At 49.5% G+C, this 57,671-nt stretch carries 45 protein-coding genes (2 of these 45 only partly in view); 32 read left to right on the top strand and 13 right to left on the bottom strand.

All coding sequences use genetic code 11. The annotated features are described in order from the left end of the window. Positions 1 to 1,913, bottom strand: partial view of a TonB-dependent receptor gene (locus ACXAGX_RS02460; RefSeq protein WP_474836367.1) — the 5' portion only. It extends 517 nt beyond the left edge of the window; only the first 1,913 of its 2,430 coding nucleotides appear in the window; its start codon is at positions 1,911 to 1,913; its stop codon lies beyond the left edge, outside the window. A gap of 276 nt (positions 1,914 to 2,189) precedes the next feature. Here ACXAGX_RS02460 and ACXAGX_RS02455 point away from each other — a divergent pair, with 276 nt between their 5' ends. The 3 genes from ACXAGX_RS02455 (at position 2,190) to ACXAGX_RS02445 (ending at position 3,848) form a co-directional block, all read left to right on the top strand. Continuing rightward, the gene (locus ACXAGX_RS02455) at positions 2,190 to 2,489 is read left to right on the top strand and encodes a hypothetical protein (RefSeq protein ID WP_474836365.1); all 300 of its coding nucleotides are present in this window, start codon (positions 2,190 to 2,192) and stop codon (positions 2,487 to 2,489) included. Between the two features lie 60 nt (positions 2,490 to 2,549). After that, on the top strand, positions 2,550 to 3,110 hold the full coding sequence (locus tag ACXAGX_RS02450; RefSeq protein ID WP_474836363.1) for a CBS domain-containing protein: 561 nt from the start codon (positions 2,550 to 2,552) through the stop codon (positions 3,108 to 3,110). A gap of 309 nt (positions 3,111 to 3,419) precedes the next feature. Then, positions 3,420 to 3,848, top strand: a complete 429-nt coding sequence (locus ACXAGX_RS02445; RefSeq protein WP_474836361.1) for an antitoxin Xre/MbcA/ParS toxin-binding domain-containing protein — start codon at positions 3,420 to 3,422, stop codon at positions 3,846 to 3,848. Positions 3,849 to 3,856: 8 nt separating this feature from the next. On the opposite strand, the gene ACXAGX_RS02440 is transcribed toward ACXAGX_RS02445, so the two are convergent. Beyond that, on the bottom strand, positions 3,857 to 4,642 hold the full coding sequence (locus ACXAGX_RS02440) for a siderophore-interacting protein (protein WP_474836360.1): 786 nt from the start codon (positions 4,640 to 4,642) through the stop codon (positions 3,857 to 3,859). 825 nt (positions 4,643 to 5,467) lie between these two features. After that, positions 5,468 to 5,725 (bottom strand): superinfection immunity protein, encoded by a 258-nt coding sequence (locus ACXAGX_RS02435; RefSeq protein ID WP_474836358.1) that lies wholly within the window; start codon positions 5,723 to 5,725, stop codon positions 5,468 to 5,470. A gap of 221 nt (positions 5,726 to 5,946) precedes the next feature. Here ACXAGX_RS02435 and ACXAGX_RS02430 point away from each other — a divergent pair, with 221 nt between their 5' ends. Both ACXAGX_RS02430 and ACXAGX_RS02425 read left to right on the top strand, forming a co-directional pair. Beyond that, on the top strand, positions 5,947 to 6,900 hold the full coding sequence (locus ACXAGX_RS02430) for a GlxA family transcriptional regulator (RefSeq protein ID WP_474836356.1): 954 nt from the start codon (positions 5,947 to 5,949) through the stop codon (positions 6,898 to 6,900). Between the two features lie 288 nt (positions 6,901 to 7,188). Then, positions 7,189 to 9,885: an ATP-binding protein gene (locus ACXAGX_RS02425; RefSeq protein WP_474836354.1), complete on the top strand. Its 2,697-nt coding sequence runs from the start codon at positions 7,189 to 7,191 to the stop codon at positions 9,883 to 9,885. A gap of 44 nt (positions 9,886 to 9,929) precedes the next feature. Here ACXAGX_RS02425 and ACXAGX_RS02420 read toward each other — a convergent pair whose 3' ends face one another. Beyond that, positions 9,930 to 10,670, bottom strand: coding sequence for a MauE/DoxX family redox-associated membrane protein (locus ACXAGX_RS02420; protein WP_474818891.1), 741 nt, complete (start codon positions 10,668 to 10,670; stop codon positions 9,930 to 9,932). Positions 10,671 to 11,071: 401 nt separating this feature from the next. On the opposite strand from ACXAGX_RS02420, the gene ACXAGX_RS02415 reads away from it, so the two are divergent. The 5 genes from ACXAGX_RS02415 to ACXAGX_RS02395 all read left to right on the top strand — a co-directional run bounded on the left by ACXAGX_RS02415 (position 11,072) and on the right by ACXAGX_RS02395 (position 18,181). Then, entirely contained in the window at positions 11,072 to 12,388 is a 1,317-nt protein-coding gene (locus ACXAGX_RS02415; RefSeq protein WP_474836352.1) for a methyl-accepting chemotaxis protein, read from the top strand. A 137-nt stretch (positions 12,389 to 12,525) separates the two neighbouring features. Next, on the top strand, positions 12,526 to 15,060 hold the full coding sequence (locus ACXAGX_RS02410; RefSeq protein ID WP_474836350.1) for an efflux RND transporter permease subunit: 2,535 nt from the start codon (positions 12,526 to 12,528) through the stop codon (positions 15,058 to 15,060). Between the two features lie 19 nt (positions 15,061 to 15,079). Then, positions 15,080 to 15,889, top strand: coding sequence for an outer membrane lipoprotein-sorting protein (locus ACXAGX_RS02405; RefSeq protein ID WP_474836348.1), 810 nt, complete (start codon positions 15,080 to 15,082; stop codon positions 15,887 to 15,889). 1 nt (position 15,890) lies between these two features. Continuing rightward, the gene (locus tag ACXAGX_RS02400) at positions 15,891 to 17,225 is read left to right on the top strand and encodes a hypothetical protein (RefSeq protein ID WP_474836346.1); all 1,335 of its coding nucleotides are present in this window, start codon (positions 15,891 to 15,893) and stop codon (positions 17,223 to 17,225) included. A 191-nt stretch (positions 17,226 to 17,416) separates the two neighbouring features. After that, complete coding sequence (locus ACXAGX_RS02395; RefSeq protein ID WP_474836811.1) at positions 17,417 to 18,181, top strand: sulfite exporter TauE/SafE family protein; 765 nt, start codon at positions 17,417 to 17,419, stop codon at positions 18,179 to 18,181. Between the two features lie 37 nt (positions 18,182 to 18,218). Here the strand turns inward: ACXAGX_RS02395 and ACXAGX_RS02390 are convergent, their stop codons facing one another. Next, on the bottom strand, positions 18,219 to 19,526 hold the full coding sequence (locus ACXAGX_RS02390) for a sigma-54 interaction domain-containing protein (protein WP_474836344.1): 1,308 nt from the start codon (positions 19,524 to 19,526) through the stop codon (positions 18,219 to 18,221). 358 nt (positions 19,527 to 19,884) lie between these two features. Between ACXAGX_RS02390 and ACXAGX_RS02385 the strand changes: the two genes are divergently transcribed. The 9 genes from ACXAGX_RS02385 to ACXAGX_RS02345 all read left to right on the top strand — a co-directional run bounded on the left by ACXAGX_RS02385 (position 19,885) and on the right by ACXAGX_RS02345 (position 30,226). After that, positions 19,885 to 21,453 (top strand): cytochrome ubiquinol oxidase subunit I, encoded by a 1,569-nt coding sequence (locus tag ACXAGX_RS02385; protein WP_474818897.1) that lies wholly within the window; start codon positions 19,885 to 19,887, stop codon positions 21,451 to 21,453. After that, entirely contained in the window at positions 21,450 to 22,586 is a 1,137-nt protein-coding gene (gene cydB, locus ACXAGX_RS02380; RefSeq protein WP_474836342.1) for a cytochrome d ubiquinol oxidase subunit II, read from the top strand. Before ACXAGX_RS02385 ends, cydB begins: the two co-directional genes overlap by 4 nt. 11 nt (positions 22,587 to 22,597) lie before the next feature. Continuing rightward, complete coding sequence (gene cydX, locus ACXAGX_RS02375; protein ID WP_070123361.1) at positions 22,598 to 22,711, top strand: cytochrome bd-I oxidase subunit CydX; 114 nt, start codon at positions 22,598 to 22,600, stop codon at positions 22,709 to 22,711. An 8-nt stretch (positions 22,712 to 22,719) separates the two neighbouring features. Continuing rightward, positions 22,720 to 24,318 carry an ATP-binding cassette domain-containing protein gene (locus ACXAGX_RS02370; RefSeq protein WP_474836340.1) on the top strand — a complete coding sequence of 533 codons (1,599 nt, stop codon included), beginning with the start codon at positions 22,720 to 22,722 and terminating at the stop codon, positions 24,316 to 24,318. Beyond that, positions 24,315 to 25,820, top strand: coding sequence for an ATP-binding cassette domain-containing protein (locus ACXAGX_RS02365; protein ID WP_474836338.1), 1,506 nt, complete (start codon positions 24,315 to 24,317; stop codon positions 25,818 to 25,820). Before ACXAGX_RS02370 ends, ACXAGX_RS02365 begins: the two co-directional genes overlap by 4 nt. A 106-nt stretch (positions 25,821 to 25,926) precedes the next feature. Next, positions 25,927 to 26,916 (top strand): cation diffusion facilitator family transporter, encoded by a 990-nt coding sequence (locus ACXAGX_RS02360; protein WP_474836336.1) that lies wholly within the window; start codon positions 25,927 to 25,929, stop codon positions 26,914 to 26,916. Between the two features lie 309 nt (positions 26,917 to 27,225). Then, a complete protein-coding gene (locus ACXAGX_RS02355) occupies positions 27,226 to 27,471 on the top strand; it encodes a type II toxin-antitoxin system CcdA family antitoxin (protein WP_474818902.1) in 246 nt (81 codons plus the stop codon). Then, positions 27,471 to 27,788: a CcdB family protein gene (locus tag ACXAGX_RS02350; protein ID WP_474836334.1), complete on the top strand. Its 318-nt coding sequence runs from the start codon at positions 27,471 to 27,473 to the stop codon at positions 27,786 to 27,788. The genes ACXAGX_RS02355 and ACXAGX_RS02350 overlap by 1 nt, the downstream gene beginning before the upstream one ends. Before the next feature lie 194 nt (positions 27,789 to 27,982). Beyond that, positions 27,983 to 30,226, top strand: a complete 2,244-nt coding sequence (locus tag ACXAGX_RS02345; protein ID WP_474836332.1) for a TonB-dependent receptor — start codon at positions 27,983 to 27,985, stop codon at positions 30,224 to 30,226. A gap of 139 nt (positions 30,227 to 30,365) precedes the next feature. On the opposite strand, the gene ACXAGX_RS02340 is transcribed toward ACXAGX_RS02345, so the two are convergent. Continuing rightward, on the bottom strand, positions 30,366 to 31,766 hold the full coding sequence (locus ACXAGX_RS02340) for an amidase family protein (RefSeq protein WP_474836330.1): 1,401 nt from the start codon (positions 31,764 to 31,766) through the stop codon (positions 30,366 to 30,368). A gap of 218 nt (positions 31,767 to 31,984) precedes the next feature. On the opposite strand from ACXAGX_RS02340, the gene ACXAGX_RS02335 reads away from it, so the two are divergent. Then, positions 31,985 to 33,502: an amino acid permease gene (locus tag ACXAGX_RS02335; protein ID WP_474836329.1), complete on the top strand. Its 1,518-nt coding sequence runs from the start codon at positions 31,985 to 31,987 to the stop codon at positions 33,500 to 33,502. On the opposite strand, the gene ACXAGX_RS02330 is transcribed toward ACXAGX_RS02335, so the two are convergent. Together ACXAGX_RS02330 and ACXAGX_RS02325 are read right to left on the bottom strand one after the other, a co-directional pair. Then, a complete protein-coding gene (locus ACXAGX_RS02330) occupies positions 33,484 to 34,263 on the bottom strand; it encodes an AraC family transcriptional regulator (RefSeq protein ID WP_474836327.1) in 780 nt (259 codons plus the stop codon). The two genes, ACXAGX_RS02335 and ACXAGX_RS02330, sit on opposite strands and share 19 nt — an antisense overlap. A gap of 66 nt (positions 34,264 to 34,329) precedes the next feature. Then, positions 34,330 to 37,548, bottom strand: coding sequence for an amidohydrolase family protein (locus ACXAGX_RS02325; RefSeq protein ID WP_474836325.1), 3,219 nt, complete (start codon positions 37,546 to 37,548; stop codon positions 34,330 to 34,332). A gap of 162 nt (positions 37,549 to 37,710) precedes the next feature. On the opposite strand from ACXAGX_RS02325, the gene ACXAGX_RS02320 reads away from it, so the two are divergent. Then, on the top strand, positions 37,711 to 38,325 hold the full coding sequence (locus ACXAGX_RS02320) for an FMN-binding negative transcriptional regulator (RefSeq protein WP_474836323.1): 615 nt from the start codon (positions 37,711 to 37,713) through the stop codon (positions 38,323 to 38,325). Between the two features lie 34 nt (positions 38,326 to 38,359). On the opposite strand, the gene ACXAGX_RS02315 is transcribed toward ACXAGX_RS02320, so the two are convergent. Genes ACXAGX_RS02315 through ACXAGX_RS02305 form a run of 3 tightly spaced genes read right to left on the bottom strand, consistent with a single transcriptional unit; the run spans position 38,360 to position 42,238 of the window. Then, a complete protein-coding gene (locus ACXAGX_RS02315; RefSeq protein ID WP_474836321.1) occupies positions 38,360 to 40,576 on the bottom strand; it encodes a xanthine dehydrogenase family protein molybdopterin-binding subunit in 2,217 nt (738 codons plus the stop codon). Positions 40,577 to 40,588: 12 nt separating this feature from the next. Continuing rightward, the gene (locus tag ACXAGX_RS02310; RefSeq protein ID WP_474836319.1) at positions 40,589 to 41,569 is read right to left on the bottom strand and encodes an FAD binding domain-containing protein; all 981 of its coding nucleotides are present in this window, start codon (positions 41,567 to 41,569) and stop codon (positions 40,589 to 40,591) included. A gap of 9 nt (positions 41,570 to 41,578) precedes the next feature. Beyond that, on the bottom strand, positions 41,579 to 42,238 hold the full coding sequence (locus ACXAGX_RS02305) for a 2Fe-2S iron-sulfur cluster-binding protein (RefSeq protein WP_474836317.1): 660 nt from the start codon (positions 42,236 to 42,238) through the stop codon (positions 41,579 to 41,581). A 576-nt stretch (positions 42,239 to 42,814) separates the two neighbouring features. Between ACXAGX_RS02305 and ACXAGX_RS02300 the strand changes: the two genes are divergently transcribed. The 10 genes from ACXAGX_RS02300 to ACXAGX_RS02255 all read left to right on the top strand — a co-directional run bounded on the left by ACXAGX_RS02300 (position 42,815) and on the right by ACXAGX_RS02255 (position 52,908). Next, positions 42,815 to 44,161 (top strand): carbohydrate porin, encoded by a 1,347-nt coding sequence (locus tag ACXAGX_RS02300; RefSeq protein WP_474836315.1) that lies wholly within the window; start codon positions 42,815 to 42,817, stop codon positions 44,159 to 44,161. A gap of 60 nt (positions 44,162 to 44,221) precedes the next feature. Beyond that, positions 44,222 to 45,532, top strand: coding sequence for an ABC transporter substrate-binding protein (locus ACXAGX_RS02295; RefSeq protein ID WP_474836313.1), 1,311 nt, complete (start codon positions 44,222 to 44,224; stop codon positions 45,530 to 45,532). A 66-nt stretch (positions 45,533 to 45,598) separates the two neighbouring features. Then, a complete protein-coding gene (locus tag ACXAGX_RS02290) occupies positions 45,599 to 46,471 on the top strand; it encodes a carbohydrate ABC transporter permease (protein WP_474836311.1) in 873 nt (290 codons plus the stop codon). Between the two features lie 3 nt (positions 46,472 to 46,474). Continuing rightward, complete coding sequence (locus tag ACXAGX_RS02285) at positions 46,475 to 47,305, top strand: carbohydrate ABC transporter permease (protein ID WP_474836309.1); 831 nt, start codon at positions 46,475 to 46,477, stop codon at positions 47,303 to 47,305. A 10-nt stretch (positions 47,306 to 47,315) separates the two neighbouring features. Next, the gene (locus ACXAGX_RS02280) at positions 47,316 to 48,362 is read left to right on the top strand and encodes an ABC transporter ATP-binding protein (RefSeq protein WP_474836306.1); all 1,047 of its coding nucleotides are present in this window, start codon (positions 47,316 to 47,318) and stop codon (positions 48,360 to 48,362) included. Between the two features lie 32 nt (positions 48,363 to 48,394). Further along, positions 48,395 to 49,873: a mannitol dehydrogenase family protein gene (locus tag ACXAGX_RS02275; protein ID WP_474836304.1), complete on the top strand. Its 1,479-nt coding sequence runs from the start codon at positions 48,395 to 48,397 to the stop codon at positions 49,871 to 49,873. Positions 49,874 to 49,979: 106 nt separating this feature from the next. Beyond that, on the top strand, positions 49,980 to 50,699 hold the full coding sequence (locus ACXAGX_RS02270) for an HAD family hydrolase (protein WP_474836302.1): 720 nt from the start codon (positions 49,980 to 49,982) through the stop codon (positions 50,697 to 50,699). Further along, positions 50,696 to 51,655: a sugar-binding transcriptional regulator gene (locus ACXAGX_RS02265; RefSeq protein WP_474836300.1), complete on the top strand. Its 960-nt coding sequence runs from the start codon at positions 50,696 to 50,698 to the stop codon at positions 51,653 to 51,655. The genes ACXAGX_RS02270 and ACXAGX_RS02265 overlap by 4 nt, the downstream gene beginning before the upstream one ends. A 138-nt stretch (positions 51,656 to 51,793) precedes the next feature. Next, on the top strand, positions 51,794 to 52,198 hold the full coding sequence (locus ACXAGX_RS02260) for an acyl-CoA thioesterase (protein ID WP_474836299.1): 405 nt from the start codon (positions 51,794 to 51,796) through the stop codon (positions 52,196 to 52,198). Between the two features lie 2 nt (positions 52,199 to 52,200). Next, a complete protein-coding gene (locus tag ACXAGX_RS02255; protein WP_474836297.1) occupies positions 52,201 to 52,908 on the top strand; it encodes a 2OG-Fe(II) oxygenase in 708 nt (235 codons plus the stop codon). 107 nt (positions 52,909 to 53,015) lie between these two features. On the opposite strand, the gene ACXAGX_RS02250 is transcribed toward ACXAGX_RS02255, so the two are convergent. Continuing rightward, complete coding sequence (locus tag ACXAGX_RS02250; RefSeq protein ID WP_474836295.1) at positions 53,016 to 53,504, bottom strand: DUF3299 domain-containing protein; 489 nt, start codon at positions 53,502 to 53,504, stop codon at positions 53,016 to 53,018. Positions 53,505 to 53,598: 94 nt separating this feature from the next. Beyond that, positions 53,599 to 56,421, bottom strand: coding sequence for an excinuclease ABC subunit UvrA (gene uvrA / locus ACXAGX_RS02245; RefSeq protein WP_070123345.1), 2,823 nt, complete (start codon positions 56,419 to 56,421; stop codon positions 53,599 to 53,601). 172 nt (positions 56,422 to 56,593) lie between these two features. On the opposite strand from uvrA, the gene ACXAGX_RS02240 reads away from it, so the two are divergent. Beyond that, positions 56,594 to 57,671, top strand: partial view of an MFS transporter gene (locus ACXAGX_RS02240; RefSeq protein WP_474818920.1) — the 5' portion only. 266 nt of this gene lie beyond the right edge of the window; the window shows 1,078 of its 1,344 coding nt (coding positions 1-1,078); the start codon lies at positions 56,594 to 56,596; its stop codon lies off the right edge, out of view.

Genomic DNA, 57,671 nt, shown 5'->3' with positions numbered 1-57,671 from the left:
CGGCGGGTCTTATCTACGTTCACAAAGTAACCCACAGACGGACGGTCTCCGGCTTGTTGGAAGATGATGTCATCTTTGGAGTTACTGTGGAACACCGCACCGGCCAGTTCAAGGTTATCTTTTATCCAGGAAGCGCGTAGCTCCAAGGTGTCGGTAACAACCTGTTCTAGAGGAGGATCGGCCACGAAACCGTTAGGCAGCTTGCACGGATCATCTTCATCGGCACAAGACAGTTCTGCCGGGCTGGGTGTCCGCGACGATTGGCTATAACTTGCTGAAACCGTTAATGCGTCACGTTGGTACTGTGCCCCAACGGCAGGGTTGAAACGGTTGAATGTGTGATCGCCGTTCAGCGACCCTTCACCGGTTTCAATTTGATCCATCATTTTTATTTCAGAGCGATTAAAGCGGCCAGAAGCCCAAACCTGCCAATTCTCAGACAGTTGCACTGAGTCGCTTAATAACAAGTGGTAGTGCGTTACGTCAGTTCGAAGGAAAACCTCTGAACCCGCATCGAATACGCCCACACCGGTCACGCCGCGGGTGTCTTCTGCAGTGTCGTTGTCCAGAATTGCAAACTCAGTCGCGCTGTTGAAGTCGATATTCGCTCTGTCGATACCGCCACCAAATACCCAGTTGTGGGTATGCATGCGCTGCGCTTTACCATGTAACTCAAAGCTCGCACCATAACTGCGGTTTTTAGTCAGTGAGGTATTGGCAGTGCCGTCCAGCTCGTCTGGGTCTATATCAGAAATGTCTTCTAACGCCGTGTTAGGCAAGTAGCCCACAAACTGCACTGGAATATCATCTGCATCGCCGTCTTCATCATCATCGTCGTCGTCATCGTCGTCGTCATCGACAATGACGTCATCATCACCATCGAAATCATCATCGTCGTCATCGTCATCTTCTTCACCCTCTTCACAGAGGGTTTCACCAAAGCCGACATCACATTCTTCGTAATCGCTGTCGTCACCGTTGTAGGTTTCTATTTCGTTCTCGCGATAATAAAGGTTAACTGCCAGCTGGAGGTTGTCATTCAGTTCCCACTCTTGCGCCAGACTCACAAAAGTGAGGTTGGTCAGTGTTTGATCTGGACGGGTATAGATGGCATCGCGGCCTTCGTAAGGAATTAAATCAACGGGAATGGCGCCATTACCAATCAAATCATTGTCGGCCAGTGCCAGCGTCAGCTGCGTGGATGAGTCGTCAGTTTTCCGCGAAAGCGTACCAAAAAGCTGTTTGACTTCGGTAGGCGAAAAGTCGCGCCAGCCGTCTTCTTCATAAAGACTGGCATTTACATAGTAACCCCACTCTCCGTTATTGCCGCCACTTTCCAACGTAGCGCCTTTCTCACCAAAACTCCCACCTTGTAAGGTGAGCTTGTTGTCGGTGAATGAGAAACCAGTTTTGCTTCGCAGAGACAGCGCACCGCCAAGGGTGTTTTGGCCGAAAAGCGGGTTAGCGCCGCTGATCAGGCTGACGTTATCAAACGCTGACATCGGGACTAAGTCCCAGTTTACGGTATCACCAAACGGTTCGTTAAAGCGCGTGCCGTTCAGGTAAACCGATAAGCCTTGCGGTAAACCAAGGAGTGGAGATGCCGTAAAACCGCGATACTGTACATCGGGTTGAAACGGATTGTTTTGCACATCATTAATCGATACTGAAAGTAACTCGCTGTCGAGCAAGCGAGCCAATGAACTCGCATTGGACAGGCTCAGGTCGTCCGCACCTAGTGATGCATTAACCTGCGAGTTATCAGAACCGTAGCCGGAAAGCGGGGTTTGACCCACCACTTCGATAAGTTCCTGATCTTCCCAGTCCACTTTGTTGGCATGAGCCGCGGTTACTGGAAGCATTGCACACACTGAAAGTGCTAAAAGGCTTTTATTGAATGTTCTCTGAGTCATAGTGCTATTCCACAATTATTATAATGTAAATCGTATGGCAAGTGCCGTTTACAGAAAATTAACTTATGGTCTGAGGATAGGTGGTACTTTGGTATCAACTTATGGGAACTTTTCCCGGTTTGGGTGGGAATACTTCCCAACCTCTAGCTGCGGCAGAATATTTCCCTGTCGACGAGCCATTTGAATACTGCGTTAAAGTGTAGTTTTAAATTCTGAAAAACGTCGTATGTTATTAAAGAGGCATGCAAAAAATTGAAATGCCTCAAAGGAGAACACATGCGTTTCTGGGTTATTGCTCTATGTTTGCTTACTTTGTTGCCTGCTTTGTCAGACGGCAGAGGTGCGGCTGCGGGCGCGAAAACAGAAGCCTTGGTTGCAGCTGTCAGCGGCGATTTGTTCGTTGTTGCCGAAGAGCCAGATGCAGAAGCCGAGTCTGAAAACGGCGATGGCATATTGTCTCCTGTCGACATACCGCTTCCGCGTTTCATTTCTTTTTCTAATACTGAAATAGTTAGTCTCGGCATTGCTGATTATTTCAGTAGCAACGAGATCAGAGGTCCGCCCCGCTTTTCCTGATATCAACTGTGGGTTGCAAATTGGTTGCAGCCAAAATTTTCGATAATTAAGGAATTAGCTATGCATACCTTACCTTTATACAAAACTGAATCTGTAGACAAACTCGCCTGGCCTGAAGTGCAAAACAGACTTACTTTACAGTCGCCAGCAAAGGCCATTTTCACCGACTTTAAACAACATGTGCCGCTGGTCATTGATTACGACGCCAAGGCGGCTGACCTCGAGCAGCTTATGAAGCAGTCGCACGTGAAAATGAAAATTGTGCTGGATAAGGCCGGCCAGTTCAGCGGTATTGTTACACTGGCAGATTTGACCAGTCAGCGCATTATGCAGAAAGTTGCTCAGGGAATTCCCCGCAGCGAATTGACAGCCGCAGATTTCATGCAACCTAAATCTATGTTGCAGTCGTTCGACTATGAGCAGCTCTCATACGCTACCGTAGAAGATATTATCTGTACGCTGAAAGATAATGGGCAACAGCATTGTTTGGTGATCGACCGTGAGGAGCACGTTATACGGGGTATTATCAGTGTGAGTGATATCGCCAGAGAATTGCACTTGCCTTTAGATATTCAGGCTCAGCCCTCCTTTTCTGCACTATCTAGCGTGATTGCTGCCTGAACGAAGAAACTGGTGTGGTGTTCCTGCCATGCCGGTTTCTGCTCAAATAAAATGGGTCGTGAAATAACTCGCGACCCTATATCTACCTGAGACTCTCTATTCTCTGAACAAACCATATTTTTGCTAAAGTTGATGTTTATGCAGCAAAAAGCCATTTTCCACTGTTGCCAGAATTGATATTCTGGAAGTTTTAAGTAATTTTTTCCTTATTTTCAGCGGTTAAATGGATAAATTTAACTAAACTGTAATAACTGGAATGGTTCTCGCAACAACAGGAGCATACAGGTCCCAATTACAGGAGCAATCGCTATGCATGCAACGGGAACATCACCAGCCGTTTTAATGAAAGCCTATGTAATGGCCTATGAAGCGATAGGTTTAACACCGCCAGAGGCCGCGAATTTACTGGGTGTGTCGGAAAATGCACTAACCCAAAGTTTATATGTGGGGTTTGCAGAAAACTCCAACGAAGCAGAAATTCAACTGGCACTGGTGCGAATGTACCATTTGCTGTTTGCGTTGTCAGATGGTGACAGTCGACGCATTGCTGAATGGCTGAACCGCTTTAATTTTCATCTAAATGCAGTGCCCCTTACCGTTTGTCATAATCTGGCAGGCATTATTTACGTTACGGATTATCTTGAAGATTTGCACACCGGGGAGGGCATGCCGTTTGTGGACATCAAAGGCCACATCCATGCGGCCAATGATGACGAAGAAAGAACGATGCGAAGGTAGGGTTGGGGTTAATTCCCTGCCTCAAATGCTTCTGCATCTTTACGTTTATCAACTTTATGCTGATCTTCAGAGCGACCTTCCCGCCAGTAGCTGCTGATATACAACTGCTCATGGGCAACATGGCGTTCTTTCACCAGTAGTTGACGCAATCCGCGCATATCTGAAAATTCACACGCTACCCAAATGCCAGGCTTCCCAGGGTGCCACGACAGTGCTGCCACTTCATCAATCAGGCTATCATTGCCGGTTACCCAGATAATCGATACACCTGCGGGCGCTTCCAGTGCTTGAATGTCGTCTGCCGTCGTTACTTTAATTACGGCATAACCCACTGTTTCTGGCGCGAGTTTCTCCAGATAGGTAGAGATAGCGGGGAGCGATGTCATGTCACCAGCGAATAATACCCAGTCATAACTCTCGGCTAAACCTTTTGAACTGCCCGGTCCGCCCACGACAATGGTATCGCCTTCCAACGCAGAGGCAGCCCAATAGGAAGCAGGGCCGCTGTGTTTGCCATCACCATGAATTGCCATGTCTACATCCATTTCGCCGGCATTTTGGTTGATTGCCCGAATGGTGTAGGTACGAAGCTGCGCATCTTTCATTGATGCGGGGGGCGATGTTAATGGATTACCATCGAAATCAAACATCAGTTTGACGTACGCCGAGGTTTCTATTTCAGGATATTGCTTTAGTGCCTCACCAGAAAAGGTGATGCGACGCATGTTAGGGGTGAGTTCACGATTTTCTTTTACCACTAGACAGGCGGGTTGTCTTGGCTGTCTTTTTTCCATAATACTCTTCTCATTTATATATTCACTAATGATTGTAAATACGAATCATTATTGAGAACAGCTCATTGTTACGGATAAACAGACACTGGGGAATCGTATAAATCGAACATAAAAAAAGCCGGTGACCTGACGGCACCGGCAAAACACTTTTAGGAATACACATGGAAGCAGAAACAATGACATTCAACAACTGTCGTTCTGTAAGATAAACATTAGTTCATGATGATTTATTGATCGACATGGAAGACCATATCAACGTAGTAAACTGTATACCTATTGAACAGAATGTTCGTCTATGGCAGTAAAATTGATTGTTTAAACCCTAGAAAAAAAGCTCCCGCCATATGGCGGGAGAAATCAGAGGTTTTGGAAAGGCCGGGATAGGCCTAGAGGGGAGATTAACTGCCAAGAAGACAGTTCACTTTCAACGTCACAACGTCATCAGTGTTTTTTGCAAAACCTGAACATTCCTCTGTGAAGTATTCAGATTTGCCAAATTAGGTAACAATCCTTCGTACTGCTGACATCCTGTCTGCTTTTCCTAAAGTGATTTCCTTGTCTGATTCTATTAATGCCAGTTGTGTGCCAGAGTGGTGGGTTTGTTATTTTTTAATTTAAATTATTGAATTTTATAGTTTTTTGTGTGGTTGTAAGTAAGGTTGGATAATTTTGGTAAATAACCATGGAAATATTTTCCCATCCAGTGTGTATTTTTTCATACACACTGTTAACACTGCATTTTTATCTCGATGAAATCGCGGTTCGATACACTTCATGGAGCAGGCGCATTGGAATAACGCAACCCGCTCTCCAATTCGAGAGCGCTTAGGCTAGCTGTTTCTTGATTTTGGCGGGTAAGTATTTTTCTACAGCCTTTCCGGTAACCGACCATACAAGCACGGCCGTCCAGGCAATCACTGAAAAACCCGCGGGAATGCAAGCCAACGCAATGAGCTTGGCCTGTTTACGATTAAAAATCATCGCTAAAATCGCGGGCAGGAACCACAAAACGGCTACAGCAGCACAAATAACAATAAGCTCTATAGCGGATACATCCTGAAGTCGGGTAAAAAATTCATTCACGGTCACTCTCCTTATTAACTTGTTCATTGTGCTTAGTCCAAGGCGAATCACTTTTATTACAGGTTGCTGCAATAATTTGTTGGGCCTGGGTAATATCTGACGGATGTCAGCTGAGAAAAGGCCTGAGAGAATAATGGCAGTTTTGGTTGTTTTGTAGTCATATGTGACATAACGAAGTGCAGTAGATTAATCATCTCCTGAATAAATGTTAAGCAAATATTATGACTAAAACGATTTGTATTCTTGCCTATGAGGGCGTCGAACTACTGGATTTATCAGGCCCACAGTCTGCATTTTTTGAAGCGAATCAGTGTCAGCCCGATAGCTATGAACTGAAAGTCGTGGGTTTTAGCACCAAAGCTGTTACTTGTGAAGCCGGCCTGCAGATTATACCCGAGCTGTCTATTGAAGAGATTGGCAAGTGCCATTCCCTGATTATTCCTGGCGGTGCGGGAAGTCGCAGTGACAGTATTACAGAATCGGATTTAGAAAAGCTTAGAAAGCTGATGGTTCACTCAGAGCGGGTAGTTTCTATCTGTACCGGAGCATATTTGCTTGCGCGAACAGGGTTGCCTTCGGGAACGAAAGTCACCACACATTGGGCATTCGCAGAAAAATTGAAAACCGCGTTTCCCACACTAACGGTAGAAAGCGCAAAGCTCTATATCAGAGATGGGAAGTATTGGTCGTCTGCCGGTGTGACTTCTGGCATCGATTTAACATTAAGCCTCATTGAAGCCGATTGCGGCAAGGCTGTTGCTCATTATGTGGCGAAACATCTTGTGGTTTATATGAAACGTTCAGGTAATCAGAAGCAGTACTCAGACTTACTTGATATTCAGTCGCCACGGCAAGATCGCCTGGGCAATGTGATTAATTGGATTCGGGACAATATCGGCCGCGATATCACGGTTTCTCTTCTTGCTGAACAACTCTGCCTGAGCGAACGACAGTGTCATCGCTTCTTTATTGACGAAACGGGGCTTAATCCAGCTGCCTATGTAGAGAAATTTCGCATGCAGGTGGCCAGCGATCTGTTGGTCAGTTCAGAGCGGGAAATGAAAGCCATTGCCGTGTTTGTGGGCTTTTCCTCATACGATGGTTTTCGCCGGGCCTTTATTCGTAATTTTTCCGTTTCGCCTTCTGCATATAGGAATGCATTTCGGTTTATCTAATTGAGTATGCGAGTGTTAGAAATAAATTTATATTTTTAAATGAAAGTATTTAAATTTTTGTCCAATTAAATTATCTACACCAAAACATTACAGGTTTTTAATCTAACAATTTCAAAATCTGACTTAAAAGTCTATGTGTTTGAATTTAAACGTTATTTTTTAAGGAAAAGAGCTCGCGCTCAGTTATTTTAAATAACTATACTTTCGTCTATATTTTTTGCTTTTTTCCAGACCACACCTATAAAAAAATGCATAATGGAGCGCTAAATTTCAGGGAAAGTGCTTTTCATGAATATCAAAAATTGTGAAGACGAAGCGATTCATTTAATCGAGTCTGTACAGAGCTTTGGCTATCTTCTGGCTATCGAGCCTGGCACCGGGCTGGTTCGCGTGATGAGTGCAAACATCGCGGATATTTTTTCGTCACCCATCGTGCCAAATGAAACACTGATGTCTGAGCTGGTAGAGATGCCCGATAACAGCACAGAAATTCTCACAGAACTTTATGCTAAGGCGGAAGCGGTAGGTCGCCGTCATTCATACGAGTGGAAGTTTCGCAATCAAATTTACCACGATGGTGAATGGCACCAACTAGTCAGCAGTGTTATTTACGCCAGTGGTGGTTATCTCATTATTGAACTTGAGCCATCACCGGTGCTCACCGGCAGTGTATCGTCTAAATGGACACCAACAGACACCGATATTCGCCCTTTACTGCCTAGTCTTTTTGAACTTAACTCCGTGGAAGCAGTGGCAGACAAGATAGCGTCTGCCATGCGTGGCTTTATCGAATTCGATCGGGTGTGCGTGTACAAGTTTGATAAAGACTACTGCGGAGAAGTCATCGGTGAAGATTGCGCCGACGACATGGTTCCGTTTAAAGGTTTACGGTTTCCTGCGTCAGACATTCCTTCTCAAGCCCGTGCGCTTTACGTAAAGAACCTGGTTCGCTGCGTTTACGATACCGATGAAACACCAGTGCCTTTACTACCTGCGCTTTCTGATAGCGAAAGAACGCCCCTTGATATGTCACTTTCTATGGTAAGAGGGGTTTCGCCCGTTCATTTACAATACATGCGGAACATGGGCATTCGCGCTTCTTTCTCAGTATCGCTGATTTATGAAAATCGTCTGTGGGGGCTTATTGCTTGTCATAATCGCGAGCCGAAATATGTAGAGCAGCGTAGTCGATTGATTTGCGAAAGCTTGTGTCAGGTTTTCACTTATCAATTGCATGGTAAAAGCGTAGAGGTCAAAAGGGAATCGCTTCAGAAGCGACAGCAAAACTTGAATCAGGCGATCAATGCCTTGACCAACAAAGGTAATCCGCTGGAAGGACTAAAAGACGAGCAGGACTTGTTGCTTTCGACTATGCGGGTATGCGGTATTGCGGTGGTCACGCCTAATTCCCACTATCTGGTAGGGAAAACGCCCAGCTTTGAAACCATTTCTCACCTGTTTCATGAGTATTCCAGCGATAAGTCTGGGCCATCGAAGGTAACCGCACTGACGCGGATCTCCAGCGACATAATTGCAAACTTTAAGTTAAACGGTGTGCGCGGCCTGTTTATTTCTCCGGTTTCGAGTCGCCACGGTTACTACACGATGTGGTTCCGGGAACCAGTAGACAAAACCGTACGCTGGGCGGGTAAAGTGCAAACCGATGGCGATAAGCCTAAATCACTCACGCCGAGAGATTCATTCGAGACATACCTTCAGACGGTGGTGGATCAGTCTGTTGAATGGTCTACCGATGATAAATTACTCATTGAAGCCTTTGAGCAATTGTTTATCCCCTATGCGCTGGGAATGAAAAATTCGCTGGATAGCCAGGTGGCAAAATTAGAAGAACTGGATAAAGCAAAAGATCAGTTTCTTGCCAGTATTTCCCACGAATTACGTACCCCACTGAACTCGATTATGGGGTGGACGGATCTAGCATTAATGGATACGTCGAATAAGGAGCGTTTGGTTGAAGCGTTAAACGTAGTGAAGCGGGCTGCAAGCACTCAGGCTGATTTAATTAACGACATTCTGGATCTTTCCAGAATTATCTCTGGCACCATGAAGCTGAGTACACACACGTTGCCGATTAGCGAAGCAATTAAAGACGTAACTAAGCAATTCGAGGCAGGTTTCGGGGCGAAGAACATTCACCTAACCAGTGTGTTCAAAGACGAGCATACTACCATTCTGGCGGATAAAGTGCGTATCAAACAGGTGATACACAACCTGCTCTCCAATGCGCTTAAATTCACGCCCAAAGGTGGCTCTGTCACTATTAGTGGAGCCCGTGACCATTCTAATTATAAATTCTTCGTGCGTGACACCGGAAAAGGTATCCCGGAAGAGCAATTGAATTATGTTTTCGAGCGCTTTTATCAAGGAAAGGTTTCGCACAACAAACAGGGCTTAGGCCTTGGGTTATCGATTGTTAAAAGTATTGTGGAAATGCACGGCGGTAGCATTTGGGCAATGAGCGATGGAGAAGGGTTGGGAACCACATTTTATGTGACCTTACCCATTGCCCCTGTTGCTACGAAAAGCCCAGAAGAAACACAATCCAATATTGTTGAAGGCGCAGCGGGAAGCAGCGATCGTCTTCGTGGCCTGCGCATTCTGGTTGCAGAAGACGAAGAAGATGCCCGCAGATTCATTCGCCTGTTCCTTGAAAGTCACGGTGCGGTCGTCACCCTGGCGAAAAATGGTCTGGTAGCCTGGAAGTTACTTAATGAAACGCCTGAAGCGTTTAATCTGGTGCTTTCTGACATCGGCATGCCGGAACTTGATGGTTTGGGTTACATCGCGAAAATCAGAAGCAGCGAACGAGAAGATATTCGGAATTTCGATGCGGTTGCACTAACTGCTTATGCTTACACGGCGGATAGGGTTAAAGCCCTGAAGGCAGGATTTTCCAACTACGTTTCGAAGCCAGTTGATGCCGAAGAGTTGCTTACCGTACTGGAAATGTACAAACCTGAATAATCCTTCACGCCTTATCTGAATCTCAGATAAGGCGCCTGGGCGCTTTACAAATAAGAAAGCCACAGCATGAGCAAAGCGCCGCCTATCATAAACAAATTCTCTGAAAGTGATACAAAACCCAACGGCACATTACTGTCGCCGCCCACGCAAGCACACTTAAGTTCCCGCTTATCGATGTAAACCGCTTTAACAACGGAAACCGCACCGATGGTACCGATAAAAAGCGAGATTGGCGCAATGATTACTGCGGGCAACATCGCTACCATGCCAATACCCGCAAATGCTTCAAGAAAGGGATAAATATAGGCGTAGCGAAGATGTCGCATAGCCAGCAAATCGTAGGTGATGAAAGAGTTGGTGAAACTAAATAAATCTCGCAGTTTCTGAACGGCTAATAGGGTCATTGAAAAGGCGATAAAGAGCAATAGCGTGCGAATGCTAAATAGATTCGCCATTAGCGCATGCTGCATAGCCAGCGCTAACAGTAATCCAACGGCAAAAATGGCGAGTACAGGTGTATAAGTCGTACCAGACTGTGCGCTGTCCCCTTTATTGAACAAGGCTTGAAGGTCGTCATAGCCTCCTACACGCTTGCCGTCGATAAATGTTTGAGGCGTCGTTTTTACACCATGATCTTGCTTGAACTTGTCAGTTTCTTCTCGCGAGGTCAGCTTATGATCTTCAATTTCAAAGCCTTCTCGTTCTAGCAAATCTTTTGAGCGTAAGCCAAAAGGGCAAATATGCTCATTTGTTACCATACGATAGAGAATTGCTTTCTTAGCCATGTTTGCCTCATTTCAACGAAAACCTTATACAAAGTAGCTACGGCGTCAGCTTGATTTTTGATCGTCTTCCATTAAAAGGGTTTGAAATGACATACTTATATCTTAAGTTTTGCATTTCATCTTGCTCGTCACGGTGGTAACTTCATCCATAGACAATTCGCCTAACCTTAATTTGACGAGCGGTTTTAAAAGCGAAAACCGTGGTCGTACCTGGCCTGGGTGCCAAACAATGTCAGGGATTGCGCCAAGATATTAAAATTGAAACATATTTTGGTTAGGTTTCTGGTTAAGAAAGCGGATGATAGTGCCGATACAAATACTATCCTGGTGTTCAGGCAAGTGCGCTTCGAACTGCGAAATCGAATTCAATATCAATAAATAACTCGTTGGAAAGACAGTCTATGTTTAATCGTCACCTCGTCAAAGAAAATGAAGCACTTCGTCAAGAGCTTCACATGCTCAAACAGGTTCGTGAAAGTTTCTTAGAGGAAACGATTTATCTACGTCTGGATCATGCTGGCCGAATCGAATTCGTTAACCAACATTTTCAAAACGAGCTCGGATATACCGCATCTGAAGTAATGGGCCGTCCGTTTCTAGAGTTTGTTCCTGAAATCGCGAAGTCGACAATGCACTACAAAAAACTCAAAAGTGCTTTCGACATTAATCAGACTTATCAGGGGGCTATTGAATTTACGCGTCGAAATGGCGAAGAAGCTTGGCTGCGCAGCATCTTGCAGCCCGTTGTTGATATAGAAGGCCGGTTAGATCATTACTCTGTGAGCATGACAGATCTCACAAGAACGATTGCGTTGTCTAAAGAGCATGAAGATTTGGTAGAAGCATTACACAAATCGACCGCCACAATCGAGTTTGACCTAAACGGACATGTTATCGACGCCAACAAGCCGTTCTTGCGTACAGTGAAATACGACCTGAATGACATCAAAGGCAAGCATCACCGCATCTTTTGTACCGACGAAGAAGCAAATTCGGAGGGCTACAAACAGTTCTGGGCCAAGTTAGCCCGTGGCGAGTTTGTCGCAGGTCGCTTCAAGCGTGTGGATTCGCATGGAAATACGATTTGGCTAGAAGCAACGTATAACCCCATTCACGATTCTCATGGGCGCTTGTATAAAGTATTTAAGTTTGCCACTGAGATTACTGCGCAGGTAGCGCAGGAGCAAGCCGTATCGAACGCGGCAGACATTGCCTATCACACATCTAACAATACCGATGCAGTGGCGAGAAAGGGTAAAGATGTCATCAACAAAGTGCTCGAGGAAATGTCTTCGCTGTCTGAACAAATGGATAAAGCGAAAGAAGGTATTCACGCCCTCGACTCACAATCTCAACAAATTGCCACGATTATTGGCAGTATCAGCGCTATTGCAGATCAAACCAACCTGCTTGCATTGAACGCGGCTATCGAGGCAGCGCGGGCAGGAGATCAAGGCCGTGGATTTGCTGTTGTTGCCGATGAAGTGCGTCAGTTGGCTTCACGCACCTCAGAAGCGACAGATGAAATTGTTAACGTGGTGAAACACAACCAATCTCTGGCTGCTGAAGCTGTTGACCTTGTAAACAAGGGTGATGAGAAAGCGCAGACAGGTTTGTCATATGCTGAAGAGGCCGGCGCGGTTATTGAAGAAATTCAAAATGGTGCCAGAGCGGTAGTGGATGCTGTTGGCCAGTTTGCGAATCAGCTAAACAACTAAATAGATTTTTCTTATATAAAAACGCAGCATGATCAACATGCTGCGTTTTTTTTGCAAAATACATTGATGTATTAGTTTTTATTTATATAATGAGGGTAAATATCTTAGACTTGATGTGAATAACCAGGCTGAATCTAATGTCTTCACTGTTGTTACGCTTTGCCACTCAGCGCGCTGGCTGGGTCTACATTCTTCTTCTGGCACTCACACTGGGTGCCGGCGCAATGATCCCTAATCTGACTGTCGATACCGATCCGGAAAACATGCTTCCGGCTGACCATCCGGCGAGAATTTTTCATAACCAGACTAAGCAGACGTTCGCCATGCACGATGCCATTGTGGTGGGCGTGGTCGCTGAGCAAGATGCTAACGGTGTCTATACGCCTGAAACTCTGTCGGAAGTGAAGCAACTTACGGATAGCATTCTTGAGCTCGATGGTGTGATTGATGCGGATTTAATGTCGCTTTCCACGGTGGACAATATTTCTCAGGCCGGGCCAGGGACCATTCGGTTTGAGTGGATGATGGACAAGGCACCGGTTGATGAAGCGGGCGCGAAAGCCATCGAGCAGAGCATCTCCCGCCTGCCGCTGCTGTACGATACGCTGGTGGCGGAAACCGGCAAAGCGGCAGCGATTTATGTGCCTATTGCGGATAAAAACGAAAGTTATCGCATTGCTGAAGACATCCGTGCCGCCATCAGCAAAATGGGGTCGCAGCAACAGTGGTATATCACCGGTCTGCCGGTGGCGGAAGATCAGTTTGGTGTAGAAATGTTCATTCAAATGGGCATTTCCGCGCCACTGGCCGGGCTAATGATCTTTATTCTGCTTTTCCTGTTTTTTCGCAATTTGCCGCTAATCATCGCACCAATGATTGTTGCTATGGCGACGGTGATCGTCACCATGGGTATCATGATTGGTATGGGCTTTACCGTACACATCATGTCGTCGATGATTGCGATTTTCCTGATGCCCATCGCGGTGGTGGATTCGGTGCACATTCTGTCGGAGTTTTCAGACCGCTATAAGCCGGGCGAAAGCGCCGGGGAAGTTATCAGCAAGGTGGTGTCTCATCTGTTCACACCCATGCTATATACCTCAATTACTTCATCAGTAGGCTTTTTCTCACTCATGCTGACGCCTATTCCGCCAGTGCAGATCTTCGGCGCGTTTGTTGGCTTCGGCATTCTGTTCGCTTTCCTGGTCACGTTGGTATTCATGCCCGCCTATGTGTCCCGTATGAGCGATAAGGCATTGCTGAATTTGCAGCAAACAATGCACGGTGAAGGTGATGGTCAGTCTCGTGTTGCTGCTATTGCCCGAAGTATTGGTAAGCTGGCAATGTCCTGGCGTCGGGGCTGGCTGGTCGTATTCAGTGCTTTATTTGCAGTTTCAGTTTGGGGAATCACCCAGATCCAGATTAATGACAACCCGGTTCGCTGGTTTAAAGCTGACCACGAAATCCGTGTGGCTGACAGAGTGCTGAACGAGAATTTTGCCGGGACTTATAATGCTTACCTGGTGTTTAGCGATACCAATGCGGTGCCTTCGGCAGCGGCATTAATTGGGGTGGATGTACCCGAAGAATTATCTGGCTGGCAGTGGGATACGCTTAAATCTGTGGCAGAACAAACCCCAACTGCTGCACTGGAGTCGCTAATTATCGCTATCGACGACGCCTTGTTTACCGTGGAGTCGGATGAAGCCTTGGATTATCTGGACAAACTGGTAGCACGCACAGAGAAAACCTTGTCGGCAAGCAAAACGTTCCAGTTCCCCGCTCAACTGGCGTACATTTCAGATCTTCAGAATTACCTAGCGACCACCGGTCTGGTGGGTAAATCTAACTCGCTGGCTGATGTGGTTAAAGTGGTGAACCGTGAACTCCGTGGCGGCGAGGAGAAAGACTACGCCCTGCCGGATTCTCCCCAGGCCGTTGCACAAACCCTGCTGCAGTATCAGTCCTCACATCGCCCTAATGATTTATGGCACTTTGTTACGCCGGATTACCGTGAAAGCCTGCTGTGGCTGCAGCTCACCAGTGGTGATAATCAGGATATGACAGCGGCGATGAAGCTGGCTGAGCAATACGTTTCTGAGCATCCGCTCCCTGCAGGAATTGATTACCAGTGGGCAGGTAAGGCCTATCTTAATGTGGTGTGGCAGGAGAACATGGTCGCCGGCATGCTCAATAGTCTGCTTGGTGCGTTCATCATGGTTTTTGTCATGATGATGGTGCTGTTCCGATCCTTCGTTTTCGGCGTGCTAGCCATGCTACCACTGACGATTACCATCGCTTTCATTTACGGCCTCATTGGTATTGTCGGTAAAGACTACGACATGCCTATCGCCGTGCTTTCTGCACTCACTTTAGGGTTATCAGTGGACTTCGCCATTCATTTCCTCGAACGTGCACGGGCAATATTCAAAGAAACTAACAATGTATCCGCAACACTTGAAGCCATGTTCGGCGAACCTGCCTCTGCCATTACCCGCAACGCTCTGGTTATCGCGCTGGGCTTTACGCCCTTGTTGTTTGCCCCGCTGGTGCCCTACATCACCGTAGGTGTTTTTCTGGCCAGTATCATGGCAATTTCCGCACTGGTGACCCTACTGGTGCTGCCTGCAGCAATGAGTTTGCTGCATCGTTTTGTTTTCAAATCCCGTTAACCGGGAGCAGGAGAGTAAGATGGTTGTGAGAAGTATGAAATCTGCAATGGCATTGGCATTCACCGGTTTACTGGTGGCATCTGCATCAGTCTGGTCTGCTGAATTCGATGTAAACGAGCTGATTCAGGCATCAGAACGGGCATCGTATTATGCCGGTGACGATGGCCGTTCAGATGCGCGAATGATGATTGTGGACGCGCAGGGCCGTAAACAACTGCGTCAGTTCACTATTCTGAGAAAAGACGTTGCCGACAATGACGATCAGAAAATGATAGTATTCTTCACCCGTCCGGCCGATGTGCGCGATACCGTATTCCGGGTAGAGAAACATGCTGCCGTTAGTGAGGACGATGATCGCTGGTTATATCTGCCGGCGCTGGACCTGGTGAAGCGAATTTCTGCCGGTGATAAACGCACCTCATTTGTCGGTTCACACTTTTTCTACGAAGACGTATCTGGCCGTGCTGTTAGCGAAGATAACTTCACACTACAGGAAGAAACCGACAGCCGTTACGTACTGAAAGCCGAACCTAAAAATCCTGATTCCGTTGAGTTCAGCTACTACGTGGTGGAAATCGATAAAACTACGAAAATACCTATGCTGATCAACTTCTACAAAGCGAATGGTGAGAACTATCGCCGGATAGAGGCGGTGGAAGTAGAAACGATTGAGAGTTTTCCCACAGTGACCCGCTCGAAAGTGTCTGATTTGGCTTCTGGTGGTTACACGCTGATGGAATTCCGAAACATGGACTACAACCTGGGCCTAGAAGACGACATCTTCAGTGAACGTAGTCTGCGCACGCCGCCTATGCAGTGGTTGAAATAATATGGCCGGTAACAGCTTTCGTACAAGCCTGCTGGCGGCAGCATTTGCGCTGAGTGTTGGCGTATTCGCGCAGGAAGCGTCACCAGCTGTAGACGATTGGGGGGCTTTTGATGAAATGGGCGATTGGGACGATGAAGAAGTCGCGTCTCCGTTCAACTGGGCCGGATTTATTGATATTGCCGCCGGTACCCGTTTACAGAGCGACAGCGCTATTCGTGGTGACACCACGCTGGCTGATGGCCGCGGTCAATTTCAGGCGGACTATGCTTTTGAAAGTTCGAAAATCGGCTTTCGTGGTGATGTCTGGTACGACGGTGTCACCGATAGCTGGGAGTCACAAATCCGTGAGCTTTACTGGCAGGGCAATCTCGGTTTTCTCGGTAACGCTGGAGAGAAGTTCGACCTCAAAGCGGGTCAGCAGATCCTCACCTGGGGCGTCGGGGATTATCTGTTCCTCAACGATTTATTTCCTAAGGATTATCAGTCCTTCTTCGCCGGGCGGGACGACGATTACCTGAAATATCCGTCACTGGCGGTAAAGCTCAGTGGCTACTTTGACTTGGTGAACGTGGATTTTGTGGTGATGCCGGAATTCGAGCCGGATAACGGTATCAACGGTGAATATTTCTCCTACTTTAATCCCATGCTCGGTGAAAACACCGGTGCACGTATGGTGATCCCGGATGAAAACAAGCCCGACGACCCGGAATACGCGCTGCGTTTATTTCGCAGTGTGGCGGGAACGGAGCTGGCGATTTACGGTTACAAGGGGTTCACCAAGCTGCCTGAAGCGGCTGACGAAATTGGCAGACCTTTGTACAGCGACCTTATCGTAACCGGATTCAGCGCCATCCGGCCCATTGGCCCGGGTATTGGTAAGCTGGAATACGCTTTTCATGATGGTGAAGATACCGATGGCTCAGACCCCCTTATTCCTAACGATCAGAGCCGCCTGCTGATTGGTTACGAGCAAGAACTGATTGCAAATTTGACCGGTGGCCTGCAGTGGTACACCGAGTTTAATCATGGTTACGATGCGCGGATAGCCAACAGCCCGTGGCCGCAATTCGAAGCGGCGGAGCGCCGTCACGTGATCACCACACAACTGCGCTATCAGGCATTGCAGCAGACGCTGGTGTTGCACGCATTTAACTTCTGGTCACCCACCGATGATGATGGCTTCCTGCGATTCCGGGCAACGTACTCACCCACCGACAAATGGCAGGTGTCCGGCGGCATGAATCTGTTTTATGGCGATGAAGCACATACGTTTTATGGTCAGTTTGAAGATGCATCCAACGTGAATGCGTCTTTTCGTTTCTTTTTTGAGGGATAGCATCGCTTAATTCTGTATCCGCAGATACACAGCGTAGCAGTACGCAGCAAAGACTGTGGTAAATTGTATGTGTGAGGGTAGGTGAGTTGCACGGCTTGTCTCCTTTTGACTGGCTCGTCTTAACAAAGTAACGGGGCAGCTTCTTCAAACGGGTTATTTATTTTTCTTTTTTCGGAGTTTTCTTGGAAGGCATTGCATTTTTCGAGCTGTTTACCGGTGCCGGTGAGCTTTCTTCACTGGTTGCCGCTGGCCTCATCGCACTCACATTCATTACCAGCATCATTACTGCCACCATTGGTATTGGCGGTGGCGTTTTATTGCTGGCGACCATGGCGACGGTGATGCCGCTGGCGGCGCTCATTCCTGTTCATGGTTTGGTGCAACTGGGCACAAATGGTAGCCGGGCGTTTATGACTCGGCAGCATACCGACTGGAACATGGTGAAGTGGTTTGTGGCTGGCGCGTTGATTGGTGCTGTCATGGCATCTTTTATTGTGGTGCAGTTGCCATTAGTGGCTATTCAGTTTGCTATTGCAGGCTTTATTTTGTTTCTGGTGTGGGGGCCTAAACAGAAAAACCGGGAGTTGGGTGACAAAGGCCGCTTTGTTGCGGGTATTTTTACTACAGTGGCAACCATGTTTGTAGGTGCAACCGGGCCGCTGGTGGCGGGTTTCGTGCATCGTTCTACCAGCGACAAGATGAAGCTGGTATCGACTTTTGCTACCTGTATGACTTTTCAGCATCTGCTCAAGGCACTTGTATTCAGCTTTGCCGGGTTTGCCTTCTTTCAGTGGTTACCATTGGTATTGGCAATGATTGCCAGTGGCTATGCCGGAACCTGGCTAGGACTTAAATTTCTGAAAAAAGTCCCGGCTGAAAAATTTCGGTTAATATTCCGTGTGGTGGTAACGCTGTTAGCCATGCGCCTTATCTGGCAGGGGATTGAAGGGTTATGATGGCCAAGCGTTGACGCGGCTTACATCGAAGCTTACGTCAGCGTTTACGCAACGTCAGCTCGTATCTTTGTAACTTGCGGTACAGCGTACGGGTGCTTACGCCCAGCAATTCTGCGAGTGATTCCGGCGTGCCGTCATAAGTTGCCGCTATATCCGAAAGATAACTGGCTTCTGCCTCATCCAGCGTTTTAAGGTGAGGGGTAAATTCAGGCTCACCACCAGTATGTTGTATGGTCAGGTGCATCGGTAAATCAGCAGGGGTAATCAGCTCGTCAACAGACAGCAGCGCTGATTGCTCCACAATATTACGTAGTTCACGGATATTCCCTGGGAAGCCGTAACGATTCAGGAGTAGCAGTGCTTCTCGGGTGAAACTTTTATCTGCATGCCCAGTTTGAATAAGAAAGTGTTGGCAAAGCTCCGCGATATCTTCCCGTCGCTGCCGCAAAGACGGCAATAAAATGGGAAAGCCTGCAATACGGTAATATAAGTCCTGACGAAACTGCCCCTTTTCCACCATCTCTTTTAGATTCTTGTGGGTGGCGCACACCAGTCGGAAATTGGATTTTCTCTGCTTCAAGCTGCCCACCGGGCGATAGCTGCCGGTTTCCAGCAAACGCAGTAATTTTACCTGCATACTCAACGGTACATCGCCAATTTCATCAAAGAATACGGTGCCACCGTCGGCCGCGTCTATCAGGCCCTTTTTCGACGTGCTGGCGCCGGTGAATGCGCCTTTCTCGTATCCAAATAGCTCCGACTCAAACAAGGTTTCGGTTAGACCTGTACACTCAATTACCACAAAGGCTTCTTTACGGCGCTTGCTGCTGTCGTGAATAGCCTGGGCAACCAGTTCCTTGCCTGAACCGGTTTCCCCCTGAAGCAATACGGCAATGTCTGCCGGCGCCGCGCGGCTGATTTGCTGCAACATCTGGCGGAAAGAGGGGGCGTTGCCAATGAGCTTGCCTTTTCCTGCCCGACTCGAAGCGTATTGAATTCGTTCCAATATTTCCAAATACCCGAGAACCATGCCGTCCTCATCGTGCACCGGTTTCATCAGAATGTCGCAGTAAGAATCACCATGCTGGGTTTTATGGTTATGCACCACTGTGGTGGCGCGTCCGGACTGCTGACACTCTGCCAGCGGGCAGGATTCTCCGGCTTGATCACAGGGTACCGTGTTGCGGTGAGATATCTGGTGGCAACGACTCTGACCCGTAATAACGTCATCCTGATAAGTGTCGCGGTAAGGCTGATTAACGGCGTGGATAACATAGTCCGGCGTAATAAAAATGGCCGGTTTGTCGATGGCATTAATCATCGATTGAATGATGCTGATATTCATATGTTGTCTGACGATACTGTCACTATGGTGACAAATTTGTCAAAAAATTTCGTTTTCCGCAATGAAAGTTTGCCAATTCTATAAAGATAAATCTTGCGATGGATCAAGTTGCGACAAAATCTAAAGGTGTAATGTAGCGCCATGAATCCAGCGACGTGTCTTGAGTCTTACCGACTAGCCTGTTGTCTCTGCTGTATGCGTATATCTATCGGTTATTGGCGATTTGCAAGCACCAGACGAGAGGAATACGCCATTCATTCAACCGTTGGCACGACACGTGCTCAGTAAGTGAATAAATGGCAGCCGATGTGTCGCCAAAGAGAGAGCCAAATTACTAATTAACCGGGAGATGTTCCTAATGAGCGATACATTAATTGAGTTATCGCGCTGGCAGTTTGCATTAACTGCTATGTTCCATTTTATCTTCGTTCCTCTCACCCTCGGACTCACGTTCCTGCTTGCCATTATGGAATCGGTGTACGTGATGACCGGCAAGGAAATCTATAAAGAGATGACCAAGTTCTGGGGTAAGTTGTTCGGGATAAATTTCGCTATTGGTGTGGCAACGGGCCTCACCATGGAGTTCCAGTTCGGTATGAACTGGTCTTATTATTCTCATTACGTAGGTGACATTTTTGGCGCACCACTGGCAATTGAAGGATTAATGGCGTTCTTCCTCGAATCAACGTTCGTGGGCCTGTTTTTCTTCGGCTGGGACCGCATGTCAAAAGTGAAGCACCTCATGGCGACCTGGTTGGTAGCTATCGGCTCAAACTTCTCTGCACTGTGGATCCTTATTGCCAATGGCTGGATGCAAAATCCTGTGGGCGCAGAGTTCAATGTCGAATCCATGCGTATGGAAATGGCCAGCTTCGCTGATGTGATTTTCAACCCTGTGGCTCAGGTTAAATTTGTCCACACCGTATCCGCAGGTTATACCACTGGCGCCATGTTCATTCTGGCGATCTCAAGCTATTACCTGCTTAAGCACAAACACGTGGCTTTCGCCCGTCGTTCGTTTGCAATTGCAGCAAGCTTCGGTCTGGCATCGGTATTATCTGTAATTATCCTCGGTGATGAAAGTGGTTACGAAATCGGTGACGTGCAGAAAGTTAAACTGGCTGCTGTTGAAGCTGAATACGAAACCCATCCTGCTCCCGCGCCATTCACCATCTTTGGTATTCCGAACGATGAAGAAGAGCGTATGGACTATGCCATTCAGATCCCTTATGCCATGGGGATTATTGCTACCCGCAGCTTCGACGAAGAAGTGATTGGTATTAAAGATCTGAAAGAGAATCACCGTGTGCGTATTCTATCTGGTGTTCAGGCGTACAAATACATGGATGCAGTACGTGACGGCTCTGCAACGCCAGCTGAAAAAGCGTTGTTTGAAGCAAACAGAGAGAACCTGGGTTACGCCATGTTGCTGCAACCTTACACCGACGATATCACTCAGCCTACACCTGAAGCGCTGAAAAAGGCCGTGGATTACAGCATTCCGCCCGTGGCGCCGCTATTCTACTCTTTCCGCCTTATGGTGGTTGCAGGCTTCCTGATGTTGGTGCTGTTTGCCACTGCATTCTGGTACAGCACTAAACACCGTATCACCCAACCACGCTGGTTACTTAAATCTGCGTTGTATGGTTTGCCGCTGCCTTGGATTGCCTGTGAAGCAGGCTGGTTTGTGGCTGAGTTTGGTCGTCAGCCATGGTCTATCGCCGAAGTACTGCCGGTTCATGTGTCAGTGTCAAATTTGAGCGTAAGTGATGTGGTGTTCACTATGGTTGGCTACACCCTGTTCTACACCGTGATGTTCATCATTAGCTTCTATCTGATGAAGAAGTTCGCCAAAAAAGGACCCACTCCGCCAGCGGATGAGAAAGAAGAAAGCGTTATTGGCCTGAATGAAGGAGTACACGCATGATTGATTATGAAGTTCTACGGGTAGTTTGGTGGGTGCTGGTGGGCGTGCTGCTGATTGGCTTCGCCATCACCGACGGCTTTGATTTAGGGGTAGGCGCACTGCTTACCATTATCGGACGTACCGACGAAGAGCGTCGGGTAATGATTAATACGGTAGGCCCACACTGGGACGGTAACCAAGTCTGGTTTATCACTGCAGGTGGCGCTATTTTCGCTGCCTGGCCAATGATTTATGCCACCGCGTTCTCCGGTTTTTACATTGCATTGTTTCTGACCCTTGCGGCACTGTGGATGCGTCCGCTAGGCTTTGATTATCGCAGTAAATTACCCAGCCAGAAATGGCGCAAAAACTGGGATATCGCGCTGTTCTTTGGTGGTTTCGTGCCTATCCTGATTTTCGGCGTGGCTTTCGGCAACCTGCTACAGGGCGTACCTTTCGAGTTGGATAACACCCTGAAATCTACTTACAGTGGTTCTTTCTTTGGCCTGCTGAACCCGTTCGCTATCCTGTGCGGCCTGGTATCTGTGGCGCTACTACTGAACCATGGTTCAACCTGGCTGCAAATGAAAACCGACGGTTTTGTTGAATCTCGTGCGCGCTCTGCATCGATGGTGTTGTCGCTGGTTACTGTGACACTGTTTATTCTGGCTGGCGTATGGATTGCGTTCGGTGTCGATGGATACGTAGTAACGTCGACTATCGATACGGGTGCAGTGACTAATCCTATGCATAAAACGGTCGCCACTGAAACCGGTGCGTGGATGAATAACTATAGTCTGTATCCCTGGATGGTGATCGCACCTGCGCTGGGTATTCTGGGCGGATTAGCTTGTGCTTTTTTCTCAAAAGCAGCGCGCGGCGGATGGGCATTTGTCTCTAGTTCTGTCATGATTGCGGGCGTCATCTTAACTGCGGGTTTCTCCATGTTCCCGTTCCTGATGCCAAGCAGCACCATGCCAGACGTGAGTCTGACAATGTGGGATGCGACATCCAGCGAAATGACCCTACGTATCATGTTTTTTGTAGCCTGTGTGTTTGTACCGATTGTTTTGTCTTACACCGCTTACGGCTTTTACGTAATGCGCGGTCGCATTAAAAACGCTGATTTAGACAAATCTCACGCAATTTACTAGGAGAAGATACTATGTGGTATTTCACTTGGATCCTTGGTGTACTGCTGGCTTGCTCATTCGGCATTATTAATGCCATGTGGCTGGAAGCAACCGAGAACCTGGACCGCCCCGATACTGAAGAATAAGGGATAATTTGAGTCGTTCCCACTCTCTTTCTGGCTGGTTTCAGCAATCTGTAGCCACCGGAGATGCCGCTTCCCGCGGCGCTCTGGTGGCTTTAGTCTTTCTACAGGTTTTCCGCGACATCGCGCTCATCGCTGCTTATTGGGGCTTTTCAGCCATGATTACCCAGTGGGTGATGGAAGAAAGTCCTGCTTCAACCTCGATGCTTGTGCTTACCCTCGTTAGTCTGCTGCTGGTGTGGGTGAGTCAGGGGCTATCATTGTTTCTTAATCACCGATTCCGTTTGGGCCTGCTGGCGCAACTGCAATCGCGGTTGTTAGTTACTTTTTCCCGTCAGCAGCACGCCTTGGTGCGCCAGCATTCGGCTTTCCACTGGCAAACCTTGTGGCAAATGCATTTGCCTGCTGTGGTGAACTGGCATTTTGATTACCGAGTGCAGCAGATGGTGGCCGTCGTCGTGCCGGTAATTGCGCTAGTGGCGATTTTGGCGGTGAATTTGGTGGTAGGGGCGAGCCTGCTGATCACCTTGCCCATTGTGCCGTTATTTATGGTGCTGGTAGGTAAAGGCGCTGCTGCCCAGCATCGCAAACATTTCATCGCGCTGGAAAGGTTAGGCCGCCTGTTTGTTGACCGTGTGTCGGCACTGCCTTTACTGGCGATGTTTCGGGCGCACGATGCACAACGTAAACTGTTGGACACCGCCGGTAACAGCCTGCGGGAGCGCACCATGAAAGTGGTGTCTATTGCTTTTCTCTCTACCACTGTACTGGATTTCTTCTCTACTCTGGCAGTGGCGTTGATTGCCGTTTATATCGGTTTCACTCTGCTGGGTGAATTTGATTTGGGCGAATCTATTAATTTGCAGCAGGGCTTATGGCTGTTGCTCACTGCACCGCTGTTGCTCTCTGAAATGAAAAAGCTGGGTCAGTTTTATCACCAGAAAGCCCAGGCTGAATCTGCTCGGGAAGCCATGGGCGATATGTTAAAAAACGATGAGTTGTCAGCGTATGACGCGGAATTCTCGTCACTTTCACTCACCGGCGAACTGACTACGACGCCGGATCTGCGTACCGAACAGCTGAACTTGGAAACCGGAGACTGGGTGCGACTTGGTGGCGAATCCGGTGCCGGTAAAACCGTGTTGATGGAGCTGCTAAGCGGCCAGCGTCCGGGCCTTGATGCGTCGGTCACTCACTATGCGCTGCTCACTCAGACCCCGGTTATTCTGCCGTTTTCCGTGCGGGAGAATCTTACGCTCGGCGGTAATTTTACCGGCGATTTGCTTAAACAGGTACTGGCCGAAGTCGAGCTAACCGCCTGGGTGGCTTCACTGCCTCAGGGACTAGATACGCCAATGGGGGAGCATCCACCACTTTCCGGTGGGCAAGCTCAGCGATTGGCGATTGCTCGCTTGCTGTTACGCAAAGCGCCAGTGTGGTTTCTGGATGAACCCACCGCCCACTTGCCGCAGGCACAACATGATGCCATCAGTGCACTCATTCATCGCACCTGCGGCGATGCTACCGTGATTTGGGCATCACACAAACCGCTGCCTGAAGCCTGGTTTAACCGCAGTTGGCAGGTTGCAAACGGAGTGGTGTCACAATGAGAAATATACCGTTCATCAGTTTACTTTTAGCTATCCTGCACACCACGTCAGGATTACTCATTCTTATATTTTCATCCTGGTTTCTCGCTGCTTGCGCGCTAATGCCGGTTAATTTTAATTACATGCTGCCTGCTGTGATTATCCGAGCCCTCGCACTTACCCGAATTGGCGCCGGTTATGGCCATATGTGGCTGGCCCACCATGACTTATTGGGCCGCACGACTTGGTTGCGCAGCGAACTGTTCAATCGCCTAAAAGATCTTATCTTGCTGGAAAAAGCGGGGGATGTGGAAAAGCTCGCCGCACAAACTGAAATGCTGTCATCCGTGTGGGTGGGCTGGGTAGCCCATCAGGCCAGCGCTGTGGTGCTGGTACTGCTGTCGGTTTCTGTAGTGACGTATCTAACATTGCCCGGTGCGGCTTTCATGTGGATTATGGCCGGACTGTGGCTGGTGATCAGCCTCTGGCTTGTGTACTTCGGGCTGAATAAGGCCGCCAGTCAGGCGAAAGACGAGCAAGCATTTCGTTATCAGTCTGAACATTTCTTTGCTGCCAGCAGCCTGTGGCATCTGCAACTGAATGAAAATAACCAGCAGTTTCGCAATGCGCCGCAGCTTTCATCAGTTTGGCAGAATCAGCAGACGGTGGAATCCGCCGGTCAGTGGGGGTTGTGGTTCATTCACGGTGCCGCTATAGCAGCCATTGGCGCACTGTTCTGGAGTAATCAGGAGGACGGCTTCGGCGACGCCACGGCGATCATCGTGCCTATGCTGCTACTGAGTATTACCGACTGGCTGGGGCGTCCTGTGGGCACGGCGGCCCATTTGGGTAAATACCGACAGGCGGCACAGGCGCTGAAGCGGGACGATGCTGCGCCATTACCGCCTATGGTTCAGGGCGCGCCGGAACAGAAGATTGAGTTGCAGTATTTTCAGGCACAGACCATGCCTCACGGAATATCTGCGACACTACCGGTTTCCGGGCTGGTGGTCTTACTCGGCGCCTCTGGCTGCGGCAAATCTTCGCTGATGAAAGCGCTGGCAGGTCTGGTTCCGGCTCACGGCGAATTGCTGTTTGACGGCAGTACCGTGGCGGCTGGTCGTCGTGAAGGCTGGGTATATGTGGAGCAATCGCCGCGTATTCTTGAAGCCACGCTGAAAATGAACCTGAATCCGGCTGAGAAAACGATGACTGCGGAAGCAATGTCGCAGGCACTGGCGCAGTTTGGTCTGCAAACGCTGACCAATACTGATGAGTGGCTGGGGCAGGGCGGACGTCGTCTCTCTGGCGGTGAATCTCGCCGATTGTCTATGGCACGGGCGCAGCTAGCCGAACCTGATGTGTGGCTGGTGGACGAGCCTTTTGAAGGACTGGATGAACGTAACCAGCAACTGGTTGAAGCGGGTTTGTTGCAAGCCGCTGAGAATAATTTGGTGATTGTAGCTACTCACGTTCTGCCAGCGAAACTGGCTGACGGGGCCGTACAAATTATTGAAATGTGACAGCTAAGACTGCACACTCTGCTAATACAATAATTCAATGCCGGTATGCTGATAGCGCTTTCTGAAGCGCCCGTCATGCCGGACCTCAGGCGGGCGGAGACTCACCTTGCATTCTCATAGTCATCATCACGGTCATTCTCATGGCCATCACCATCATCATCACGATGTGAGTGATTCGCAACGTATCGGCTGGGCGTTCTGGCTCAACTTTGTCTTTACCATTATTGAGTTTATCGGTGGCTGGCTTACCAACTCCGTAGCCATAATGGCTGATGCCGTACATGACTTAGGTGATTCCCTTTCTATCGGACTGGCGTGGTACCTAAGTAAAGTGGGTCATAAGCAAGCTGATGACGAGTATACCTATGGCTACAAACGTTTAAGTTTGCTGGGTGCCATGATTAACGGTCTCATACTGGTGGTTGGTTCGGTTTGGGTGCTTTCTGAAGCGATTCCACGGTTGTGGGACCCAGAAATGCCGGTAACGGAAGGCATGATTGGTCTGGCTATTCTGGGAATTGCAGTAAACGGTTACGCCGCTTACAAGCTTTCGGGCGGCAGTTCTATGAACGAAAAAGTGCTTAACTGGCACTTACTGGAAGATGTGCTCGGCTGGGTAGCCGTATTGATTGTGGGCATTGTGTTGCACTTTGTTCACTGGCCAATCCTTGATCCACTGCTATCTGTACTGTTCACGCTGTTTATTCTGTTCAACGTGGTTCGATACGTTATCGACACAACTAAGTTATTTCTACAGGGCAACCCTGATGTAGAGAAAAAGCGGGAAATTCACGATGCGCTGATGTCTGTCGAGCACGTGAAAGCCCTGCATCACGTGCACTTCTGGTCGCTGGACGGCGAACAGCACGTTCTCACCGCCCATGTCGAATTACAATGCGACATTGATGCTGACACCAATCGCCGACTGAAAGCACAAATCAACGATAAGCTGGCAGATTTTGCATTAGCCCACACCACCATAGAGTTTGAAATGCCCGGTGAAGTCTGCCGCGATCATGACGACCACGACCACGACCACGACCACGACCACGACCACGACCACGACCACGACCACGACCACGACCACGACCACTAGATCGTGGAGAGCAGGGGCATTCGAAACACGCCGTGAATACATCCATGTAGGCTCGGCTGCCGCATCCCTGCGGCAGACGGTTTCGAATGCTCCCTGCTCTCCACTGAGATGGTCGTTTTCGCACTTGCACTCGAAACTCGCCGTAAAACCGTCCCTGGGCTAAGCTTTTATTGAGAATACAACCGCATCCATGCGGTTGACGGTTTCGAATGCCCCTTCAATTCAACGTGTAGAATCGAGTACATTTACTTTTCAATGCGCATGCATATGCGTATATTCGATTCTGTACTACGGATCTGGAGACGCTATATGAATACCCTGTATGATCAGAATGCACCTAAAAAAGCCACTAATCTGAGTGTTAACAGCGATTTATTGAGTAAAGCGCGAGGAATGAATATTAATCTGTCGGCAACGTTGGAACAGGCTTTAAAAGAAAAACTAGCCGCAAGCGAAGCTGAAACATGGAAAGCTGAGAATAAAATTGCGATGCAGAAATACAACGAGTTGATCGAAGAGAATGGAAACTTCAGCGACGAATTCAGAGTATTCTGATGGCGCAGTTCGACGTTTATGCCAATAGCAATCGGAATACGAAAAAGGTATATCCCTTTATTGTCGACATTCAGCATGATGCCCTGTCGCATCTGGCTACACGTCTGGTTGTGCCATTAGTCAATGCCAGTAGAAAACCGGGAATGGTAATGAGAAAGCTGGCTCCGGAAATAGTCATAGATAAATCCGTTTTCATCTTCATGACTCCACAGCTTGCAGCAGTGCCTGTTGAAATGTTGCAATCGCCTCTAGGCTCCCTCAGTCACTCACGACACATGCTGGTGGATGCGATAGATTTCGCTGTCACCGGTGTATAGTTCCTAAATTTAATCTTGGCTGCAGAGTATTATTCTTCATGCAATGTGGCCTGTTCCGACAACAAATTGACCCTGCCTAACAGTTTTTTTGAGATTCCCTTCAATACACTGAATATCAGAATACTGGCATTACGTAGCTAACGTGCCTGTTCATATTAAAACAAGTGAAAAGCTGATAAACCGAGGGAATAATCATGAATCATTTCAAACCGCAACACCTTGCCAGACTGGTAAGTGGTGTGCTTGCAGGTTCGTTGCTGCTGCCGGGGCTGGCGCTGGCACAGGACGAATCTGATACCCAAAAAGAAGAAGAAACAGTCTTTGAGAAAGTAACCGTAACCGCGACCAAGCGTAGCAACGATTTACGTGAAGTGGCGGGTTCAGTCAGCGCCCTGACCGGCGATATGCTCTCTGAAATGGGCGCGGAAAGCCTGGGCGATTATATTAACCGCTTGCCGGGTGTACATTTTAACGACTATCAGCCCGGCGTATCTGAAGTGGTTATCCGTGGTGTCTCAGCGTCAACCTATCACGAGCAGGGCCAGACTACAGTGGGATACTTTATTAATGATATTCCACTGAGTGAAGCGGGCTGGCCGATTGTTCTGCCAGACGTTGATACCTTCGATTTACAACGGGTTGAGGTACTGCGCGGACCTCAGGGTTCACTGTATGGTGCGGCTACCTTGGGTGGATTGGTGAACTACATCGCCAAAGAGGCGCAGACAGACGGTATTGATGCTGCGGTAGAAGCGTCCCTTGGCTCTACAAAAAATTCCGAAGACGCGAACTACTCTGTGAAAGCCATGGTGAACCTGCCCATCATCGAGGATACCCTGGCTGCACGTTTTGTTGTGCTGGACCGTTACGAAGGCGGCTATCTGGATAACGTGGGTACCGGCGTTGATGCGTCTAACAATGTGGAAGTGAAAGGGTATCGTGGTTCACTGGTGTACACACCCGCGGAAGGCACAAAAATTTCACTGATGAGTATGTTCCAGGAATCGGATCTAGATGACCAGACATATGCCACTTATCCCACGTTGACCCGCGATACGGTTGTACCTGAACCGCATCATACCGAATTTACCCTGCATTCACTTCGCGTGGAGCAGGATCTGGGTTTTGCTGACTTAACCTTTCTTGGCGCACTGGCTGAAAAAGACAGCCTGATTGTTTTCGATTATTCCCTTAATGGTTACCTGCAATCGGATGTAGGTACCTGGTCAGACGGTTTTGGTCATGCAGACAGTGACCATCTTGAGCTGCGCCTTACATCTAAAGACACCGGGCCACTTAACTGGATTGTAGGTGTAACCCGCTACACCAGTGAGAAGCGCTCAAACGATGCGGTTTATCAGGCTGGCGCTGCAGACTATATCGATGCAAACCCGGATTTATTTGGTGGCTTCTCCGGGGATTTACTGGCACCCGACGATTATTTCTCTCAGTATCAGGTGGCACAGGATAACGAGGATTCGGCTATTTTCGGTGAAATCAGCTATGCATTCACACCAGAGCTGGAAGTAACGCTTGGCGGACGCTACTTCGATACCTCCAGCGAAACCTATATCACCAGACCGCCAGGCGCCACGTTTGCGGGTGTCTATACCAGTGAAACGGTAACCTACGGCGGCACTTCAGCTGAAACCGGTTTTACGCCGAAAGCGTCTGTGAAATACACCATTTCAGACGATCTGATGATGTATGCCAGCTATTCTGAAGGTTTCCGCGTAGGTGGTACCAACCCGAATCCACCAGGGTTAACAGCTAATGCACCACAAACCTATGAGCCGGATTCCACTAAAAACTATGAAATCGGTGCCCGATATGACCTGATGGATAAACGTTTGTTACTGGATGCTACCCTGTTCCGTATCAACTGGTCTGATATTCAGGTTCGTCTGTTCACGCCGGCTCCTGACTATCTGGCTTATGTAACCAATGCTGGTGAAGCACAAATTGATGGTATTGAGTTCTCAGCCGCATGGCGTCCGGTAAATATCTTTGAATTCAACACCAACGTGACTTATCTGGATGCTGCCATTTCAGAATTCCTGCCTGATACCTTCGCCGCTGGCGGTGGTTATGAAGCAGGTACCACGCTCCCCGGCGCATCGGACTGGACGGTGGCTAACAATGCGACTCTGCACCTGGACGATGTGGCTTTTGCGCCAAAACTGTCGTTATCTCATCGCTATGTATCTGCTGCACCGGTTGCGTTCCGTTCGGTCACTCAGCGCGGCGGCTACAACATGGTTGATTTCCGCGCAGACTTCGCGCTGACAGAAACGACCAAACTGGCGTTGTACGTGGATAACCTGTTTGACGAATATGCCATTCTGAACTCGCCTTTCGGTGACTATTACCCTGCACCACTGGCCAGTGTCACTCGTCCTCGTTCTTTCGGGGCACGGATAAGCTGGTCAATGTTTTAAATAATAATAAAATCTGACGACAGCAAGCCCGCTCGACTGAGCGGGCTTTTTTTATGTGTAAAAAACGTTACCGCATACAAAAAAGCCCCGGCAGTTTTGTGCTGTCGAGGCTTCAGACTGTGACGCTTCAATAAGTTAGTCAGGCATGTTCAGGCCAGCGCTGGGTCCACAGTTCAGCGGCTTCCATTTGTGTTGCTAAAGTCAGCAGTAAATCATCCTGACCAACATCAGCAGACAACATCGCGCCAATCGGAATGCCCGACTGGCTCATGCCCATAGGCACGCTGATACTGGGCGTGCCGGTCAGGTTCTGGATGGGCGTATGGCTCATATAACCAAATAGTGCTTCCCAGAGTTCATCGAATGCACGGGTAGGCGCCAGATGACCAAGCGGCGGAGAAACGGTGGCATTAACTGGGCTCAAGACTACATCGTACTGTTGGTGGAAAGCACGAAGCACCGCTGTCTGCTCAACGATGACCTGATATGCCAGAGCAAGGTCCGTTGAACCCAGTGTGCTACGGCGTGCATGTAAACCCAGCGTCCAGGGTTCAAGCAACGTATCTATTGGTATGCTGCCACAATTTGCAGCAATGCTATCGACAATGTCGCCACCAAGATAACACCAGACAGTACCCAGAGACTTCCCAAGGGCATTCACATCGATAGGTTGCGGTACAACGTCCACCTGGTGGCCCAACGCTGCCAGTTTATTTGCTGTTTGCGTAATGGTGTTTTCGACTTCGCTGTCGGGTTCTACACTATTGAGGCCCTCCATTACCACCGCAATGCACAGTCTGGTTACTTCAGGCTGTGTGGCAGGAAACTGAGACGGACGCACCCAGCGGGAGGCCCAGCATACATCACGCATGCTGCGGGCAATCAGGGTATCGTTACATAAGTAGTCATCAACGAAGTGATGAGGCCGGGCACGTAAGTTGTAGTCGCGGGTGGCTTTAAAACCTATGACACCGCAAGACGAGGCGGGCATTCTGATTGAACCTGCTGCATCGCTGGCATGGGCGAACGGCACCATGCCACAGGCAACGGCTGCGGCGGCACCACTACTTGAGCCAGATGTCGAATGGGCGAGGTTCCAGGGGTTGTGAACAGGTCCGCTTAGCACAGACTCACCGGACGCTAACAAACCAAACTCCGGCATAGAGGTCATGCCTACGGGCACCAGTCCTGCTTCATCCAGTCGGTTGAAAAAAGGTGATTTGTTCACGCCCATGCGGTCGGCGGCACAGCGTGAGCCACTCTGTAGCGGAAAGCCGGGATATTCTGCCGATGCTTTTAACAAATATGGCACTTCCTGCATAGCAGCACCAGTTGTTACCGGACAGGGAATGAACTCTGGTTCAGACGTGACGGCTTTTACGGCGGGATTCAGCTTTGCAATACGGGCTCTGGCCACTTCGCCGAGTGCGCCTGGAGGTAGCGCTTTGCTGGCAATTAATGCCGCCTGATCGTGTGCGTCCAGCCGGGCTATGTGCGTCACATCCGACGCGGAGAGTGTGATTAGGTCTTTTTCTGACATTTTTAAAGCTCATACAGGCAAATTAACTGGCTACATTCAATCATGGCTGTGCAACAAGAACTGTCGTTAAGGGGTCGGCTTTTATTCTGAAAGGGCCAGAGCGCTAACCGTATGATTTAAATAGGCCTGCTCTGAAAAATGTGTGGCCCGGACACGCACGTATAGGGGGGCGTTGCGTGGTAGGTTTTTCATATGTCTTATTGCGCATGAAAATCAGTATGCCTAAATCAGTTCAGTTATTTGCCAGAAAGCCGGTTGAGCCGGTATCAGACCAACCACTTAACCGGGTTATGGGGCCTGTACAACTGGTGCTTATCGGCATTGGTTGTATTGTTGGTGCCGGTGTGTACGTTATTACCGGTCCGGCAGCCGCCGAATATGCAGGGCCCGCCATTATGCTGTCATTTATTATGGCAGCCTGCGCCTGCGGTTTTACCGCCCTTTGCTATGCCGAGCTGGCTTCAATGATGCCGGTATCCGGTGCGTCTTACTCCTATGCTTATTCAGCGCTTGGTGAAGTGTTCGCCTGGGCGCTGGGCTGGATGCTGATGCTTGAATTCTGGCTGGCCGGGTCTGCGCTGGCGGTGGGCGCATCTGGTTATCTTGTCAGCCTGTTGCAGGATTTCGGGCTATATCTTCCTGCCTGGTTAACCACTGCTACGGTAGATGCGGTAAAGACCGGTAGCGATACCGCATTCAGCGTGACCGGCAATATCAATCTGCTGGCCGTGGTGATTGTGGCGGCGGTGTGTTCTGTGCTTGTACAAGGCGTACATCAGTCTGTGGTAGTTAATACCATTATGGTGATCATCAAAGTAGGTGTACTGCTATTATTTGTTGCTTTTGGTTTTAAGTATGTGGATACCAGTTTGTGGCAGCCTCTAATCCCGGAGAACGAGGGGGGCTTTCGCTATGGTATTGAAGGTGTGTTCAGGGCTGCGTCTATTCTGTTCTTTTCATACCTGGGGTTTGAGGCCGTCTCAACCGCTGCACTGGAGGCCAAAAATCCCCGCCGGGATGTGCCAATAGGTATTCTCGGCGCGCTGGTGATCAGCTGTTTGCTTTATATGGCAGTGGCCATGGTGCTCACTGGTCTGGTGCCGTTTCGTGAACTCGGCGTGGCCGATCCTATCGCCCGGGCTATTTCGGTTATCGATGAGCCGGTGTTGAATCTTGTGATTAAGATCGGTGCGCTTACTGGTTTACTCTCAGTATTAATGGTGAATACCTACGGCCATTCACGGATTTGTTTTGCGATGTCCCGGGATGGTTTGATTCCGCCTGTTTTTAGTGAAGTAAGTGCTCGCTTCAAAACCCCGCTTAAGGGTACGGTGATTGTGGCAGGGTTAGCGGCGGTGGCTGCTGCATTACTACCTATCAGTATTCTGGCTGACCTGGTCAGTATCGGTACCACTTTTGTTTTCGCCACGGTGGCCATTTGCGTTATTGCATTACGTAGTCGTCGGCCGGATATACCACGTTTGTTTAAGGTGCCTCTTGGCGGTGTAAGAGTTGGAAAAGTCTGGCTGGGCACTACCCCGGTGTGTGCGCTGATATGTTGTGCCGTGATGGTGGCACCAGTATTTATGGATATCTTTCAGCGTGCGAGCAACGGCGATGTCATTCCGCTCATCATTCTGCTGGCTTATCTGGTCGTGGGAATTGCAATTTATGTGAACTACGGTATGAAAAAATCGCGACTGCAGCAGCGGCTAGCTCAGCTCTCTGAGAGCTGAGCGTCATTAAAGTATTTGCTTGGCGGCACGCCGAATGTTTTGTGAAAAACAGAGGAAAAAGCACTGACACTGGAGTAGCCCACATCAAGGGATACGGTGGTGATGGGCGTGCCTGCCGAAATGCGCGATAGCGCCTCTAGCAACCTCACCTGCTGTCGCCAGGTGGAAAAGCTCATTTCTGTTTCTTGTCTGAACATTCGGGTAAAGGTGCGGCGACTCATGCTGGCGTCTGACGCCCAGTCATCCAGATCTTTATTCACCGAGGGATCCTGCAGAAACTGCTGACACACTTTCAGCAGACGCTTTTCTGTAGGCATTGGAATAAGAAGCGGATCCACCGGCATGCGCTCAATTTCATCAAGGATGAGCTGCATAATACGGCCGTTACGGCTGTCGACGTCATACAGCATAGGGATAGAGCAGGCTTCCAGAATCAATTCCCTCAGAAGCCCGGATACGCCCATTACCTGACATTGCGCAGGAAACCGCTGCTGGGTAAAGGTGTCAACATATAGCGTACGCAGAGATACATCGCTCTTGCAGAATACGGTATGGCGCACCCCAGCTGGTATCCATAACGCACGCTGGGGAGGTAGCACAAAGCTGCCGGTTTCTGTTGTGATATTAAGCACGCCCTTGGATGCGTAAACAACCTGATTGCGCTGGTGACTGTGCCAGTCATCAACATAGCCGCAAGGATATTCGTCTTCCAGTGAAGCCACTGGTCTGTCAATAGACTGCAACTGAGCGCTACTTTTCATATCTGGATCTTCGTTCATCTAAATGATTATTATTATCCTATAAGATGCACAGATCGTACCGTCAGACTATTTTTTCTGCTGGTTAAACCAGGTAACAGGCGCAGGCTTTTGGTTAGGCCAGATTTCACTGAGTGTATCGGCCTGGTAAATCCGTCCATTCTTAATTACCTTCTCAAGCTGGCGCATATTTGCCATGTTTTGTCGGGGGTCAGCCGACAGAATAAGTAAATCAGCATACTTACCCGGTGTGATACTACCAATCAGGTGATCCCGCCCCAGCGCTTTACTGCTGCCCATTGTAGCGGCATAGAGCACCTCTAGCGGGGAGCCATGGCCGGAAGCCAGCGCTTCCATTTCCCACAAATAGCCAAAGCCTTGCACTTCACCATGACTACCTACTGCTAATACACCGCCTGCGCGCTGAATGTTTATGGCATCGTCAGCAAAGCGGGTATAAGCCTGGGCGTCATGGGGTTGCCAGCTATTAGCCTGGCGAAGTTTATTATTTATTAGAGCTGGTGGAAGAAAACGGTGCACCTTTGCATCGGTGTGGGGCAAGTGCTCGGCGATAAAGTCGCTTAGCCCGGGCTTTCCGCCATACAGAACTGTGAGTGTAGGAGTATATGATGTCTGGCTGGTGGCAAATAGCCCAACGATATCGTCATGGAGCGGACTTACCGGCAGGTTGTGTTCGTTTCCGGAAAAACCATCCAGTGCGTGGGTGAGATTGAGGCGTAGATCAGACGCGCCTTCGGTAGTGGGCATCATGCCTAATTCAGCGGCGGCTTCCACCATGTACTGGCGGCGTTCACGAGGCCCCACCATGTAAGATTTAAGATTGCGTGTGCGATAATAGTCGCGATAGCGGGTGAGCACGCCGCGTGCTGCATCCAGTGAGTCAATGTGGCTGTTTACAAAGATACCGGGGCCAGTTGAAAACGCTCGTGGACCAGGCATAACGCCGGCATCAATCATATCCTGATAGCTGAATACATCCACGGTAAATGTTTGTACATCCAGGCCGCTGGTTACCCCATTAGCCAGGTTGGCCAGAAAATTCCACTGATTATCTGTGTCGAGAATCCCTCGCTGAATATCGAACCAGTGTGCGTGAGCGTCTACCAGTCCAGGTGTGATGTACTTTCCGTTTACATCAACAATATGCGTATTTGCAGGCACATCGAAGGAGCCCACAGGACCAACTGCCGCAATTCTGTTTCTTTCAATCAGGACATCTGCCTGTTCAAGCACATCCTGCTTTTCCATGGTCAACACTGTGGCACCACTCAACAGAATACTTCCCTTAGGGACATCCCGCGGCACGCTGACCGAAAGCGACGCAATTTTTCCTGCCGATTCGGCATCGGAGAACCCCGATGCCTGCAGTGAGGCAAAGTTTATCTGATGAAATTCACTGCCGACTGTCCAGTATAAGGTGTTGCCGTCGGACGACCAGCTTACGGAATCTGCGCCGATGCGGGTTAATTTATAGTGGGGCACAGTAGGTGTCGACAAATTCACCGTAGGGGTTTCGCCATTACTTTCAGGTATGCTGACAAGGTGTAATTGAGAGGCATTTTTGACTATTGCCCAGTCACCTTGCGGCCGAATTTTAACGCTGGTCACCGGCAATGGGTTATCAATGTATTGAGAGAAATGCTGACCGGTGATACGCAGTAGTGGCGCTTTCTGTCGGCTTGGTAGATCAACTACCTGTAAAGCAACACCGTCGTAGTAGAACAAGGTTTCGCCATCTTCCGATTGCTGCAGCGAGACTGCCCCGAAAGCCGATGTAATGGTAATAAGCTGTCGGGTGGCTAAATCGATGCGAATAATGTCCCAGGCCACGTCGTTGGCCAGTTCATTTACCCGGTTCAGGCGTTCAACGTGGCTGCTTCGAAGGGCATATATCGATTTGCCGTCAGCAGAAAAAAGCGGATGCGCGTAATAATCAGCAAACTGAGTTAATCTAACCGGCTTCCCGTCAGGCGCTTTCATCCAGATATGGCCCGCCGTGCTAGCCTTCCAGTTTACAAATGCCATGTTTTTGCCATCCGGCGACCAGGTTGGCTGGAAAGCGCCACGCCCGACAGCACTGATTTTAGCTGGTTGCCTATCATCAGACAGGTCTTTGATGTAAAGCTCACCCAAAGCCGAAAACGCCACCTGAGATGCATCCGGTGATAATGCCGGAAACTGCGCTATCCGCACTTTCACCGGACCAGTTTCATCGGCTACGGCTACCCGGGTTTGCTGACCTAGCGGTAGTGACAACGCCGCTTTGAAAGGAATGTCGGTGGCGCTGCCATTTGCAATACTGATACGGACTAATTTGCCGTTTACGCTGGTGATAAGTGATTTATCGTCTGGGGTGAAGACGAGTCTGGGAAGCAAGCTTTTATAATAGCCTCCCTCATGACCATCATGATCAATACCCGTCATCAACGTTTTTTCACTGCCTGTTTTAAGGTTACGAAGCCGCAGTACGGTGTCTTCTCCCATGCGGGTTCCGTATACCAGCAATTCGCCATTGTGAGACAGTGCCGGGTTCATGGCTCCACCGGGAGCGCGTACCAGCGGGGTTTCTTCGCCAGTTGTCAGATCACGGCGGATCACAGACCAGTGGGGCATCAGGTGCGGCGACCAGGTATGTCCCAGTTTATGGGAGTAATAGAGATATTGGCCGTCCGGGCTGGCTACGGAGCCAAGATTATTATGACGGTCGTCGAACCCTTCATTCCCGCCGGGCTGGGCCTGAGTGATTGCATAACCTTCACCACCGTCTGTCGGGTACGCGTGAATGTGAAAAGCCAACATGGCATAGCGCATTTGCGAAACCATGACTGTATTGCCATCAGCCATCCAGGCTGGCGAACTGAAAACCATGGCATCGCTGTTATGGGAAAGTTGTTTCAGTTGACTGCCGTCAGCATTCGCAATCCAAAGGTTATTACTGCCGGAACGGTCACTGATAAAGGCAATTTTACTGCCGCCCGGTGAGAATACCGGCTGGGATTCATAGGCGATGCCAGTGAGCAGTGGCTTAGCGCTGCCGCCTGAACTGGGGAGTGTATAGATATCGCCGAGTATATCAATCAACAGGGTTTTGCCATCGGCAGAAATATCCGGATTCATCCAGGTTGCTTCAGATACCACACTTTCGTAACGACGCTCGGTTTTCAGCGAAAGGCCTTGTGAAAAACATGGCACACTTGCCGCCGCCAGAATTGTTGAAAGCAATAAATGAGGAAAATAGGGGGCGCACCGGCGGACTGACAGCATCATGAATTTCTCTGGTATATGGTTTGATAAACCACGATTGAAGCATGTCATTAAAGGATAAATCCAGTGTTTGGCCCGTTAAGCAAACACATTGGCCCTGACACAGGTACGTTATCTGGCGAGTTTGGCATAGTACGCCAAAATGCCGTTTTGTAAGGAACATTCGTGTACGCTCCAGCGCCCTTTTATTCATCCTCGTTTGAAGATGCCAGTCAGATTATAGAGAAAACAACAATGGGGACACTCGTTCTTGTTGGCTCCGATGGCATGTCTGGCTCACCCCTACCATTTACAGTGAGCTCTACTTCTGAGGGGCTGCGTTTATTCGGGCATTTAGACAGGCAGAATCCGCTGGCAGCGGAGCTATCCAGTGCGCAGTCGGTAATGATCATCTTCTGGGGTGCTGGCAGTTATATTTCTCCCTCTTTTTACACCAGTTCGCCTCGTGTGCCGACATGGATGTTTGCAACGTGTCATGCCTATGGGGTTACTCAGGCGATAAACGATGAAAGCGAGCTGAATGACGAAATGGTAAGACTTACCCAAGAGCTTGAACCTGAAAATTCCGGCTGGAAGCTTGAACAGGTAGCATCCTATAAAAACCGACTGCTTCCGGCTATTCAGGGTTTCTGGGTGGATGTGACGAGAGTGGATAGTCAGTTGCGGCACGGACAGCACAACAGCGATGAAGATCAGTTGTCGGTAATGACAAGCCTGCAAAATGGTAATAAAGATGCTCAGGGCATGGCGAACTGGATAAAAGGCTGGAAAATACAGTAACACAGGCGTTAATACGCCTGTGTTTCACGCAGGATTAAATCAGCTTATCAATGGTAATGGGTAAATCACGCACCCGTTTTCCGGTGGCATGATAAACCGCATTGGCGACAGCTGCTGCCAGGCCGGTAATACCAATTTCACCTAAGCCTTTTGCTCCCACTTCACTGAAGTTGTAATCCGGTTTATCCAACAGGATCACGTCCAGTTCATCCGGCATGTCGGCATGCACCGGCATAAGATACTCAGCGATATTATTGTTGGTAGGGCGTCCGGTACGTTCGTCATATTCGGTATGTTCGAACATAGCCATACCAATTCCCATTACCACAGCACCGGCAACCTGGTTGGTTGCTGTCTTCTGGTTAATAATTTTGCCCACATCAATCGCGCTGACTACACGGGAAACCCTCAGGTCAGCAATTTCCGGATCCCACTTCACTTCAACAAAGTGCACTCCAAATACCCGGCTTGAGAAGCCTTCTTTCATAGCTGCATCGGAACTGCCTTCGCCTTCTGCGCTGGCCAGCTTCTGTGATTTCAGGATGTCTGTGAAAGTGGCGGTAGTGCCGCTCCCATTGCTAAGCGCACCATCGGCGAAGGTCAGATCCTCTTCGTCAGCATCGGCAAACGGCGCGTTCTTCATTACCGCGTAGGATTTTAGCTCTTCAACAGCTTTGTCGCAGGCATCCTTCACTGCCGGCAAGACGCTGGCGGTAGCCCAGGAACCGCCAGACAGCGGGCCATCCACATATTCTGAATCGCCAATTTTTACTTCAACGTTTTCAACATCCACGCCGGTAGCGGCGGCGACGGCCTGAGCCATCACATTGTAGGTGCCGGTACCAATGTCCTGAATCGCACAGGATACCCGGACCTTTCCGTTGGAAAGAAAGGACACGCTGGCCTTACTGGGATTTTTCATCGCGTCCCAGGCGCAGGCTGCTACGCCCCAACCAAGAATATCTTTGCCATCGCGCATAGAGCCGGGTTCGGGAGTTCGCTTGTCCCAACCAAATTTAGCCGCGCCTTTATCGTAAGCTTCAAGAATGTTTATGTCAGACCAGGGGAGGTCTTCGGTCTGGTCCTGGTCTGTATAATTCCGTCGGCGTAATTCAAGGGGATCCATTTTCATTGCCACGGCCAGTTCGTCTATAGCTGACTCTGAAGCGAACAGGCCCGGCGCAGCGCCTGGCGCGCGCATGGAAGCCGGGCTGCCCGTGTTCATAGGAATCACACTGTTCGCCACATCCACATTGGGGCATTTGTAAAAGATGGGGGTAATCACACCGGCGCTTTCCACCCGGGTATCAATTTCTGAAGTGCTGTTCAGCGTATGATGGGAAATAGACGTAAAATTCCCGTTTTCATCTGCACTCACGCGCAGCGTTTGTTCCGTACTAGAGCGGTGACCGATTGTGGTGAACATCTGTGCACGGGGCACCATAAAGTGAACGGGCTGCCCCAGTTCACGGGAAATAGCCGCTGTTGCGAAACAGTGTGGCCAGGTAAACAATTTACCGCCAAAGCCGGAACCAAGAAATGGCGTTTTTACCACCACATTTTCCTGCACCAGGCCAAATACCCGGGCAATGGTATTGCGGCTGAACGTTACGCCCTGGGTGCTTTCATAAACCACCAAACGGCCATTTTCCCAGTACGCAGTGGTGGCGTGCATTTCCATGGGGTTATGGGTTTCAATTGGTGTGGTGTAGGTGGCTTCGTGGGTGTAAGCCGATTGACTAAATGCCGAAGAGGCATCTCCGCGACTCTTTCCCACAGGCTTTTGTTCCTGCACCTCTACGCCAGCAGAGCGGGCCTGACTGATTGACGACACCGGTTTGCTGTCTTCACTGTACGAAACCTTAATTTTCAGGGCAGCTTCACGGGCTTTGGCAAATGTATCTGCTACTACATACGCCACCATCTGTCCGGCGTAATACACCTTATCGTCTTCAAAAGGTAAGCGGCTTTCATCCACTTTTAAACCCTTCTGCATGTTGCTGGGTGCCTTATAAATGCGATCAGTAAAGTGATTGTGATGAAACACATCCACCACACCAGGCATTTGCTTCGCTGCGCTGGTATCAATGCCAGTTATCTGCCCTTTGGCGATGGTGCTGTACACGCCATAACCGTACAGCATGTTTTCAAGATGATGGTCGGCGGCGTACATGGCCTGACCGGTGAGCTTTTGCGGGCCATCAATACGCGGCAGCGCTGCGCCTAATACTTTTGCGTCTTTCATTTCCATCTGTCTGGCCTCCTATGCGGTGACGGTTTGCAGGCTGCGTACCACAGCACGTTTACCAAGGGGAATTTTAAAAGCGTTCTGCGATTGTGGAACTGCGCCTTTAAATGCAATTTCAGCTGCTTCTTCAAAGGCTTTATCTGAAGGGGGTTTTCCAATCAGGGATTGTTCGGCTTCAGTTGCGCGCCAGGGTTTTGTAGCTACGCCACCCATGGCCAGCCGGGCTTCCTGAATAGTGCCGTTTCGAACGGACACTATGACGGCACTGGATGCCAGGGCGAACTGATAGGATGCCCGGTCACGTAACTTCAGATAATGGGATTGACTGCCTGAAACGGGCTTATCCAGAATGACGTGAGTGATAAGTTCATCTGTCGCGATAGCATGTTCTTTCTGGGGCGTATCCCCCGGATTGAGATGGAAATCCACGAATGGGATCTTCCGTTCGCCTTTGGGGCCTTTTACCACAACGGTTGCACCAATGGCCGCCATGGCTACACACATATCAGACGGATGGCTGGCAATACAATGCTCGCTCGTACCGAGTACGGCATGCACTGAGCGGTTATGACCACCAATCGCTGCGCAACCGCTGCCAGGTTCTCGTTTGTTGCAGGGCGATATTCCGTCGCGGAAATAGGAACAGCGTACCCGTTGCATGACATTACCGCCGGTGGTGGCTTTATTACGAAGGGAAGTCGATGCGCCGGACAACAGCGCTTCAGAAAGTACAGCGTACTCATTCTGTACAACTGGATGATAGGCTAACGCAGTGTTAGACACCAGTGCGCCAATTTTTAAGCGACCATCAGCCAATTGTTCAATATCGTAAAGCGGCAGACTGTTTATATCGACCACGGTTTCGGGTTGCATTACATCCAGCTTTACTAAATCAATCAGAGTGGAACCGCCAGCGAGAAACTCGTTTGCCTCAACGACCTTAGCGGAAATGGCCTGTGCTGCATTCTCAGCGCGTACGTATGAAAATTGTCTCATGTCTGCCTCCTATGCGGTTTCGCTGGCTTGCTGCATAGCAGAAAGAATGTTCTTATATGCGCCACAGCGACAGATGTTACCGCTCATCGCTTCTTTCCACGCTTTCGGACTATCCGGGATGTCATCACTGTTTAGTACATAAGTGGCCGTCATCATCTGTCCGGCAGTACAGTAACCGCACTGATAAGCATCACATTCGTGAAATGCCTTTTGCACCGCACTCATCTCGCCTCCTGACGAAAGCCCTTCAACAGTGGTGATATCGTCACCATCATGCATCACCGCCAGAGAGAGACAGGAATTGATAACTTCGCCATTGATATGCACGTTGCACGCGCCACACTGGCCGTGGTCACAGCCTTTTTTGGTGCCGGTAAGAAGAAGGTCATCCCGCAGCACATCCAGTAATACGGCATTGGGAAGCACGCTAATGTTTCGTGCACGGCCATTCACATTCAGATTTATTGCCACTTTACTGGCAGCGTCAGGATCCGCCTTCGTGTCAGATTGCTGCTCGTAGGCCATGCGCTGTGAGGCACAGCCACTTGCTGCAACAGCAACGCCAGACACGCCGACGCCTTTTATGAAGTTTCTTCGGGAACGGGATGCCGTATGACTTTTAAAAGGTTTCCTGAGGGGGCTTGCTGGCCTTGTCTTTTCACTTGCCATGAATGACTCCTGATCTGTTTGTGGTGTTAGTGCCTGGTAATGTGACTCATACCGGAAGGTGGTGTGTAAAGCTGAAACCGGTGTGAAAAACCTGTCTTAATGCCTGATGGATGTGTGATAACTACGACCTTCTTTACATTCGAAGATCAGTTTCAAACATTACATTTGGCTATTAACAGACAGTTCTGTCCTATCTGCCTGACCATTTTTTCTCACAGTCTGTTTGCAGCTTGTTACCCGAAATGTTGCTCAAACTTTGTATAAAAAGAGTGAATAAGCAGCATTGTTAAAAACCTTTTTTAATATTTACTAAATCTATTTTATAAAAAATCATTTTTAATCAATATCTTGTGTTTTTTCTTTCGATTTCGTTAAAAAGTTTTTTACATCTACATCTTTCGTTCTATTGACAATTATTTAACCTTTAGGGAATATGCTCACACACCGGTCATATGCTCATAAATTGGCAATTGCTGATTTCTAGTAGATTTAGCTCTTCATTGGCACGATGAAAGTGGGGCATGAGTAGATCGGTGAATAAGAAAAACACTAGAACGCAATGCGAAGGACACAACCATGTTTAAATCCCAACCAGTTAAATCAGGGCACTATTCTTCTGCAACATCAAAATCAGGTTTCTTAAGAAAGAGCCTGATTGCTTCTCTGGTATCAACTTGTATCGCAGCACCTTTTGCCAATGCTGCAGGTTTTGATGCTAATAATTACATCACCGGCGATTGGGGTGGTAAGCGGGCAGAGCTTGCTGAACAGGGCGTGAACATTCGTCTTGGACACTTCAGTCAGACAGCGTATAACGCTCAAGGCGGCGCAAGCTCAGAAGTTGCCTATGCCGATCAGTTTTTTGTAGGCGGTTATTTCGACCTAGAAACACTCGTTGGCTGGAAAGGCGCGGAGCTGAAAATAGAAGTCAGTAACCGTAACGGCGAACTGATTAACAACAAAGCACATATGCCATTTCTGTTGCAATCCCAGCAGATTTTCGGACGTGGCAATGTTACCCGCCTGACCCAGTTCTCACTGACTCAGCGTCTTTTTGACGATCAGTTGAGCATTAAGGCAGGTCGTATCTACCCCAGCGCTGATTTCTTTGCCATGAGCTGTGCGTTTCAGCACCTCACGTTCTGTAGCGGCGGTTCTTCAAACTACATCAGTAGCAGTTGGTACGGCGATCCACTGTCAGCGCTTGGTATTCAGACCACTTATAAACTGGCTGATAATTTGCTGCTGAAAGCCGGTGCTTACGACGCTAACCCTGAAACTATGTCACTGAATCAGGGCCTGAAATTTGGTACGTCCGGTGATACCAGCGGTACTACTGCGGTAGCGGAAATTCAATACAAGCACGATTACGGTAAGGGCCTTGATGGTGACTACCGCTTTGGTATCGTTCGCAGCAGCCTTGATAAAACGCGCCTGGTCAATGATGCCGGTTTCCCCAATGGCACCACAGACGACAACACGCAGATCCAGGACACTGACAACGCATTCTACATTAACCTTGAGCAGCAAATTACCCGCAACGGTATGGGTGGTGGTCTGCGCTTGTTCGCCAGCATGATTCGTTCAGATAACGATATTGCAGCGGTAGGTGAAGTTCTGGCTTTTGGTGGCTTCATTAATGCGCCATTTGAAGGTCGCCCTCTTGACCGTGTTGGTCTGGCTATCGGTCGCAACAGCGTGAGTAGTGAGCTGAGTGCGGCGATTCGCGCTTACAACGCCAGTTTAGGTATGGAAGAGATTGCCGAGCGCGATCATGAATACCCAATTGAATTGAACTATAACTATGCCATTACACCGGCTATCCAGGTAATGCCTAGTATCCAGTATGTGATTAGCCCATCAGGCGACGATGACGCAGAAAACGCCGTTATCCTTGGTCTGCAGCTGAATCTTAACTTTTAACAATCTCGCCCGGTAATGCGGGGCGAGCAATACTAAGAACGACACGAAGAAGGAAAGAAGATGATTAAAAAAATTGCCACCAGCATCTGTTCTGCTTTGCTCCTGAGCATGCCTGTTGCGGCGGAGACTGTCACGATTGCCACTGTGAATAACGGTGACATGGTTACCATGAAGGGCCTGAGCAAGGCTTTTACTGACGCTAACCCTGACATTCAGCTCGAATGGGTAACGCTGGAAGAAAACATTCTGCGTCAGCGTGTTACTACAGATATCGCCACTGGCAGTGGTCAGTACGATGTTGTCACCATTGGTACGTATGAAGTGCCAATCTGGGCAAAACAGGGCTGGTTAGAGCCACTGAATAACCTGGGTGCTGACTATGATCTTGACGATATTCTGCCTTCTATTCGTGGCGGTCTGTCTTATGAAGACAATCTGTATGCTGTGCCGTTCTACGCTGAAAGCTCGATGGTTATCTATCGTAAAGATCTGATGGCAAAAGCGGGTCTGGAAATGCCTGACGCACCAAGCTGGGACTTTATTCAGGCTGCAGCCAAAGCAATGACAGACAAGAAAGCCGGCGTATACGGCATCTGTCTGCGTGGTAAAGCAGGTTGGGGTGAAAACGTGGCACTGATCACGTCAATTGCCAACTCTTTCGGTGCGCGCTGGTTTGACGAAAACTGGAAGCCACAACTGGACTCTGCTGAGTGGCAGAAAACCCTCGACGTTTACACAGATCTGATGCTCAAGTATGGCCCTCCGGGCGCGTCATCAAACGGCTTCAACGAAAACCTGGCACTGTTCCAGACCGGTAAATGCGGCATGTGGATTGATGCAACGGTTGCTGGCTCGTTTGTGACCAATAAAGAAGAATCTTCTGTTGCTGATAGCGTAGGTTTTGCACTGGCACCCGATGCAGGCTTAGGCAAGCGTGCGAACTGGCTGTGGGCCTGGACGCTGGCGATTCCAAGCAGCACCGACAACAAAACCGCTGCCGAGAAATTCGTAAGCTGGGCAACATCTAAAGAGTACCTTGATCTGGTTGCTCAGGAAAAAGGCATTGCTAACGTACCACCGGGTACTCGCGCGTCTCTGTACGAGAACGAGGAATACCTGAATGCGGCACCGTTCGCAGCGAAGACCCTTGAGTCAATCAAACTGGCTGATCCAAACAACCCGACTGTGAAACCTGTTCCATACGTAGGTGTACAGTTTGTGGCAATCCCTGAATTCCAGGGCCTGGGTACCGCAGTTGGTCAGCAGTTCTCAGCTGCCGTTGCAGGCAACGTTAAACCAAAACAGGCTTTAAGTAACGCACAGCGTCTTGCAGTACGTGCGATGCGTAAAGCTGGATATCCGAAGGACTAAAGCACAGGCCGGCCGGCGTTACGCCCGGCCGGCTGCGCTTTGTAGTAAGCATCAGGAGCATTATTCATGGCAACAACGAGTTCGAGGTTTCTTGGCCGCGTCATGATCAGTCCGGCAGTCATCATGCTGTTTATCTGGATGATCGTACCGCTGGCAATGACCATTTATTTTTCATTCCAGAACTACAACCTGCTTATGCCAGGTATGCAGGAGTTTACCGGTTTTCTGAACTATGAGTTCTTCCTCACCGACCCTGCCTTTTTCGAATCATTTTTTAATACGCTGATTCTGGTGTGTGGTGTGCTGCTGATCACGATTGTTGGCGGTACTGCGATTGCCGTGCTGATGGATCAGGCGATAGTTGGCCGAAACATTGTGCGCATTCTGGTACTGGCACCTTTCTTTGTTATGCCTACCGTTTCTGCACTGGTGTGGAAAAACATGTTTATGAACCCGGTTAACGGATTATTTGCACATCTGTTCACCTTCTTCGGTATGGAACCTTACGACTTTCTTTCTCAGGCTCCGCTGGCATCTATCATTATGATTGTGTCCTGGCAGTGGCTGCCGTTTGCCGCGCTTATCCTGCTTACTGCTATTCAGTCTCTTGATCAGGAGCAACTGGAAGCGGCAGAACTTGACGGTGCCGGCCCGATGGCCCGTTTTTACTATATTGTCGTTCCTCATTTATCACGTGCGATTACCGCAGTGATACTTATAGAAACCATCTTTTTGCTGTCAGTGTTTGCGGAAATTCTGGTTACCACTAACGGTGGACCAGGCTACGCCTCGACCAATATCACCTATCTAATTTATTCACAGTCGCTGCTTGATTTTGACGTGGGTGCGGGTTCAGCCGGCGGTATTGTTGCCGTTATTCTGGCGAATTTTATCGCGTTCTTCCTGATGCGCATGATTGGCAAGAACCTGGAGAAGTAAGCCATGAGACAATCTCATCTGTTAAGACAAAAAATCCTGTACTCTATTCTGGCATGGACGGTAGGTATTGCCATTTTCTTCCCGATCCTTTGGACGGTGCTCACCAGCTTCAAAACCGAACTGGAAGCCGTGGCAACAAGCCCGTCGTTCCTGTTCTTTGACTGGACCACAGAAAACTACGAAACCATTCTGGAACAAAGCAGTTACTTCTCGCATTTCTGGAATTCAATTGTGATTTCACTGGGCTCAAGCCTGGTCGGTTTAATCATTGCCATTCCTGCAGCATGGGCCATGGCGTTTGTACCCAACAAGCGTACCAAAGACGTGCTGATGTGGATGCTGTCTACCAAGATGCTGCCACCAGTAGGCGTACTGGTACCTATCTACCTGTTGTTCCGCGACTTTGATCTGCTTGATACCAAGCTGGGTCTGGTAATTGTGATGACGCTGATTAACCTGCCTATCATGATCTGGATGCTGTACACCTATTTCCGTGAAATCCCTAAAGAGGTTCTGGAAGCGGCGCGTATGGACGGTGCAACACTGGGCTCTGAAATTGTGCACGTGTTACTGCCAATCGCCTTACCGGGTATTGCATCAACCTTGCTGTTAAACGTTATTCTGTCCTGGAACGAAGCATTCTGGACACTCATTCTGACTGCGGCCAAAGCGGCGCCTCTTACCGCGTTTATCGCCAGTTATTCCAGTCCGGAAGGGCTATTTTACGCCAAGCTTTCTGCGGCATCCACGCTGGCCATTGCGCCAATTCTCATCATCGGCTGGTTCAGCCAGAAGCAACTTGTCCGCGGCCTGACCTTCGGTGCGGTGAAATAAGGAATTCGTCATGGGTAAAATTACATTAAAACAAGTGACCAAAAACTTTGACGGCCACGAGGTCATCAAACCATTAGATCTGGCTATTGAGCAGGGCGATTTTGTTGTCTTCGTTGGTCCGTCTGGCTGTGGTAAATCTACCATGCTGCGTATGATTGCCGGTCTTGAAGACGTAAGCAGCGGTACTATCGAAATTAACGATCAGGATGCGACTCATCTGCCCCCGGCCAAGCGTGGCCTGGCAATGGTATTCCAGTCGTACGCACTGTATCCGCACATGAGCGTACGTAACAACATTGCTTTCCCACTGAAGCGTGCGAAAGTTGACGAATCGGTAATTAAACAGAAAGTTGAGCAGGTTGCTGAGAAACTGAACCTGAGCGCTTATCTGGATCGTCGTCCTGGTCAGCTTTCAGGTGGTCAGCGCCAGCGGGTAGCAATTGGTCGCGCCATCGTGCGTGAGCCTGCTGCCTTCCTGTTTGATGAACCCTTGTCTAACCTCGATGCGGCGCTGCGGGTTAATATGCGTCTTGAGATTTCTCAGCTCCACAAAGACCTGCAATCCACCATGATTTACGTTACCCACGATCAGGTTGAAGCTATGACAATGGCTGACAAAATCGTGGTGTTCAACGCCGGTAATATTGAACAGGTTGGCTCACCTATGGAACTGTACCGTCAACCGGTTAACAAGTTTGTGGCAGGCTTCATCGGTTCACCAAAAATGAATTTCATTGATGTGAATGAAACGGTAAATGGCCAGACTGCGACCAGCATTGGCGTGCGTCCTGAGCACTTGGTGCTGTCTGACAACACGGGTAAATGGAAAGGTAAGGTGGGCGTACTGGAACACCTTGGCTCTGACACTTTCCTGCACGTGGATATTCCTGGTGTGACGAAGCTCACCGTGCGCGCTGACGGTAACTGTGCATACGAATACGGCGATGATGTTTTCGTCACGCCAATTGCAGATCACGTGCATTATTTCGATAGTAACGATAAATCCATCGTGCTTGAACAAGCCGATTTAAATCGTCCGCTGACAGCTTCTGTCTGATAACGCTAACTGGTACATCTGGAGTATAAATAGTGACTACTCAATTAAATCAGGCCAATCTGGCCAGTTTACCGGCGAACGTTAAAGCGCCGTCTTACGACCGCTCAGCGCTGAGTGCGGGCATACTGCACATCGGTATCGGTAATTTCCATCGTTCTCACCAGGCTATATACCTGCAAAAATTGTTTGAACAGGGTAAAGATCACGACTGGGCCCTCATCGGTTGCGGTGTGAAATCTTTCGATGTGGCCATGCGTAACAAGCTGGCAGGTCAGGACTGGCTGACTACAGTGGTAGAACTGGACAAAGACGCACTGAGTGCTGAAGTCTGCGGCTCAATGATTGACTTTCTGAATATCGATGCCGATGAAGTTATCGCTGCGCTATGCAAACCTGAAATCCGTATTGTGTCTCTGACTATCACCGAGGGTGGCTATTTTATTGATGCCAAAACCGGTGGTTTTCAGCAGGACCACCCGGACATTCAGGCCGATGTGGCTAATCCCGACAGCCCTGCGACCGTGTTCGGTATTCTACTTAAGGGTTTAAAAAAGCGTCGTGAGGCAGGCCTTGAGCCTTTCACCATCATGACTTGTGACAATGTGCCCCATAACGGCGATGTAACCCGTCAGACCCTGACAGGTTTAGCCTCTCTGATTGATGAAGAGATGGCCGCGTGGATTTCATCTTCGGTGGCGTTTCCAAATTCCATGGTGGATTGTATTACGCCGGCAACCACACAGCGCGAAATTGACCGCCTTGCGGCTGAATTCGATGTGGCTGACGCCTCACCGGTATTCTGCGAGCCCTTCCGTCAGTGGGTTATCGAAGATAACTTTCCACAGGGTCGTCCGGCACTTGAAGACGTCGGCGTAGAGTTTGTGGAAGATGTGACCGCTCACGAGTTTATGAAACTGCGTATTCTGAATGGCGGCCACGCTGCATTAGCGTTTCCTTCTGCATTACTGTCACTGTTTTATGTACACGAAGGTATGCAGCATCCACTGGTGCGTGATTACGTGCGTAAACTGGTCACTTGCGAGGCGATTCCAACACTGTCACCGGTGCCAGGTACCGATTTTAACGATTACCTTGATCTTATTGAGGCCCGGTTTGCCAATCCGGAAATCGGCGACACAATCAGTCGTCTATGTACCGATTCGTCCAACCGTCTGCCTAAATTCATCCTGCCAATCACGCAGGCGAATCTTGACAGCAACGGGTCAGTAACGGGGACTGCCCTGGTGATTGCGTTGTGGTGCCGATACTGTGCATTCACGGCCGATGAGAGTAACAACACCGTACTCAATGATGAACAGGCATCACGCTTACAGAAGCTGGCGCTTGAGGCGAAAACAAATCCAGCCTCTTTCCTGGCGATGGATGACGTATTCGGTCAGTTGGGTCAGAACCCGCGTTTTGCCGAGGCGTTCAGCTTCTGGCTGCAAAAACTCTGGGAAACAGGTGCCGCCGATACACTGATTGCTTATATCAACGGCGACTCAGAGTAGAGCCTTCCCGTAGATTACGGTAAAGTACTTTTCTCCGGATCAGGCCCGGATTAAACCCGGGCCTGATCAGAGTGACTTTAATGCGGTATTTACGGGAGTTTCCGGATTGCACAGCCAATATGCACCTAGCACTGACGAACGTGGTGGTATACCAGTAGAGCTGGTGATATTCGATTGCGACGGTGTGCTGATTAACAGCGAGGTGATTAGCCTTTCGGTGCTGGCCGGTTTGCTGGGCACTTACAGTATTTCAATAGACAACAGCTATTTTACCCGTCAGTTTCTCGGCCGCAGCTTTTCTCATGTACGTGAAAAAGTCAGTCTGGATTTCGGCGTCACGCTGCCCGATACGTTTGAACAGCACTATCTTTCAACACTGATGCAGCGGTTTGACAAAGAGCTGACGCCGGTTGATGGCATCGAAGACGTTCTGTCTCAATTGAATGTGCCATTTTGCCTGGCCACATCCAGTCATAGGGAAAGAACCGACCGGGCACTAAAAGCCACCGGGCTGGCAAAGTACTTCAGCGATAACATTTATACGGCTTCACAGGTAAAACGCGGGAAGCCTGAACCGGATCTTTTTTTGTTTGCTGCCAGCGAACAGGGTTTTGCACCACAGAATTGTCTGGTGATTGAAGACAGCCTGCATGGCCTACGAGCGGGTACCGCTGCCAGCATGCAGGTATGGCATTTTCAGGGCGGCGCACACATGCCCTCCGCCATTGGCGACATCAGTTTGCCCGACGGTGTCAGCAGAGTCGTCACTCACTGGTCTCAATTTTTCTCTGTGTTGCCTGAACTAAGGAATAACATACCATCATGAATTTGCCTCAAGCTAACGATTCCAGACGATTAGACGAAGCGGCCCGGGCGGGCTGGTTATATCATGTTGCCGGGAACACGCAGGACGAAATAGCTCGCAAGCTGGGAGTTTCCAGACAGTCCGTTCAGCGTATGGTGGCACTTGCTGTGTCAGCCGGACTCATCAAGGTGCGTCTTGATCATCCTATCGCTCGCTGCATGGAGCTGAGTCATCGTATCCAGGACCGTTTTGGATTACAGGACTGCGAAGTCGTTCCCAGTGATCCTGCCGATCCGTCTTCCATCATTGGTCTCGCTCAGGCGGGAGCGGCTGAACTTGAGCGTTATCTTAAGCTTCCCGAACCGCAAACCATTGCTATGGGTACGGGTCGTGCACTGCGCGCCTGTGCAGACGAACTTGCTCCTCTCAATTGTGAGCAGCACCACATTGTTTCGCTGATTGGGAACATCATGAATGACGGTTCTGCGTCATCCTATGACGTGGTGGTTCGGGTCGCCGACAGGGTAAATGCCAAATATTATCCTATGCTACTACCAGTGCTTTGTCCTACGGCCGAACAACGCCCAGACTGGCTGGCCCAGGATCACATTAAACCTATATTCGACCGTGCTAAAACGGCTGACGCTACCTTTGTGGGGGTGGGTAACATAGGGCCTACCTCGCCAATATTTGTCGATGGCTTTGTCAGCAAGACCGATGTGGATGATTTGCTGCACAAAGGCGGAACCGGGGAAATGTTGAGCTGGATATTTGACAAAAATGGCAAGATGATTGATTGCGATATCAATCGCCGTGTTACCAGTGTCGAGCTTAGTCCGGAGCCTGAAAAACCGGTTATTGCCATGGCTGCAGGGGCGATGAAAGTGGAAGCGATTATGGGTGCAATGAGAAGCCGCCTGATCACTAAGCTTATCACTAACGAATATACTGCAGAGCTCATCCTCAGTAGCGATTGAGTTGAATATAAGTCAGGGGGCTTATGCCCTCTGCTACCCGGCTCTTTACACCATATTTCGTAAAGGTTCATCTGCAGACCTTCAGAAATACGCTGAAAATGCTATGCTGGCACTCCGACATCACAACAAAGATAAAACATGTCAGCAGTTCCTTTTGAAACCACCTTCGATGTACGTTTTTACGAAACTGACGGGCTCGGGCACGTGGGAAATACAGTGCATGTTGGTTGGCTGGAAGCGGCGCGAGATCCGGTGTTTAAACTGTTCCTGCCAGATCTGGATTTATCCCGCTGGCCGCTCATCCTGGCCAGCTACAAAGTCGACTTTCTCCAGCAGATTTACTACGGCAAGTCCGTTACGGTGAAAACCTGGATCGGACGTCTAGGCGGTAGTTCTTTTGATGTGTATCAGGAAATCTGGCAGGACGATAAGCATTGCGCCACCGGAACCACTACGATGGTTCACTTCAATTATGAAACCCAGGAATCAGCGCCTATCCCCGACGACATTCGCGCAAAGATGGAACAGCATTTAAAGGACTGAGCATGCACCCTAAAGAAACCGACTTTATCGCCGTAATCGATGACGTACTGTCGCCTGAACAGTGTAGCAACATTGTTGCCGCTTTCGAAAAGAGCGCGAACCTTGCCCCAGGGCAAACAGGCGGTGGCATAGACACAGATAAAAAACGCAGCGTGGATGTGTCATTCTCACGAGACGACGTGTTCAAACCTTATCTGAAAGACGTGATGGCCCAGGTAGGCAGCGAATTGATGAAATACATCGATGAGTATTTCTTCTCCTTGGTAGGCCCCATTGGCCTCACTGTTCGCCATCCGAAAACCGGTGAGCCGGTAAAAATGACCGGCGAAAATTACGCCGAAGTGGGCCGTCCGGCACTACCGAATCTGGTGAACTACCTGTTTCGTATTGGAGATATTAACGCCCAGCGCTACAAGGCGGGCGAAGGCGGCTATCCTTACTGGCATTCAGAGGTGTATCCACAGTTGCAGCACAACGATGCCCTGCACCGGGTGGTGCTGTTTATGTTCTATCTGAATGATGTGGAAGAAGGCGGCCAAACGGAATTCTATTATCAGCAGCGCAGCGTGAAGCCCAAAGCGGGACGTATGGTCATCGCCCCTGCAGGCTTCACTCACACCCATCGCGGCTGTATTCCTGAGAGTAACGATAAGTATATACTCACTTCGTGGATGTTGTTCAACCGCGCCGAGCACATATATACGAAATAGAGGTGGCGGCTATCGCGGGGACGGTTTCCTGTCACAAAACCTAACCCCGCTGCGCTGCCCGAGGCTCTATCGAGAGACAAAACTGTCCCCGCGAAAGCGCGGCTTAATCACAAACTATACGGGGCGATTTCTGCGCCTTTCATGTTGTAACCTACTGACGCAATGTCACCCTGCCAGCCGTCGGTGGAAATTACGCCGGTCACCCAAATTGGGCTGCTGCTGAATTCCACGGCAACGCCTTCTTCAAACGTTACGTGAATAATCTGATTGGATGCCGGTGGCGGCACATGTACGCAGGCACCAAAAAATGGCACCAGCAGGAATTCTGTAGTGAGATCGTCTGTGCCTTCCAGGGGTACCACGAAGCCCGGGACTTTTACCAGTTTACCATCGTACTTTTTCACCACTGGCGCGTTAGGTTGGGCCTGTGCCATGGTGCTTTGATGGTCTGAAACCGGCTCTGGCGGCAGTGCACTGAATCCAGGCGGCTCCAGATCTTCCCAGAACACCTCTATAGGTTCAGCGGCCTGTGCGGCGGTTGCGATAAAAGCGGAAACGAGCATGAACATGCTCATAAATTTGCGTGATAAAGCCATTCTTCACTCATCTTCGGTTTCGACAAAGCGATTATGACATAAATAAGCGCAGGTTAACGGCGACTCAGCTACCGCAACCCAGCGCTTACCGTGTTTACAGCATGGGTTTCAGGAATCGACCGGTATGAGACTGTTTCGCTTTAGCGATGTCTTCCGGTGTGCCTTCAGCGATGATCTGACCACCGCCAGAGCCGCCTTCTGGGCCCAGATCAACCAGCCAGTCGGCGGTTTTGATCACGTCGAGGTTGTGCTCGATAACCACCACAGTGTTGCCGTGATCCCGCAGTCTGTGCAGAACGGCCAGCAGCTGTTTAATGTCGTGGAAATGCAAACCCGTTGTTGGCTCATCCAGAATGTACAGGGTTTGGCCGGTATCCCGCTTTGACAGTTCTTTCGCCAGTTTTACCCGCTGTGCTTCACCACCAGATAGTGTGGTTGCAGCCTGACCTAATCGAACGTAAGACAAGCCTACGTCGATCAGTGTTTGTAGCTTACGGGCGATGGCCGGAATCGCGTCGAAAAATTCTCGTGCTTCTTCCACCGTCATTTCCAGCACTTCGTGGATGTTCTTGGCCTTGTACTGAATTTCCAGAGTTTCGCGGTTGTAGCGTTTGCCTTTACACACATCACAGGGCACATACACGTCTGGCAGGAAGTGCATTTCTACCTTAATGACACCGTCGCCCTGACAGGCTTCACAGCGACCGCCTTTCACATTGAAGCTGAAGCGACCCACTTTGTAACCCCGGGACCGCGCTTCCTGCGTACCGGCAAACAATTCACGAATAGACGTGAAAATGCCTGCATAAGTCGCTGGATTAGAGCGGGGTGTACGGCCGATAGGACTTTGGTCGATGTCGACTACCTTGTCCATCATCTCCAACCCCTCCATGGTTTTGTAAGGGGCCGGTTCTGACGTAGTGGCTTTATTCAACTCGCGGTGAGCGATTTTGAAAAAGGTATCGTTGATAAGTGTAGACTTACCCGACCCTGATACGCCGGTTACACAGGTCATCACGCCAACGGGAATGTTCAGTGTCACGTCTTTCAGATTGTTGCCTGACGCGCCTGTTAACGTAAGCCATTTATCGTCTTTGGCGCTGTTGCGCTTTTTCGGTACTTCAATTTTCTCTCGACCAGACAAGTATTTCCCGGTAAGTGAGTCTTCACTGTCTAATATGTCCTGCATGGTGCCCGCTGCAATTACCTGACCACCGTGGACACCGGCACCAGGGCCGATATCGACAATGTAATCGGCTTCGCGGATGGCATCTTCGTCGTGCTCAACCACCAACACGGTGTTACCGAGATCACGCAGGTGCGTCAGCGTTTTCAATAGTCGCTCGTTATCGCGCTGGTGCAAACCGATAGACGGCTCATCGAGCACGTACATTACACCCACCAGACCGGCACCAATCTGACTGGCCAGACGAATACGCTGAGCTTCACCACCGGAAAGGGTATCGGCACTGCGTGACATAGAAAGGTAGTTCAAACCAACGTTTACCAGGAAGCCAAGGCGATCGAGAATTTCTTTTAAGATCTTCTCGGCAATTTGCGCTTTCTGCCCCGTCAGGTTCAGTGTTTCAAAGAAATCAAAAGCGTCGGCGATAGACATATCGGCGATTTTTGGCAGGTTAGTGCCTTCAATGAAAACATTACGCGCTTCTACCCGAAGACGGGTACCGCCACAGCTGTTACAAGGCTGCTGACTCAGGTTCTTCGACAGTTCTTCACGAACAGCGTTGGATTCGGTTTCACGGTAGCGGCGTTCCATATTCGGAATAATGCCTTCGAATGGATGCTTGCGCTCCATAACGTCGCCGCGCTCGTTAATATATTTGAAGTTCAGCGATTTACCTTTAGAGCCGAAAAGTACCACGTCTTTCGCTTCTTTCGACAATTCCGAGAACGGCGTGGTAAGGCTAAAACCGTAGGCGTCGGCAACAGCCTGCAGCATTTGGAAGTAGTAATAGCTGCGCTTGTCCCAGCCGCGGATAGCACCGCCAGACAAACTCAATTCATCGTTAGATACAATTAGCGCCGGGTCGAAAAACTGACGAGTACCTAAACCGTCACAAGTGGGGCATGCACCCGCGGGATTGTTAAACGAAAACAGGCGCGGTTCCAGCTCGCTCAGGCTGTATCCACAATGTGGGCAGGCGAAATTGGCTGAGAACATAATTTCTTCAACGTCAGGATCGTCCATAAACGCCACTTTCGCGTTACCGCCTGCCAGTTCAAGGGCGGTTTCGAACGACTCTGCCAGTCGCAGTTGCAAGTCATCACGCACTTTGAAACGGTCGACCACCACTTCGATTGTATGCTTTTTGCGTAAATCCAATTCAGGTGGATCGGATAAATCACAGACCTCACCGTCGATACGGGCACGAATAAAGCCTTGGGCTGCCAGGTTCTGTAAGGTTTTTACGTGCTCACCCTTACGTTCCTGAATCACCGGTGCCAGCAGCATCAATTTGCTTCCTTCGGGCATGGATAGCACTTTATCTACCATCTGGCTGATGGTTTGTGCATCCAGCGGCACATCGTGGTCCGGACAACGTGGTGTACCTACACGGGCAAACATCAAACGCAGATAATCGTATATCTCAGTAATCGTACCCACCGTTGAACGGGGGTTGTGAGAGGTGGATTTCTGTTCGATAGAAATGGCCGGAGATAAGCCTTCGATATGGTCAACATCAGGCTTTTCCATCATCGAGAGGAACTGACGGGCATACGCCGACAGCGATTCCACATAACGACGCTGTCCTTCAGCGTACAGGGTGTCGAAAGCTAAAGACGATTTACCTGAGCCGGAAAGGCCTGTAATAACAACCAGTTTGTCTCTGGGAAGGGTTAAATCGATGTTTTTAAGGTTGTGGGTGCGGGCACCGCGAATTTCGATTTTATCCATTGAAGCCTGAGAATTGCCAAAAGAGAAAGTATGCCACAGACGGCGCGGAATTTAATCATTAACTACGTTTAACTGTTAGTGTAGATCACTCATCCGCTAGTACTCGGAGGTGGGCGACGAGTGGTTTTGTGCTACACTTCGCCGCCATACAAGAATAAGGTCGAGAACACACTTGAACGCATTAGAAGTTCGCGCCGCATTAGCATTGGCGCTGGTTTATGTATTGCGCATGATGGGCCTGTTTATGGTCATGCCTGTGCTGGCAGTTGCTGCGATGGACTATCCTGATTATTCCCCTCTGCTGGTAGGTCTGGCAGTGGGTGGCTACGGACTTACCCAGGCGGCGTTACAAATTCCTATGGGGATGATGTCGGACCGCTGGGGTCGCAAACCGGTCATCCTGCTTGGATTGTGTGTGTTCGCTGTGGGCTCGTTCATTGCAGCATCGGCCGACAGCATGATGGTGATGATTATTGGCCGTATTCTGCAGGGCGCGGGTGCGATTGCCGGTGCCATCATGGCGCTGGCCACCGATGTGAGCCGGGAAACCCAGCGGGCAAAGGTAATGGCGGTGATCGGTATCGCGATTGGCTTCTCTTTCTACCTTGCCGTGCTCATTGGCCCGCTGATTGCCCAAAACTGGGGCCTGGCCGGAGTATTTGGCGTTACCGGTGTACTTGCCATCTGTTGTATGCCGTTGGTGAAATGGGTGGTGCCGGATGTCACCGTTAGCGCCAGTGGCGACACCCTGCCACACGTTTCTGAAATTAAATCCCTGTTTGTGTCACCGCAGCTTTGGCGTTTGAACGTTAGCGTGATGGTGCTGCACATGATGATTACGCTGCTATTCGTGCAATTACCGCTTACGCTGACGCAGTTCGATATGTCGCTGGAAAGCCATTGGACCATCTACCTGCCGGTGCTGGCGGTATCCATTATTGGCCTGATTGTGTTGATGGGGATCAGTCGTGGACAAACACCAAAGTCGGTAGTTATCACGGCAGCAGCGCTGATGATGATGGCATTTCTGATGATGAACATGCAGGACCACCATTTATGGGTAGTCGTTACGGCAGTTGTATTGTTCTTTACCGGTTTTAATTATTTGGAAGCAAGCTTACCCGCGCTGGTCTCGACCATTGCGCCTGCTGGTCAGAAGGGCAGCGCCATGGGCATATATGCCAGTTTTCAATTCTTCGGTGCGTTTCTCGGCGGTTTATTGTCGGGCCTTGTAACCGATATCTGGACCC

The sequence above is a fragment of the Alteromonas sp. ABV4_515 genome (assembly GCF_056160345.1).
This window is presented reverse-complemented; position numbering and strand designations above follow the sequence as displayed.

What these genes read in the sequence shown, in the direction of transcription:
- ACXAGX_RS02455 (WP_474836365.1), top strand. Translation starts at nt 2,190, where the DNA reads ATGCGTTTCTGGGTTATTGCTCTATGTTTGCTTACTTTGTTGCCTGCT.
- ACXAGX_RS02450 (WP_474836363.1), top strand. Translation starts at nt 2,550, where the DNA reads ATGCATACCTTACCTTTATACAAAACTGAATCTGTAGACAAACTCGCC.
- ACXAGX_RS02445 (WP_474836361.1), top strand. Translation starts at nt 3,420, where the DNA reads ATGCATGCAACGGGAACATCACCAGCCGTTTTAATGAAAGCCTATGTA.
- ACXAGX_RS02440 (WP_474836360.1), bottom strand. Translation starts at nt 4,642, where the DNA reads ATGGAAAAAAGACAGCCAAGACAACCCGCCTGTCTAGTGGTAAAAGAA.
- ACXAGX_RS02430 (WP_474836356.1), top strand. Translation starts at nt 5,947, where the DNA reads ATGACTAAAACGATTTGTATTCTTGCCTATGAGGGCGTCGAACTACTG.
- ACXAGX_RS02425 (WP_474836354.1), top strand. Translation starts at nt 7,189, where the DNA reads ATGAATATCAAAAATTGTGAAGACGAAGCGATTCATTTAATCGAGTCT.
- ACXAGX_RS02420 (WP_474818891.1), bottom strand. Translation starts at nt 10,670, where the DNA reads ATGGCTAAGAAAGCAATTCTCTATCGTATGGTAACAAATGAGCATATT.
- ACXAGX_RS02415 (WP_474836352.1), top strand. Translation starts at nt 11,072, where the DNA reads ATGTTTAATCGTCACCTCGTCAAAGAAAATGAAGCACTTCGTCAAGAG.
- ACXAGX_RS02410 (WP_474836350.1), top strand. Translation starts at nt 12,526, where the DNA reads ATGTCTTCACTGTTGTTACGCTTTGCCACTCAGCGCGCTGGCTGGGTC.
- ACXAGX_RS02405 (WP_474836348.1), top strand. Translation starts at nt 15,080, where the DNA reads ATGGTTGTGAGAAGTATGAAATCTGCAATGGCATTGGCATTCACCGGT.
- ACXAGX_RS02400 (WP_474836346.1), top strand. Translation starts at nt 15,891, where the DNA reads ATGGCCGGTAACAGCTTTCGTACAAGCCTGCTGGCGGCAGCATTTGCG.
- ACXAGX_RS02390 (WP_474836344.1), bottom strand. Translation starts at nt 19,526, where the DNA reads ATGAATATCAGCATCATTCAATCGATGATTAATGCCATCGACAAACCG.
- ACXAGX_RS02385 (WP_474818897.1), top strand. Translation starts at nt 19,885, where the DNA reads ATGAGCGATACATTAATTGAGTTATCGCGCTGGCAGTTTGCATTAACT.
- cydB (WP_474836342.1), top strand. Translation starts at nt 21,450, where the DNA reads ATGATTGATTATGAAGTTCTACGGGTAGTTTGGTGGGTGCTGGTGGGC.
- cydX (WP_070123361.1), top strand. Translation starts at nt 22,598, where the DNA reads ATGTGGTATTTCACTTGGATCCTTGGTGTACTGCTGGCTTGCTCATTC.
- ACXAGX_RS02365 (WP_474836338.1), top strand. Translation starts at nt 24,315, where the DNA reads ATGAGAAATATACCGTTCATCAGTTTACTTTTAGCTATCCTGCACACC.
- ACXAGX_RS02355 (WP_474818902.1), top strand. Translation starts at nt 27,226, where the DNA reads ATGAATACCCTGTATGATCAGAATGCACCTAAAAAAGCCACTAATCTG.
- ACXAGX_RS02350 (WP_474836334.1), top strand. Translation starts at nt 27,471, where the DNA reads ATGGCGCAGTTCGACGTTTATGCCAATAGCAATCGGAATACGAAAAAG.
- ACXAGX_RS02345 (WP_474836332.1), top strand. Translation starts at nt 27,983, where the DNA reads ATGAATCATTTCAAACCGCAACACCTTGCCAGACTGGTAAGTGGTGTG.
- ACXAGX_RS02340 (WP_474836330.1), bottom strand. Translation starts at nt 31,766, where the DNA reads ATGTCAGAAAAAGACCTAATCACACTCTCCGCGTCGGATGTGACGCAC.
- ACXAGX_RS02335 (WP_474836329.1), top strand. Translation starts at nt 31,985, where the DNA reads ATGCCTAAATCAGTTCAGTTATTTGCCAGAAAGCCGGTTGAGCCGGTA.
- ACXAGX_RS02330 (WP_474836327.1), bottom strand. Translation starts at nt 34,263, where the DNA reads ATGAAAAGTAGCGCTCAGTTGCAGTCTATTGACAGACCAGTGGCTTCA.
- ACXAGX_RS02325 (WP_474836325.1), bottom strand. Translation starts at nt 37,548, where the DNA reads ATGATGCTGTCAGTCCGCCGGTGCGCCCCCTATTTTCCTCATTTATTG.
- ACXAGX_RS02315 (WP_474836321.1), bottom strand. Translation starts at nt 40,576, where the DNA reads ATGGAAATGAAAGACGCAAAAGTATTAGGCGCAGCGCTGCCGCGTATT.
- ACXAGX_RS02310 (WP_474836319.1), bottom strand. Translation starts at nt 41,569, where the DNA reads ATGAGACAATTTTCATACGTACGCGCTGAGAATGCAGCACAGGCCATT.
- ACXAGX_RS02305 (WP_474836317.1), bottom strand. Translation starts at nt 42,238, where the DNA reads ATGGCAAGTGAAAAGACAAGGCCAGCAAGCCCCCTCAGGAAACCTTTT.
- ACXAGX_RS02300 (WP_474836315.1), top strand. Translation starts at nt 42,815, where the DNA reads ATGTTTAAATCCCAACCAGTTAAATCAGGGCACTATTCTTCTGCAACA.
- ACXAGX_RS02295 (WP_474836313.1), top strand. Translation starts at nt 44,222, where the DNA reads ATGATTAAAAAAATTGCCACCAGCATCTGTTCTGCTTTGCTCCTGAGC.
- ACXAGX_RS02290 (WP_474836311.1), top strand. Translation starts at nt 45,599, where the DNA reads ATGGCAACAACGAGTTCGAGGTTTCTTGGCCGCGTCATGATCAGTCCG.
- ACXAGX_RS02285 (WP_474836309.1), top strand. Translation starts at nt 46,475, where the DNA reads ATGAGACAATCTCATCTGTTAAGACAAAAAATCCTGTACTCTATTCTG.
- ACXAGX_RS02280 (WP_474836306.1), top strand. Translation starts at nt 47,316, where the DNA reads ATGGGTAAAATTACATTAAAACAAGTGACCAAAAACTTTGACGGCCAC.
- ACXAGX_RS02265 (WP_474836300.1), top strand. Translation starts at nt 50,696, where the DNA reads ATGAATTTGCCTCAAGCTAACGATTCCAGACGATTAGACGAAGCGGCC.
- ACXAGX_RS02260 (WP_474836299.1), top strand. Translation starts at nt 51,794, where the DNA reads ATGTCAGCAGTTCCTTTTGAAACCACCTTCGATGTACGTTTTTACGAA.
- ACXAGX_RS02255 (WP_474836297.1), top strand. Translation starts at nt 52,201, where the DNA reads ATGCACCCTAAAGAAACCGACTTTATCGCCGTAATCGATGACGTACTG.
- ACXAGX_RS02250 (WP_474836295.1), bottom strand. Translation starts at nt 53,504, where the DNA reads ATGGCTTTATCACGCAAATTTATGAGCATGTTCATGCTCGTTTCCGCT.
- uvrA (WP_070123345.1), bottom strand. Translation starts at nt 56,421, where the DNA reads ATGGATAAAATCGAAATTCGCGGTGCCCGCACCCACAACCTTAAAAAC.